At 33.4% G+C, this 48,035-nt stretch carries 44 protein-coding genes and 1 pseudogene; 24 read left to right on the top strand and 21 right to left on the bottom strand.

The window, feature by feature from the left end; all coding sequences use genetic code 11:
• The coding region (locus B2U95_RS08160) for a hypothetical protein (protein WP_296314767.1) at positions 1-195 on the bottom strand (195 nt) is incomplete at its 3' end.
• 113 nt (positions 196-308) lie between these two features.
• Here B2U95_RS08160 and bshC point away from each other — a divergent pair.
• The 7 genes from bshC (at position 309) to B2U95_RS08195 (ending at position 8,131) form a co-directional block, all read left to right on the top strand.
• Positions 309-1,907, top strand: a complete 1,599-nt coding sequence (bshC, locus tag B2U95_RS08165) for a bacillithiol biosynthesis cysteine-adding enzyme BshC (RefSeq protein WP_296314770.1) — start codon at positions 309-311, stop codon at positions 1,905-1,907.
• A gap of 3 nt (positions 1,908-1,910) precedes the next feature.
• On the top strand, positions 1,911-3,281 hold the full coding sequence (locus tag B2U95_RS08170; RefSeq protein ID WP_296314772.1) for a pyridoxal phosphate-dependent decarboxylase family protein: 1,371 nt from the start codon (positions 1,911-1,913) through the stop codon (positions 3,279-3,281).
• Between the two features lie 185 nt (positions 3,282-3,466).
• Positions 3,467-5,002 carry a glutamine-hydrolyzing GMP synthase gene (gene guaA / locus B2U95_RS08175; protein WP_296314773.1) on the top strand — a complete coding sequence of 512 codons (1,536 nt, stop codon included), beginning with the start codon at positions 3,467-3,469 and terminating at the stop codon, positions 5,000-5,002.
• A gap of 49 nt (positions 5,003-5,051) precedes the next feature.
• Complete coding sequence (locus B2U95_RS08180) at positions 5,052-6,953, top strand: LysM peptidoglycan-binding domain-containing protein (RefSeq protein WP_296314776.1); 1,902 nt, start codon at positions 5,052-5,054, stop codon at positions 6,951-6,953.
• A 1-nt stretch (position 6,954) separates the two neighbouring features.
• Entirely contained in the window at positions 6,955-7,356 is a 402-nt protein-coding gene (locus B2U95_RS08185; RefSeq protein WP_296314779.1) for an OsmC family protein, read from the top strand.
• Positions 7,357-7,902: a DUF922 domain-containing protein gene (locus B2U95_RS08190; protein ID WP_296314816.1), complete on the top strand. Its 546-nt coding sequence runs from the start codon at positions 7,357-7,359 to the stop codon at positions 7,900-7,902.
• Between the two features lies 1 nt (position 7,903).
• Entirely contained in the window at positions 7,904-8,131 is a 228-nt protein-coding gene (locus tag B2U95_RS08195; RefSeq protein ID WP_296314820.1) for a DUF3820 family protein, read from the top strand.
• Between the two features lie 70 nt (positions 8,132-8,201).
• Here B2U95_RS08195 and B2U95_RS08200 read toward each other — a convergent pair whose 3' ends face one another.
• Complete coding sequence (locus B2U95_RS08200; protein ID WP_296314822.1) at positions 8,202-8,768, bottom strand: hypothetical protein; 567 nt, start codon at positions 8,766-8,768, stop codon at positions 8,202-8,204.
• A 744-nt stretch (positions 8,769-9,512) separates the two neighbouring features.
• On the opposite strand from B2U95_RS08200, the gene B2U95_RS08205 reads away from it, so the two are divergent.
• The 3 genes from B2U95_RS08205 to B2U95_RS16310 all read left to right on the top strand — a co-directional run bounded on the left by B2U95_RS08205 (position 9,513) and on the right by B2U95_RS16310 (position 13,588).
• Positions 9,513-11,129, top strand: a complete 1,617-nt coding sequence (locus tag B2U95_RS08205) for a CTP synthase (RefSeq protein ID WP_296314823.1) — start codon at positions 9,513-9,515, stop codon at positions 11,127-11,129.
• A gap of 89 nt (positions 11,130-11,218) precedes the next feature.
• The gene (gene yidC, locus B2U95_RS08210) at positions 11,219-13,132 is read left to right on the top strand and encodes a membrane protein insertase YidC (protein ID WP_296314828.1); all 1,914 of its coding nucleotides are present in this window, start codon (positions 11,219-11,221) and stop codon (positions 13,130-13,132) included.
• 288 nt (positions 13,133-13,420) lie between these two features.
• Entirely contained in the window at positions 13,421-13,588 is a 168-nt protein-coding gene (locus B2U95_RS16310) for a GNAT family N-acetyltransferase (RefSeq protein WP_414727673.1), read from the top strand.
• Positions 13,589-13,746: 158 nt separating this feature from the next.
• Here the strand turns inward: B2U95_RS16310 and B2U95_RS08215 are convergent, their stop codons facing one another.
• The gene (locus B2U95_RS08215; RefSeq protein ID WP_296314831.1) at positions 13,747-14,760 is read right to left on the bottom strand and encodes a fasciclin domain-containing protein; all 1,014 of its coding nucleotides are present in this window, start codon (positions 14,758-14,760) and stop codon (positions 13,747-13,749) included.
• Positions 14,761-14,828: 68 nt separating this feature from the next.
• Here B2U95_RS08215 and B2U95_RS08220 point away from each other — a divergent pair, with 68 nt between their 5' ends.
• The 4 genes from B2U95_RS08220 to B2U95_RS08235 all read left to right on the top strand — a co-directional run bounded on the left by B2U95_RS08220 (position 14,829) and on the right by B2U95_RS08235 (position 19,423).
• Complete coding sequence (locus B2U95_RS08220; protein ID WP_296314833.1) at positions 14,829-15,545, top strand: toxin-antitoxin system YwqK family antitoxin; 717 nt, start codon at positions 14,829-14,831, stop codon at positions 15,543-15,545.
• A 110-nt stretch (positions 15,546-15,655) separates the two neighbouring features.
• Positions 15,656-16,843 (top strand): tRNA 2-thiouridine(34) synthase MnmA, encoded by a 1,188-nt coding sequence (gene mnmA / locus B2U95_RS08225; RefSeq protein ID WP_296314835.1) that lies wholly within the window; start codon positions 15,656-15,658, stop codon positions 16,841-16,843.
• A 21-nt stretch (positions 16,844-16,864) separates the two neighbouring features.
• Positions 16,865-18,481 (top strand): S8 family serine peptidase, encoded by a 1,617-nt coding sequence (locus B2U95_RS08230; protein WP_296314838.1) that lies wholly within the window; start codon positions 16,865-16,867, stop codon positions 18,479-18,481.
• Positions 18,482-19,423, top strand: coding sequence for an NAD(P)H-dependent flavin oxidoreductase (locus tag B2U95_RS08235; protein WP_296314840.1), 942 nt, complete (start codon positions 18,482-18,484; stop codon positions 19,421-19,423).
• Positions 19,424-19,543: 120 nt separating this feature from the next.
• Here B2U95_RS08235 and B2U95_RS08240 read toward each other — a convergent pair whose 3' ends face one another.
• A complete protein-coding gene (locus B2U95_RS08240) occupies positions 19,544-22,555 on the bottom strand; it encodes an FG-GAP-like repeat-containing protein (RefSeq protein WP_296314842.1) in 3,012 nt (1,003 codons plus the stop codon).
• A 60-nt stretch (positions 22,556-22,615) separates the two neighbouring features.
• Positions 22,616-23,665, bottom strand: coding sequence for a hypothetical protein (locus tag B2U95_RS08245; RefSeq protein WP_296314843.1), 1,050 nt, complete (start codon positions 23,663-23,665; stop codon positions 22,616-22,618).
• Between the two features lie 97 nt (positions 23,666-23,762).
• On the opposite strand from B2U95_RS08245, the pseudogene B2U95_RS08250 reads away from it, so the two are divergent.
• The 4 genes and pseudogenes from B2U95_RS08250 to B2U95_RS08265 all read left to right on the top strand — a co-directional run.
• Positions 23,763-24,391 (top strand): annotated as a pseudogene (locus tag B2U95_RS08250) (NAD(P)H-dependent flavin oxidoreductase); the annotation flags it as partial.
• A gap of 131 nt (positions 24,392-24,522) precedes the next feature.
• Positions 24,523-25,905 carry an MATE family efflux transporter gene (locus tag B2U95_RS08255; RefSeq protein WP_296314845.1) on the top strand — a complete coding sequence of 461 codons (1,383 nt, stop codon included), beginning with the start codon at positions 24,523-24,525 and terminating at the stop codon, positions 25,903-25,905.
• A 3-nt stretch (positions 25,906-25,908) separates the two neighbouring features.
• Positions 25,909-26,136 carry a hypothetical protein gene (locus B2U95_RS08260; protein ID WP_296314847.1) on the top strand — a complete coding sequence of 76 codons (228 nt, stop codon included), beginning with the start codon at positions 25,909-25,911 and terminating at the stop codon, positions 26,134-26,136.
• Positions 26,136-26,708, top strand: coding sequence for a phosphatase PAP2 family protein (locus B2U95_RS08265; protein ID WP_296314851.1), 573 nt, complete (start codon positions 26,136-26,138; stop codon positions 26,706-26,708). The genes B2U95_RS08260 and B2U95_RS08265 overlap by 1 nt, the downstream gene beginning before the upstream one ends.
• Here B2U95_RS08265 and B2U95_RS08270 read toward each other — a convergent pair.
• The 5 genes from B2U95_RS08270 to B2U95_RS08290 all read right to left on the bottom strand — a co-directional run bounded on the left by B2U95_RS08270 (position 26,695) and on the right by B2U95_RS08290 (position 31,435).
• A complete protein-coding gene (locus B2U95_RS08270) occupies positions 26,695-28,347 on the bottom strand; it encodes an ArnT family glycosyltransferase (RefSeq protein WP_296314853.1) in 1,653 nt (550 codons plus the stop codon). The genes B2U95_RS08265 and B2U95_RS08270 overlap by 14 nt on opposite strands.
• Positions 28,340-28,963, bottom strand: coding sequence for a lipid-A-disaccharide synthase N-terminal domain-containing protein (locus B2U95_RS08275; RefSeq protein WP_296314855.1), 624 nt, complete (start codon positions 28,961-28,963; stop codon positions 28,340-28,342). The genes B2U95_RS08270 and B2U95_RS08275 overlap by 8 nt, the downstream gene beginning before the upstream one ends.
• 10 nt (positions 28,964-28,973) lie before the next feature.
• Positions 28,974-29,690 (bottom strand): glycosyltransferase, encoded by a 717-nt coding sequence (locus B2U95_RS08280; protein WP_296314857.1) that lies wholly within the window; start codon positions 29,688-29,690, stop codon positions 28,974-28,976.
• Positions 29,691-29,769: 79 nt separating this feature from the next.
• On the bottom strand, positions 29,770-30,855 hold the full coding sequence (gene meaB, locus B2U95_RS08285) for a methylmalonyl Co-A mutase-associated GTPase MeaB (RefSeq protein WP_296314859.1): 1,086 nt from the start codon (positions 30,853-30,855) through the stop codon (positions 29,770-29,772).
• Entirely contained in the window at positions 30,839-31,435 is a 597-nt protein-coding gene (locus B2U95_RS08290; protein ID WP_296314861.1) for a DUF2911 domain-containing protein, read from the bottom strand. Before B2U95_RS08290 ends, meaB begins: the two co-directional genes overlap by 17 nt.
• Before the next feature lie 298 nt (positions 31,436-31,733).
• Here B2U95_RS08290 and B2U95_RS08295 point away from each other — a divergent pair, with 298 nt between their 5' ends.
• The 5 genes from B2U95_RS08295 to B2U95_RS08315 all read left to right on the top strand — a co-directional run bounded on the left by B2U95_RS08295 (position 31,734) and on the right by B2U95_RS08315 (position 36,013).
• On the top strand, positions 31,734-32,201 hold the full coding sequence (locus B2U95_RS08295) for an RNA polymerase sigma factor (RefSeq protein WP_414727671.1): 468 nt from the start codon (positions 31,734-31,736) through the stop codon (positions 32,199-32,201).
• Positions 32,185-32,751, top strand: coding sequence for a hypothetical protein (locus B2U95_RS08300; RefSeq protein WP_296314864.1), 567 nt, complete (start codon positions 32,185-32,187; stop codon positions 32,749-32,751). Before B2U95_RS08295 ends, B2U95_RS08300 begins: the two co-directional genes overlap by 17 nt.
• 51 nt (positions 32,752-32,802) lie before the next feature.
• Entirely contained in the window at positions 32,803-34,485 is a 1,683-nt protein-coding gene (locus B2U95_RS08305) for a hypothetical protein (RefSeq protein WP_296314866.1), read from the top strand.
• A gap of 122 nt (positions 34,486-34,607) precedes the next feature.
• Complete coding sequence (locus B2U95_RS08310) at positions 34,608-35,285, top strand: peptidoglycan DD-metalloendopeptidase family protein (RefSeq protein ID WP_296314867.1); 678 nt, start codon at positions 34,608-34,610, stop codon at positions 35,283-35,285.
• Between the two features lie 59 nt (positions 35,286-35,344).
• Positions 35,345-36,013 carry a GNAT family N-acetyltransferase gene (locus B2U95_RS08315; RefSeq protein WP_296314869.1) on the top strand — a complete coding sequence of 223 codons (669 nt, stop codon included), beginning with the start codon at positions 35,345-35,347 and terminating at the stop codon, positions 36,011-36,013.
• Between the two features lie 132 nt (positions 36,014-36,145).
• Here B2U95_RS08315 and B2U95_RS08320 read toward each other — a convergent pair whose 3' ends face one another.
• The 3 genes from B2U95_RS08320 to B2U95_RS08330 form a co-directional block, all read right to left on the bottom strand.
• On the bottom strand, positions 36,146-36,361 hold the full coding sequence (locus tag B2U95_RS08320; RefSeq protein ID WP_296314871.1) for a hypothetical protein: 216 nt from the start codon (positions 36,359-36,361) through the stop codon (positions 36,146-36,148).
• Positions 36,362-37,207: 846 nt separating this feature from the next.
• Complete coding sequence (locus tag B2U95_RS08325) at positions 37,208-37,561, bottom strand: acetolactate decarboxylase (RefSeq protein WP_339614684.1); 354 nt, start codon at positions 37,559-37,561, stop codon at positions 37,208-37,210.
• A gap of 3 nt (positions 37,562-37,564) precedes the next feature.
• Complete coding sequence (locus tag B2U95_RS08330; RefSeq protein WP_296314872.1) at positions 37,565-37,900, bottom strand: hypothetical protein; 336 nt, start codon at positions 37,898-37,900, stop codon at positions 37,565-37,567.
• 1,284 nt (positions 37,901-39,184) lie between these two features.
• Between B2U95_RS08330 and B2U95_RS08335 the strand changes: the two genes are divergently transcribed.
• Positions 39,185-39,475 (top strand): GIY-YIG nuclease family protein, encoded by a 291-nt coding sequence (locus tag B2U95_RS08335; RefSeq protein ID WP_296314874.1) that lies wholly within the window; start codon positions 39,185-39,187, stop codon positions 39,473-39,475.
• Here B2U95_RS08335 and B2U95_RS08340 read toward each other — a convergent pair.
• The 8 genes from B2U95_RS08340 to secA all read right to left on the bottom strand — a co-directional run.
• Positions 39,452-39,898, bottom strand: a complete 447-nt coding sequence (locus B2U95_RS08340) for a hypothetical protein (protein WP_296314879.1) — start codon at positions 39,896-39,898, stop codon at positions 39,452-39,454. The two genes, B2U95_RS08335 and B2U95_RS08340, sit on opposite strands and share 24 nt — an antisense overlap.
• A 90-nt stretch (positions 39,899-39,988) precedes the next feature.
• Positions 39,989-40,234 (bottom strand): hypothetical protein, encoded by a 246-nt coding sequence (locus B2U95_RS08345; protein ID WP_296314883.1) that lies wholly within the window; start codon positions 40,232-40,234, stop codon positions 39,989-39,991.
• A 58-nt stretch (positions 40,235-40,292) separates the two neighbouring features.
• Positions 40,293-40,967: a hypothetical protein gene (locus B2U95_RS08350; RefSeq protein WP_296314886.1), complete on the bottom strand. Its 675-nt coding sequence runs from the start codon at positions 40,965-40,967 to the stop codon at positions 40,293-40,295.
• A 196-nt stretch (positions 40,968-41,163) separates the two neighbouring features.
• On the bottom strand, positions 41,164-41,694 hold the full coding sequence (locus B2U95_RS08355) for a YybH family protein (RefSeq protein ID WP_296314889.1): 531 nt from the start codon (positions 41,692-41,694) through the stop codon (positions 41,164-41,166).
• Between the two features lie 251 nt (positions 41,695-41,945).
• The gene (locus tag B2U95_RS08360; protein WP_296314892.1) at positions 41,946-43,112 is read right to left on the bottom strand and encodes a Type 1 glutamine amidotransferase-like domain-containing protein; all 1,167 of its coding nucleotides are present in this window, start codon (positions 43,110-43,112) and stop codon (positions 41,946-41,948) included.
• A 277-nt stretch (positions 43,113-43,389) separates the two neighbouring features.
• Complete coding sequence (locus tag B2U95_RS08365) at positions 43,390-44,418, bottom strand: serine hydrolase domain-containing protein (protein WP_296314894.1); 1,029 nt, start codon at positions 44,416-44,418, stop codon at positions 43,390-43,392.
• 53 nt (positions 44,419-44,471) lie between these two features.
• Positions 44,472-45,203 (bottom strand): NAD(P)-dependent oxidoreductase, encoded by a 732-nt coding sequence (locus tag B2U95_RS08370; protein WP_296314895.1) that lies wholly within the window; start codon positions 45,201-45,203, stop codon positions 44,472-44,474.
• 192 nt (positions 45,204-45,395) lie between these two features.
• Positions 45,396-48,035 (bottom strand): preprotein translocase subunit SecA (secA, locus tag B2U95_RS08375; RefSeq protein ID WP_296314897.1); only part of this gene is annotated, 2,640 nt, incomplete at its 5' end.

A 48,035-nucleotide genomic window follows, 5' to 3' on the forward strand; every position in this document is an offset into this window, starting at 1 on the left:
ACCATATTGTTCTAGTTTTACCTCATTTGGAACTGTGTTTGCAACTGCTTTAAAATAATCTACAACTTGATGGTGGCGACTAAATTGAGTACCAATTTCATAACCTAAAAAGTCATTTGGTGATTGAATATTTTGAGCAAACGTTAAGTTTAGAAAACTTAATCCGACTAGAAGGATAACTAATAATTTACGCATTTAAATAATTTTTGGTTGAGTGCTAGTAAAGATACATAGCACATGCGAATTAACTAAAAATTAGTAATTAAAATATTGAAGTATCTTATATTTATGCCATAATTAACATTTGTATGCCAACTGACTGTATTAACTTCAGAGAAACTAACTACTTCTCAAACTTTATATGTGATTATTTAGATCAGAAATCAGATTTACATAATTTGTATAATAGGTTTCCATTAATAGAGAATTTTAAAGCTCAGATTGAAGAAAAATCTAAGTCATTTAATAATCAAGGCAGGCAAATTTTAGTCAATGTTCTTAAAGAACAATACAAGTCTAGCCATATTTCAGAATTAACTTTAGAGCATATTGAAAGTTTAGCTTCTCAAAAGACATTTACAGTTACGACAGGGCATCAGCTCAATTTATTTACTGGTCCATTGTATTTTCTATACAAAATCATATCCACTATAAACCTTACAAAAGCGCTTAAGATAAAACATCCAGAGTATAATTTTGTTCCTGTTTATTGGATGGCTTCCGAAGATCATGATTTTGAAGAGATTAATTATTTCAACTTCAAAGGGAAAAAGATACAATGGAATTCGAAACAAACAGGAGCCGTCGGTCATTTTAATACAGATGGTTTAGATGCTGTTTTTGAGATTGTTTCGGCTGAATTCGGATTAGGGAAAAATGCAGAACAATTAAACTATTGGTTTAAAAATGCTTATTTGAATCATAATAACTTAGCTGATGCCACACGTTATTTAGCAAACGAATTATTTGGTGAGCATGGTTTAGTGATTTTAGATTCTGACCATAAAGACTTAAAACGTTTATTTATTCCTAATATTAAAAAGGAAGTTATTGAGCAAACTGCTTTTAAACATGTTTCTGAAACTAATAAAAAGCTTGAAGATTTAGGTCTAAAAGTTCAAGTAAACCCAAGAGAGATTAACTTCTTTTATATTAAGGATGATTTACGAGAGCGTATTGTTGAGGTTGACGGAGTCTATTCTGTTTTAGATTCTGATATGAGTTGGACTGAAACTGAATTGTTAAAACATCTGAATGACTATCCTGAGCGTTTCTCACCAAACGTGATCATGCGACCTTTATATCAAGAAGTTATTTTGCCTAATCTCTGTTACATTGGTGGAGGCGGAGAGATGATTTACTGGTTACAATTAAAATCTAATTTTGAAACTCAAAATGTGACGTTTCCTATGCTTTTGCTAAGAAATTCCGCTTTAGTGAAAACTAAAAAGCAAGCAGGTAAATTAGAGAAGCTACAAATTTCTAATCACGACTTATTTTTAAATCGAAATTCTTTCATAAATAAAAAAGTTAGAAAAATTTCAAACATAGATGTTGATTTTTCTGATCAAATTAAATACTTGGAGAAACAATTCAAAAACTTATATCAACTTGCCGAGCAAACAGATAAATCTTTTATTGGAGCGGTAAAAGCACAAGAAGTCAAACAAATAAAAGGTTTAGAACATCTTGAAAAACGTTTGTTAAAAGCCCAAAAAAGAAATTTAGCAGACGAGATTAGTCGTTGTACAGAATTGCAAGAAGAATTGTTTCCTGGTCAGAGTTTACAAGAGCGAAATACTAATTTTTCGGAGTTGTATTTAGAATATGGTGAGGAATTAATTCCAGAGTTATTAAAATCATTAGAGCCTTTAAAAGGAGTATTTTTAATATTAAATCTAGAGTAATTCATGCATAAAATAGATATTGAGCTTATTGAAATGACACTAGATGTTATGAAATATGTTATTGGTAGAGTTTCTGAAACTGAACATCAAATAGGTAAGCCAAAAAAAGCAGAGGAATTAAAAGCGATTGTAGGTGAAACGATAACAGCTAAAGGTGTTGGTGGTGAATATGCTTTTAACTTATGGAAGGAGCATTTATCTAAAGCTAACGTACCAGTAGATCATCCAAGAAACTTAGCATTTGTGCCAGCATCACCAACAAGAGCAGCTATAATGTTCGATTTAATAACATCGGCTTCGAGTATTCATGGTGCGTATTGGATGGAAGGTGCAGGTGGTATTTTTTGTGAAAATGAGGCTATGCGATGGATTGTTTCATTAACAGGTTTACCAAAGGGTGCTTTTGGTGTATTTACCAGTGGTGGTACTGCTGCAAATTTATCTGCTATTGTTACTGCAAGAGAGTATTGGAGAGAAAATCCGGAATATAAGCGAAAAAAGGGATTGATTATTACCTCAACTGGTGCGCACTCTTCAGTAAAAGCTATGGCAAAAGTAGCAGATGTCGATATTTTATTAGTAGAATCTGAAGAACGTTTAGAAGGTAAAGACCTTCAAAAAACAATAGACAGCCTTACTGAGCATCAGCGTAAATGTTTGTTCGCTGTTGTGGCCACAGGCGGCACTACAAATGCAGGAATTATTGATGATTTAGATGGTGTTGCAAATATTTGTGAAAAAGAGAATCTATGGTTTCATGTCGATGCAGCTTATGGAGGAGGAGCTTTAGCTGCGGATTCTGTACGTCATTTATTTATTGGTATTGAAAAAGCGGATAGTATAACAATAGATCCTCATAAATGGATGTTTTCACCATATGATTGTGGTGCGGTGATTTATAAAAATCCAGAACTTGCAAAAAAAGCGCATTCACAACAAGGCTCTTATCTCGATATTTTTAAAGATGAAGGTGCGCATGGCTTTAATCCTAGCGATTATCAAATACAGTTAACACGTCGTGTTCGTGGTTTACCTTTATGGTTTTCGTTAGCAACCCACGGAACAGATCGCTTTAAAGAAGCTATAGAAAGAGGTCTTGAGCTTGCACAAATTGCTGGTAAAATGATTGAAGCACATCCAGATTTAGAATTGGTACGAGCACCAAGTTTATCTTGTGTTTTGTTTAGAAGACTAGGATGGGAAAATAAAGATTATACAGAATGGACTTACGAAAACCACCGAAAGGGATTTGCTTTAGTCACACCAACTAAATGGAATAATGGAGAGCGATTTGAAGCTGTTTCTCGTTTTTGTTTTATAAATCCTGATACGACGGAAAATGATATTCGATTGATTTTGGATACTATGATTTAATCATTATCCTTTAGTTACAGAGTTGTACTTAATCCTTTAAAAAGGGCATCATAAAATAGAGCTAATACGAAAGGGAAACAATTCTAAAATTTAGAGTGTTTACAAGTCCTTTAAAATGTTAAGAAAATATTCAAAAAATCGTAAAGCGTAAATCTTCAATATGAAATCTATTGTTATTTTTGCATATGCAACATAACAAAGTCCTAATATTAGATTTCGGATCGCAATACACACAGCTTATTGCGCGTCGCGTTAGAGAATTAAATATCTATTGCGAAATTCACCCATTCAATAAAATCCCTAACGATTCAGAGACCTTTAAAGCGGTTATCTTATCCGGTAGTCCAAACTCTGTAAGAGGTGAAGATGTTTTGCATCCAGACCTTAAAGGTATTAGGGGTAGAAAGCCACTTTTAGCAGTTTGCTATGGAGCACAATATTTAGCACATTTTGCTGGAGGAGAAGTTTCTGAATCTAACACTAGAGAATACGGAAGAGCGCATTTAAACTTTATTAAAGATAATGAGGGTTTCTTTACAGGGATTTCTAAGGGAAGTCAAGTTTGGATGAGTCATAGTGATACCATTAAAAAATTACCTTCAAACGGTGTTTTATTAGCAAGCACACACGATGTAGAAAATGCGGCTTATAAAATTGAAGGCGAGACTACTTATGCCATTCAGTTTCACCCAGAAGTATATCATACTACTGATGGAAAACAATTATTAGAAAATTTTTTAGTTCATATAGCAGAAGTAGCACAAGACTGGACACCACAATCTTTTGTAGAAGAAACCGTTGATGGTTTAAAAGCGCAATTAGGTAATGATAAAGTTGTTCTTGGTTTATCTGGTGGAGTAGATTCTTCAGTTGCAGCAATGTTATTACATAAAGCCATTGGTGAGAATTTGTATTGCATCTTTGTAAATAACGGCTTATTAAGAAAAAATGAATTTACAGAAGTATTAAAACAGTACGAAGGTATGGGCTTTAATGTAAAAGGTGTAGATGCTTCGGCACGCTTTTTGGATGCCTTAAAAGGATTGAGTGATCCTGAGCTTAAACGTAAAGCCATAGGGAAAACGTTCATTGAAGTTTTTGATGATGAAGCACATCTTATAGAAGATGTAAAATGGTTGGCACAAGGCACCATTTATCCAGATGTTATAGAAAGTGTTTCGGCGACTGGTGGACCAAGTGCAACAATTAAAAGTCATCACAATGTTGGTGGTTTACCCGACTATATGAAATTGAAAATAGTTGAGCCTTTAAGAACATTATTTAAAGATGAGGTAAGACGTGTTGGTGCGTCTATGGATATGGAGAAAGAATTATTAGGAAGACATCCTTTTCCTGGACCTGGTTTAGCAATTCGAATTCTTGGAGATCTAACAGAGGAGAAAGTACGTATATTACAAGAGGTAGATGCTGTTTTTATTAATAATCTACGCTCTTGGAATTTATACGACAAAGTATGGCAAGCAGGAGCAATTTTGTTGCCAGTAAATAGTGTAGGTGTAATGGGAGATGAAAGAACCTATGAGAAATGTGTTGCATTGAGAGCTGTTGAAAGTACAGATGGTATGACAGCAGATTGGGTGAATTTACCATATGAATTTTTACAAAAAACCTCTAATGAAATTATAAATAAAGTAAAAGGTGTGAATAGAGTTGTTTATGATATCAGTTCTAAGCCACCTGCTACTATTGAGTGGGAATAACAAAATAAGTAAGTCGAGTTTAGTCGCGGTTTGCAGTAAAATATAATACATGAGAAATATTTTAATCATCATCTTAATTGCTTTTTCAACGGCTCTTAGTGCTCAAAACTACAAAGAGCACAAGATTAAAGCTGGTGAAACTATAGAAAGTGTTGCAAAGCAATACCTCGTAACTCCTTCTGATATCTATGCTTTAAATCCTGATGCAAAAACTAAATTTCAACTAAATACTGTTTTATTAATTCCAATTTCTAAAGTTAAAAACGAAGCTATTGATGAAGAAAAACGAGATCTAATTGGTTATAAAACACACAAAGTAAGACGCAAGGAAACGTTGTATAGTTTATCTAAAAAGTACAATATCTCTGAAGAGGATATCAAAAAAGCCAATCGTTTTTTGTATTCTGAAAATCTAAAAAAAGGCAATAAAATTAAAATCCCAAAATTTAGAACTGTACTTTATAAAAAGAGTTTTATTAATACTTTAAAAAAATATACAGTACAGCCTAAAGAGGGGAAGTGGAGAATTGCTTACAAGTTTGAAATTACTGTTGCGGAACTAGAAGGATTGAATCCTTTAATGAAAGATATGATACAACCAGGTGATGTATTAAATGTTCCAAACATTTCAGATGATGAAGAAAAATTAACGACAGATATTTACAATTATTACGAGGTATTACCTAAAGAAGGCTTTTATAGACTAAAAGTGAAATTGGGTTTAACCCAAGATCAATTAGAAGATTTAAATCCAGAAATTAAGGTAGATGGATTAAAGGAAGGTATGATTCTTAAAATACCAGCAGAAATTAATGTGGCAGGTCGTTTTGAAAATGTAGAAACTACAAGCTTACTATCTGGTATAACTAATTTCAAAACTAAGAAAATAGCATTAATGTTACCATATCGTTTACATAGAATTGATACAGATTCTATTGAAGAAACAAAGGAAATGATAAAAACTAGCGCTTTACTTTCTGCGGTTTTAGATTTTCATGTTGGTCTAACGATGGCTTTAGATTCTGCAAAACAATTAGGGATTTCAACAGACTTAAAGGTTTTTGACACCCAACGCAGAATTTCTACAATAAATACGTTATTAGATGATAATGATTTTTCTGATTATGATGCTGTTATAGGGCCAATGAAAGAAGATTGTTTTGATAGAGTAGCTTCTAGGTTAAAGGGCGATAGAGTACCTGTAATAGCAGCTATGACAATGCCAAAAGAAGTGTATGCTAATGTCTTTCAGACCATACCAGAGAATAAATTATTACAAAAAGCCATGCTAGATTTTGTGAAAGCAGACAGTACAAAAACTAAAGTAGTGGTTATAGCAGATCAGGCAAATCGTACTAAAAGCGAGATGTTAAAAAGAGAATTCCCAGGAGCAAAACTTATCTATTCAAGAAAAAATAAAGAAGGTGGCGATGGTTATTATTTATATCCTCAAGATTTAGAAAATGTCTTTTCAGCAGGTAAAACTATTGTGTTTTTAGAAACCAATAATAATAATTTAGCATCAAGTGCTATAAGTATGATTAATGGGATATCTGTAGAAAAAACAGAAATAGTTTTGGTGACTTTAGATAAAAATAAAGCCTTCGAGGGTAAAAATATTGATAATAATGACCTGTCTAATTTAAAGTTTCATTATGCATCTGTAAATAGGGATGTTGATGAAACACAATCAAATGGTTTTGTTGAGAATTATAGAAAAATATATGGTGTTTCACCAAGTAAATTTGCAGTACGTGGTTTTGATGTTACATTAGATCTTTTAATGCGTCTCGCCTCAAAAGATAATTTGTATGAAGCCTCTGGTAATGATATAGAAACGGAGTACATAGAAAATAAATTTAGATACAATAAGTCTTTATTTGGGGGTTATGTAAATGAAGCCTTTTATATTGTAAAGTACGATGATTTAAGAATTGTAAAAGCAAATTAAAATGACATCTAAAGTAACCTACTTAGGCAATCTAAGAACGGAAAGTATTCATACTAAGTCTAGTAATTCTTTCATCACTGATGCGCCAATAGATAATAACGGTAAAGGCGAAGCGTTTTCTCCTACAGATACTGTGGCTTCAGGTTTAGCAAGTTGTATGCTAACTGTTATGGGGATTAAAGCAAATGCAATGGATGTAGATATGTCTAGTACAACGGCAGAGGTTACAAAAACAATGCAGAGTAATCCAAGACGTATTTCTAAAATTGAAGTTGTAATTAATTTACCATTCGATGCAGACACCAAGACTCAGAAAATCTTAGAGCAGACAGCTAATACGTGTCCAGTACATTATAGTTTACACCCAGATATTGAAAAAGTGGTTACTTTTAATTGGCAATAAATGCAAATAAAACATATCATATTTATTTTAGTTTTTCTTTTTATTGGTAAGGATTCCGATGACGAAACCATGGCATGGCAGGAGTCTCGTAAACTAACGTGGTCAGATTTTAAGGCAAGTCCTAATGGAGAGTCTGATGCAGTGGCATTAACGGCATCTGGTATTACCTTTGGCTATTCAGTTAAAACAGCTGGTAGAAGGATTACTGATTTTTCTACTTCAGTAGAAGCGCATTTCTACCCAAATAAATCTTGGTATTTTAAAAACAGAGGTACTGACTATATTTTAGCACACGAGCAATTACATTTTGATATTACAGAGCTTTATGTACGTATGTTTAGAGAGCAGTTGACCAAGTTACAAGTCAACCAAAATGTAAAAGAGCAAATGCAACGTTTGCATAAAAAAATTAACGTAGCTGTAGACGAAACTCAAAAACGTTACGACGCTCAGAGTAATCACTCAATAAACGCTAAGGCACAAAAGCAATGGGAAGTTTTTATAGCAAAAGAACTTAAGAATCTAGACCAGTACAAATCTAATTAGTTTGGAAGGCAGTAAAGAAGCACTTATTGAGTTAGCACATTACAAAATGCCTTTTGGTAAATATAAAGACAGATACCTTGTTGATGTCCCAGAGTATTACTACGTATGGTATAGACAAAAGGGCTTTCCCAAAGGGAAATTGGGTAATATGATGATGCAAATGCACGACATTAAAATTAATGGACTAGAGGAATTAATATATAATATTAAGCGGAATTTTAGGAAGTGAGTTTATGGTGTTTTGTTTGATTATTCTTTAATATAAAACTGTTTCAATGTTTTATATCTAACTAAAAAAGTCAAGCACTCAAATTTTCAATACATTGCTCTCTTAATAACCAAAGTTCATTAAAAGTAAAATGAATGTTATTGTCTATAATCCACCTCTTCATATAGTTTTTATGGAAATTAACTTTGAATTCTGCTACCTGATGAGGTTGTATTTCTTTCTCAAATAAAATAGCATCTTTTAACCTACCAAAATCTGAGCTAGAAGTTGTAAAATCTAAACGTTCATTGTTAATTAATAGATAGCAATGTGCTTCTGGTATAAATTCAATATTATTTTTAATTAAGACGTTTCCTATTTTAGGTGTATTAATATGATTCATCTTATACATACCAAGAATTAGTTTTACATCTGGTATTGTGTTTAAATCAGCTATTGCTTTTAACAAAGCATGTTTAGAGCTACAGGTTCCTTTTTGTTGCTGTAAAACTAAGGATAGGTCATTTCTAGTTTTGTTTCGTCCGTAAGGTAGATTTTTAACAAAGCTTGTAAGCTCATTCCATTGCGAAATATTATAGCTTTTCGCAAGTTTTGTGAGTTTGTCATTAGATGATAATACAACGTTTTCTTTAAACATTAAAAAGGTAATTTATCTGTAAGACTTGTTTTTATCTTTAAAGTGTAATAAATAACTATAAAAGCAAATAACAACTATTCAGTACCATAGACGCAATAGTTTGTAACGCTAAATATAGCATCCATGTTTAGGCTACTTATGTATTCTGACCTAGATAAATCATCATAAAGTAATTTAAACTTTTTATCAGATAAATTAGGGACTAAAGGTTCGGAAATAAAAGCTACAACGGATAGTAAAAACAAACCAAATAGTTGGAAATTTAGAGTTCTCAAAATTCCATTTTTTTAATTTTTTATTTAAGAATACGATTAGTATTAGACCAAAAAGTAGTGTAGTTATAAAGCTAAAAACAGGCAAGTAATACTTAAAATAAATTAATGAAAAACGATCAGAGAATCCATACAAAAGGTGTTGATTTTTAAGAACTTCAATCAATACATGTGCTACTTTTAAAAAAGTAAATCCTAATAGCGTCCACAGCACTATTTTAAATACTGATTTAGTTGGCTTCATCTTTTAATATTAATCTTACTTAATGCGCAAGAGCTGCACAAAGATATTAAATAATCAAAACTTAAGTTTTAAAGTATACGCAATAGGTTCTTTTTTTCTAGTTTATAAGATTTAAACACTGTAAATACAAAAGATTAAACCATAGAAAAATAACATATTAACAAACCGTAAACAATTCTCTTAATACTCGTTTTATTTTGTAAATTTGCCTGCGTTTAACAACGCATCATGACCACAACCCCTAAGTATATTTTTGTAACAGGCGGAGTGTCTTCTTCTCTTGGAAAAGGCATTATTGCAGCATCTTTAGCTAAACTCTTGCAATCGCAAGGTTACAGAACTACCATTCAGAAATTAGACCCTTACATAAACATAGATCCAGGGACTTTAAACCCTTATGAGCATGGCGAATGTTATGTTACAGATGATGGAGCAGAAACAGATCTAGATTTAGGTCACTACGAGCGCTTTTTAAATGTACCAACGTCTCAGGCAAATAATGTAACTACAGGTAAAATTTATCAAAGTGTTATTGATAAGGAAAGGCGTGGTGAGTTTTTAGGGAGAACAGTACAAGTTATTCCCCATATTACAGACGAAATAAAACATAGAATACAAATACTTGGTAATTCTGGTGACTACGATATTGTACTAACAGAAATTGGTGGTACAGTTGGTGATATTGAGTCATTACCTTACATTGAAGCTGTTCGTCAGCTACAGTGGGATTTAGGCGATAATAACGCTTTAGTTATTCACTTAACTTTGGTGCCATATTTATCAGCTGCAGGTGAATTAAAAACAAAACCAACCCAACATAGTGTAAAGACCTTGATGGAAAGTGGTGTACACGCAGATATTTTGGTATGTAGAACTGAGCACGAATTAAACGATGGACTAAAAGCTAAATTAGCACGTTTTTGTAATGTGAAGCAAGAGGCTGTAATTCAGTCAATAGATGCGTCCACAATATACGATGTACCTAATTTAATGCTAGAAGAAGGCTTAGATAAAGTTGTTTTAGATAAGTTGAAATTAAAAAGTGATGTGCCAGACCTTAACCGTTGGAACGAATTTCTAAAACGTCACAAAAACCCTAAAAGTGAAGTTACTATAGGTCTTATTGGTAAGTATGTAGAATTACAAGATTCTTATAAATCTATTTTAGAATCTTTTATACATGCAGGTGCAGAAAATGAAGTAAAAGTTAATGTAGAATCTATACATTCAGAATATTTAAATTCAGAGAATATTGAATTTAAGCTTGGCCATTTAGATGCTGTTTTAGTAGCTCCGGGTTTCGGTGAGCGTGGTATTGAAGGGAAAATAGAAGCAGTGCGCTATGTACGTGAAAATAATATTCCATTTTTAGGCATCTGTTTAGGAATGCAAATGGCTGTTATAGAATATGCCAGAAACGTGCTTAAGTTAGAAGATGCTAATTCTATTGAGATGGACGAGTCTACAACACACCCAGTAATTAACTTAATGGAGTCGCAAAAAAATGTGGTTAATAAAGGTGGTACAATGCGTTTAGGTGCTTGGGATTGTAAAGTCCTAGAAAATAGCATTGCTTATGACGTTTATGGGCAATCTGACATAAAAGAAAGACACAGACATCGTTTTGAATTTAATAACGATTACAAAGCACAAATTGAAGCAGCCGGAATGAAAGCTACAGGTTTAAACCCAGAAACTGATTTAGTGGAAATTATTGAAATACCAAGCCACAACTGGTTTGTAGGTGTGCAATACCATCCTGAATATAAAAGTACAGTTGCAAATCCGCATCCATTATTTGTGGCCTTTGTTAGCGCAGCACTTAAGTATAAGAACAAAAAATAATATGCCACTTTGGCGTAAAGTGAATTTTGGATAACTTTTTGGGTTATCAAAAATGATTAATTAGACTACCGCTTAAGCGGCAAATACATATGGAAGAAAAGAAATTCGACATTAAATCTATAATAGGCTTTGTTCTCATTTTTGGGATTCTATTATTTATAATGTATCAAAACAGTCCGACACCAGAAGAAGTTGAAGCTCAGAAAAAAGCAGAACAAGAACAGGTTGAAGCAGAAAAAAAAGAAAGTAAACAAAACGAAGCTGTAGTAACAACCTCAGCTGACTATACTAATACAATAGCCTTAGATTCTTCGCAACAAGTTGCAGCTCAAAATAAGTTAGGTGCACTTTCTTATGCCTTAACATTACCTGGTGAAGATTTCACAACTGTAGAAACTGATGTTTTTGAACTCAAGTTTAGTAGAAAAGGTGGTCACTTAGCACAAGTAAAATTAAGGAACTTTGTAGATTACGACTCTGTACCTATTTACTTAGTTAAAGATAATAATAGTGCTTTTAATATCACATTTAGCACTTCAGATAGTAGAACACATAATACGCAAGATTTTCCTTTTCAGCAAAGCGTAAGTAAAAGTGGAGAGAACACTGTAGTTTCTATGAAACTTAAAGTTTCAGAGTCTTCATATTTAGAATACCGTTACGAGTTAAAGCCTAATGATTATATGATTGATTTTTCAATCAAATCAAAAGGTTTAAGTGGAGTGTTTAATACCTCACAACCTATAACTTTAGATTGGAAACAGAAACAGATTCGTCATGCAAAAAGTATAAGTTACGAAAACCGCTATACAAGGTTAACCTACATGTACGATGAAGGCAAGGTTGATAAATTATCTCAAGCGGGAGATGATGATGAAACTGCTAATAATGTGGAATGGTTATCTTACAGGCAGTTCTTTTTTAGTTCAATATTAATAGCAAATGATAGTCCATTCAAAAATGTGGCTATGACGTCTAAGAACTTAGTTGAAGATGAAGAAATAGATACACTATTTACTAAAATATATACTTCTAAATTACCATTAGTATATAATAGTGGAGAAGTTAATAAGAGTTTAGGTCTCTATTATGGACCAACTGAAGCCAAGACTTTAAAGAATTATGAAAAAGGTTTAGATGAAAGTATTCCATTTGGTTGGGGGATTTTTGGCTGGATTAATAAAATGATTTTTATTCCATTATTTGGTTTCCTAAGTGGATTTTTACCTTATGGAATAGCAATTATAGTAATGACCATATTGGTTAAAATCGTTTTATCTTTCGTGCAATACAAGCAATTCTTGTCTCAAGCTAAAATGAAAATTTTAAAGCCAGAGTTAGATGCAATTAGATTAAAGCATAAAGACAATAAATTAAAGGCACAACAAGAAACCATGGCATTGCAAAGTAAAGCAGGCGCAAGTCCCCTGAGTGGTTGTTTACCAGGTTTAATGCAGATTCCTGTATTCTATGCATTGTTTATGTTCTTCCCAACAGCATTTGAGTTAAGACAAAAAAGTTTCCTTTGGGCAGACGATTTAAGTTCTTATGATTCAATATTAGAATGGGATATATATATTCCTGTGATTTCTACATTTTATGGAAACCACATGGCTTTATTTCCAATATTAGCAGCAGTAGCTATTTTCTTCTATATGAAAATGACAACAGGTCAGCAAATGGCATCACAGCCTACACAAGAAGGGATGCCAGATATGGGGAAAATGATGAAGTATATGATTTACTTCTCACCAATTTTAATGTTGGTATTCTTTAATAACTATGCTTCTGGTTTAAGTTTATATTACTTTATATCTAACTTAATTAGTATTGGTATTATGTTAGTGATTAAAAACTACATTATCGATGAGGATAAAGTGTTAGCGAAAATTGAAGTCAGCAAAACGAAGCCTAAGAAACAAAATAAGTTTCAGAAGAAAATGACAGATATGATGGCACAGGCTGAGGAGCAGAAGAGAACTCAACAGGGTAAAAAGAAATAATAACGTCCTTTGAAAACAGGAATCCTATTCTAAATAATTTAAAGCCTCTCGATTTTCGGGGGGCTTTTATAGTGTAAAGAGTATTAGCTTTTAGATGCAATTTATGACGATAGAAGTTAGTACAAAAAAGACATTAAGCATATAGTTGATGGACTTAATACCTGTAATTTAAATAAAGTACCAGCTTTAGAAGATATATGGACACCATTAGAATTTAGTGCTTAAAATGATAAAGACGAAGTTATTGGCGGAGTTCTCCCAGGAATTGGATATTGGAATGGATTAGAAATTAAAATCCTTTGGGTAAAAGAAGAACATAGAAAATACGGAATTGGAACAACACTTTTAAATTACGTTGAAACAATAGCTGAAGAGAAAGGTGCTACAGTTTCTATGGTAGATACTTTCGATTTTCAATCTGTAGTATATATCTTAAAAACAACTATAAGTCAATAGGTGAAATCGAAAACTTCCCAGAAGGACATAAGCGTGTTTACTTTTCTAAAGTATTATAATAAAAAAAAGCCTCTCGGATTTTCCAAGAGGCTTTTCTACTAACTAAAATCAATCAATATAAAATAGAGGTAATCAGCCTCGATTTTCTTTTTTTAGTATTAATCAGGTGATCCTGGGCGGATAACTGTATCTACAACATGTACAACACCATTGATTGCTTGAATATTAAACAATGCTGCTTCTGTTAATATAGTTGACACACGGTCAAGATCATCTGTTAATGTAAATGCACTATTATCAGCCGTAATTTCACCACCTAAAGTAGCAACTACACCATTAGGTAAGCCACTAGACTGAATATTTCCACTAACAATATGCATTAATAAAACAGCATCTGTAGTTGCTGCATTTAATTCTCCGTCACCTTCACCTAAACCTGTAAGATTTAATTCTGCTAATACGTTAGTGAATGCACCATTTGTTGGAGCAAAAACAGTAAATGGTCCTGCTGTAGCATCTGATACAACTTCAATATACCCTGGAGTTACGCTTGGAGATCCTGTATCTGCAAATGCTAACGCTGCCTCTAAAGTATCTAATGCAGGGTTTGTAGTTGCAAAAGTTGCAATAGTAGGCAAACCGATTACAGTATCAACAATATGTAAAGTTCCGTTTGTTGCAGTATTATCAGGGTTTATAACTGTAGAAGCACCATTAAGTATAACACCATTAGACGTTGTAAAGTATAAGCTTAAATTAGCGCCGTTTGGTCCTGTAGCCATAGTATTTGGATAACCAGATCCTAAACCAACTAAATCAGTTGAAGAAATAGTACTTCCTACAATAACATGATTTAATAAAATGTTTCTTACCAATTCTTCTTCTTCAGTAGTTAAATTATCTAAATCTAATCCTGTAGCCGTTAATAAAGTTGTGAATGCTTCATTTGTTGGAGCAAAGACAGTAAAAGGACCATCGCCTTGTAAATCATCTACTAGTCCTGTTGCAGTTAAAGCTGCTGCTAGAGATGTTAAGTTGTTTGCTAGTGCAACATCTACTATTGTAGTTGCTTGTGGGCCTGGGCCGCTGTCATCATCATCACTACAACCAGTAACACCTAAAACCAATAGAAATACTGAAAGTAATTTGAATGTTTTTGAAATAATTTTCATTTTTTTGAGTTTTTAAAATTAAATTGTTCATCATTACAAGCATTATGCCTGTCTAACAAAAATACAAAATGATTAAACAGAAAGTTTATCTCTCCTTAATTTTTACAATAATTTTAACAACTGTTTTTGCTCAAAAATCGGTTAATAAGTTCGATAAAGACGGTAAACGTGATGGGTTGTGGGCGAAAAACTACCATAAGACAGATCAAAAGCGTTACGAAGGAGTTTTTCAACATGGTAAGGAAATAGATTCCTTTAAATACTACACCTTATCAAAAGGAAAAAGTGTTTTAAGTGCTGTAAAAGTGTTTAATGAAAAAGATAGTTTAGCCGATGTTTCCTTTTTTGCATCAAATAAAAAAGTAATTAGTGAGGGCAGAATGAATGGTAAGCGATATATAGGACAATGGATTTACTACCATAAAAACTCTAGTGCCAAAATGATTATAGAAAATTTTAATGAACAAGGTCTTTTAGAAGGTGAACGAAAGATTTTATATAAGAATGGTTTAATTGCAGAAATAGCTAATTATGAGGATGGTAAATTAATAGGTGAAGCTAATTGGTATTCTGAAAATAAAACACTGATAAAATCCTCAAACTACCAAAATGGAGAACTTCATGGTAAAACTACGAATTACGATGCTAAAGGTATTGTTATGTCAGAAGGGACTTATGTAAAGGACCAAAAAAAGGAGATTTGGAATTATTATAAAGATGGTCAACTCATTAAGAAAATAGACCATACAAGTAGAAAAGTGATTTATAAAAAAGCAATAGATTAAAGCTATCTCTTAGATAGTATTTTGGTATGGCAATCTTAATAAGATTGCCTTTTTTATTTTGTAATTTTGACTAAGTATTTTCGAACAAATTAGAATAAAAAATATAAGTAGTGAAACGTGTTATAGTAGGACTTTCAGGTGGAGTAGATTCAAGTGTTGCTGCTTATCTTTTAAAAGAGCAAGGTTATGAGGTTATTGGTCTTTTTATGAAAAATTGGCACGATGACTCTGTAACTATTTCAGATGAATGTCCATGGTTAGACGACAGTAACGACGCTATGCTTGTTGCCGATAAATTGGGTATTCCTTTTCAAACGGTAGACCTAAGCGTACAGTATAAAGAGCGTATCGTTGATTATATGTTTAATGAGTATGAAAAAGGACGTACACCAAACCCAGATATACTTTGTAATCGTGAAATAAAGTTCGATGTTTTTATGGATATTGCTTTAGAGCTTGGAGCAGATTTCGTAGCTACAGGTCACTATTGTAGAAAAGGAACAATTAAAAAAAAAGGTACAGAAATACACCAACTATTAGCAGGTGCTGATGGCAACAAAGATCAGTCTTATTTTTTATGTCAATTATCACAAAAACAATTAGCTAAGGCTCTATTCCCTGTAGGTGAACTATTAAAACCTGAAGTTAGAGAAATTGCGAAAACACAAGGTTTAATTACGGCAGATAAGAAAGATTCTCAGGGCTTATGTTTTATTGGTAAAGTAAGACTTCCTGAGTTTCTTCAACAGCAACTTAAGCCAAAAGAAGGTGTAATTGTAGAGGTTAACGAATCGTTTGAAACCTATAGCATAGCTATTCCAGAATTCGATTCAAAAGAAAAAGAATTAGAGTTTCTATCTAAAAAACCAGTGTATAATTTATCGGACGGAAAAGTAGTAGGTCAGCATCAAGGGGCACATTATTTTACCAAAGGTCAACGGAAAGGCTTAGCTGTTGGAGGTACAAAAGAACCACTCTTTGTAATTGATACCGATGTTGTAGACAATGTTATTTACACTGGTCAAGGTAAAAACCATCCAGGTTTATTTAGGAATGCTTTATTTGTAACCAATGAAGAATTACATTGGGTTCGGGAAGATTTAGCCTTAAATAATGGTGAAACAATGTCAGTAATCGCAAGAATTCGATACAGACAACCTTTAGAAAAAGCAGTGCTTCATAAAGTCAAATCAGGCTTGTACGTCGAATTTGAAAAGAAACAGTCGGCCATTACCGAAGGACAGTTTGTAGCTTGGTATATCAAAGATGAATTAATAGGTTCGGGAGTTATTTCTTAAATTGCAATAAAAACAAAAGCTATGTTACGAAAGTTCACGCTGCTTTTATTGCTCCTTCTCACAATAAATAGTTATGCTCAAGAAGATGCTTGGGTTTATCTCACTGATAAACCAAATGAAGCTACTGCATTAGCAGATCCTATTTCGATTCTTACCCAAAAAGCAATTACAAGAAAACAAAATCACGGTATTTTAATTGATTCTAGAGATGTACCCGTTCACGAAGCCTATATTTCAGATTTAAAAACACAAACAGGAATAACTGTTTTAGCAAAATCTAAATGGTTTAATGCAGTGCATATTAGAGGAAATGAATCAGATATAAATGCTTTAATGACTTTGCCGTTTGTAGATAATATTGATTTTGTAAATAATAGTTTAGATGCTATTTCTCGCCAAGAAATAAATCAAGATAAAAACGAAATTGAAGATGAATCTATCGCTTTTACTTATGGCGATACTCAAAACCAAGTAGAAATGATAAATGTTGATAATTTGCATTTAGATGATTTTACAGGTGAAGGTATTACTATTGCAGTGATGGATTCTGGATTTACTAATGTGAATACCATGGGAGCTTTTCAACGATTAAGAGATAATGGTGATTTACTAGACGGTTACGACTTTGTTAATCGAAATACAGATGTCTACGCTAATACTGCAAGTTCTCACGGAACACGAGTCTTAAGTACTATGGCAGGTTTTGTGCCAGATGAATTTGTAGGCACAGCACCAGATGCATCGTACTATTTATTCTTAACAGAAGATGTTGGTAGCGAAAACCCTGTAGAAGAAAGTTATTGGGTAGAAGCTGCTGAACGTGCAGACAGTTTGGGAGTAGATATGATTAATACGTCTTTAGGTTACAGAGTCTTTGATAATGCTAACTACGATTATACTCCTGCCGATATGAATGGTCAAATAGCATTTATTTCTATAGGAGCTTCTATTGCTGTAGAAAAAGGAATTTTAGTAGTTGTTAGTGCAGGTAATGCAGGTGCAACAGCTTGGCAAACGGTAGGCGCTCCAGCTGATTCACCAGATGTATTATCTATTGGTGCTGTAGATGCCAACGGAGATTACGTAGCGTTTAGCTCGCAAGGAAGTGCAGCCCAAGTAGGTTACCAAAAACCAGATGTGGTTGCTAGAGGAGGCAGCGCTTATGTTATAGATGAAACGAATACGATTACACAAAATAATGGAACGTCTTTTAGTGGACCAATACTATGTGGAGGTGTAGCCTCCTTGTGGCAGGCAATCCCAGATTTCTCTGCGACCGAAATTATGGATTTTGTAAGGGAGTCAGCCTTTCAGTTTACAACACCCGATCAGTTTTTAGGTTATGGTATACCAGATTTATATTTAGCAAAAAATATAGCATTAACTGTTGAAAAGAATTCGCTTGAAGCGATTAAACTATTTCCAAATCCGGTAGTAGATAAATTAAATCTAATAGGACTTTCCTTTTTAGATGAAATAAAAGTTTCAATCTACAATCAACTTGGTCAAAGTGTTTTTATTAAAATACTTCAAAATGATTACAGCACTATTGATCTGTCAAACTTATCGGCTGGCATATATATCTTAAAGCTATCCTCGGAAGCACATTCAAAAATATTCAAACTTATAAAACACTAAATGGCTAATAGAATTATATCACTTTTCAATATAAAATATCCAATCATACAAGCAGGAATGATTTGGAATAGCGGCTGGAGATTAGCTTCTGCAGCAAGTAATTCAGGAATTTTAGGTTTAATCGGAGCAGGTTCAATGTATCCTGAAGTACTGCGAGAACATATTCAAAAATGCAAAGCCGCAACAGACCAACCGTTTGGTGTTAACGTACCGATGTTATATCCTAACATCACAGAGATTATGGATATTATTGTTGAAGAAGGAGTAAAGATTGTTTTCACTTCGGCAGGAAACCCTAAAACTTGGACCAAATGGTTACAAGACCAAGGTATTATAGTAGTACATGTAGTAAGTAGTGTGAAATTCGCATTAAAAGCACAAGACGCTGGTGTAAACGCTATTGTTGCCGAAGGTTTTGAAGCTGGAGGACACAATGGACGCGACGAAACCACAACATTAACGTTAATTCCTATGGTTAAAGAACAACTTCAAATTCCATTAATAGCAGCAGGTGGTATTGCCACTGGTAAAGCCATGTTAGCCTGTATGGTATTGGGAGCTGATGGAGTACAGGTTGGTAGCCGTTTTGTAGCCAGTGACGAATCTTCTGCTCATCAAGCCTTTAAACAAGTCGTTGTGGATGCTAAAGAAGGAGATACACAATTGACCTTAAAAGAATTAGCACCTGTACGACTAATTAAAAATAAATTTTATAATGACTTACAAGAACTCTATAAAACGAGTCCAACACCAGAACAACTTAAAGAATTATTGGGAAGAGCAAGAGCTAAACGCGGTATGTTTGAAGGTGACTTAGACGATGGTGAATTAGAAATTGGGCAGATTTCTGGTTTAATACATGATGTGAAATCGGTTGCTGAGATTGTTGATGATATGGTTAGTGAGTTTGAGGAGGCAAAGGATTATATTTCAAATATATAATCTATCTCTTAAGGATTGAAAGTTACATTAGAGTACAAGTCTTATTATATTGTAATTAAAACAAGAAAACTCCAATACTAAATCAGCATTGGAGTTTTTTAATTTAATAACTTTTAATTTTTAGCGTTTAATGAATTTTTTTGTCAACACTTTTCCATCAGATTCTAAACGTAAAATATAATTACCTTGGCTTAATGTTGAAACATCAATAGAATGTTGTTCTAATTTTAAGTTAATTACACGTTTTCCTTCAATATTAAAAATCGTTGCAACCTTGCCAATCAAGTTAATAGGACTATTAATATTAATTAATTTTCCAACAGGATTAGGATATATATTAATATTTTCAAACGTTTCGTCTTCAATATTTAGCACATTTTGACCTTCAATAATTATATGATGTGTATTAACTGAAGGGTTTGTTATGTTGTCAACAATCCCAGATGGCCAATAAATAACAATATTTATAATAGTAGTATCTGTACCGATTCCAAAATGAGTATTTAATGAACTCATAAAACGAAAGCCTTCACCACTTCTCACATCACGTATTTGAATACCAGAAGCCGTATGAACTTCTACTCTTGCCCCAATACCGTTAATATTACTTTGTACTCCAGTTGTTGTGATTTTAACCCAATTATTACTGTTAGCATTATTTGTAAGTAATGTACCACCAGAAATAGTATCAATAAATCCGTCGTTATTCATATCTCCAAAAGATCCATTGTTTCCAGATAAAATATTTTCATAGACACTAAACGTCATGTTTCCATTTCCAAATAGGATATTTCCGTTAGATGCAATATCTAAATTACCATCGTTATCAAAATCGTGAGTACAGTTTTCAATTCCTGTAGCTGTTAAATCTAAAACTCCTGAGGCAGCAGTAACTTCAACGAAAACACCATTACCATCATTTCTCAATAATTTAGATACACCAGAACTAGCTCCAATATAAGTATCCATATCACCATCATTATCAAAATCTCCCCAAGCCGAAGACCATGTTTGCATACCGTCATCTAAACCTTGAGCAGGTGCAGTATCTGTATAAGTTCCGTCACCATTGTTAGTGAATAGTTGATTAATTGGTCCACCACCACATTTTGCAATAAACATATCTAAATCTCTATCATTGTCATAATCAATCCATATAGACCCATAGTTTCCTCTTACAAGGCCTAAATCACCTTGTCCATAAGATAAATTGCCATTACCATCATTTATATAATATACATTAGCATCAACATCATGGCACACAAAGGCATCTAAATTACCATCATTATTAATGTCGGCAAAGTTAGAGCGTTGTGAGAATACGTATTCTGAACCTGAAGTTTCCGTAAAACCTGTTCCTGTTGCATTTGCTTTCATAAACGTAACACCACTTCCACCACCATATAATAAGTCCGTATATCCATTTCTATCATAATCAGCAGCTGCTAAACTCCAAGAAGGTGAATTGTCTGCACTTGTTGTTCCAATATTTGTTGCTGTAGTACTTAATCCACCACTAATTTGTTGGTAGAAGATATTTACATTAGTTGTACCAATAGAAACAACATCATCTAAAAAGTCACCATTCATATCTACAGCAGCACGCTGTGTTCCTGAAGTTGGAACATTTGAACTAGTAAATGTTGCAGGTGGAGGAGGATTTGACGTAGAGAATACTAAAGGACCTCCCCAAATACTAGTATCTGACCCACAAATTGCACGTACATAGACTTCGTAGACTATACCTGGATCTAGGGCTGTTAAGTTTACACTTTCAATGCTTGTAGCAGCTCCTGATCCTGTTGGGATTCCTGTTCCAGAAGTCTGCACTATATATTCCCAGTTACTTTCTCCGTTATTTGAAACCCAAGAAACAGTTGCAGTGGTTTGTGTTACAGCACTAACTACAATACTTGAAGGTGCAATACAGAATGATCCACATGTTTCTACACGTATGTAATCAATAGACATATCTCCTTCAAAACCTGTTCCTGTTCCTGTATGACTAAACTCTACATAAACGACTTGACCTAAATAAGCATCTAAGTTGATGCCTACAGGAACCCAAGCTTCAGATCCACTTGTTTGTAATTCTCCGGTCTGTGAGAATACTGTTGTAAAAGGGCCACCTACTGAAGTACCAACATTCACATTTAAAGTTCCCATATCATCCCCATTTGCATGCATATAGAAAGACAATTCTGCACCATCTGTAGCTGTTGATAAATCTATTGCTGGACTTATTGCAGAGGCAGTAATTGTTGAGTTTCCAGAGGCTTCATAATTCATAAAGTTTGAACCGCTAAACGCATTATCAGGTCCAGTACCTCCAGATCCTGAGTCGTTAGGGATTTCCCAACTTCCGTTTCCACTGTTTAGATCTCCTGTCCAACCAGAATCTAAATCAAACTCTTCTGTGAAGATAAAAGTTGAAGATTCTGAAGCACAAGTAACACCAACTGGTCCTTGTGGAGGGCAATTACTTTGAGTTATCCCTCCACTGTTTACAGAACAGTTAACATCTTGATCATTTTGAATGTTAATTACAACATCAGTTGCATTCAGATAAGGTCCAAATTGAATAGTTCCAATAGCATTTAAAGATTGCGTAGCACTAGATTGATTGTCTGAAATTGTTAAAGAAGATGCTGAACCAAAATCAGAAATGTTGACATCTACTAAAAACCCATTACTTGCAGCACAGTCATTTACTATTGTATAGCTCGCTGTAGGATTTGTGCATGTTGAACAAGTAACATCGAAATCCCAAGGTATATAATTATTACCTGAACAATTTATTGATGTATCCGAATTTATAGATACGGTAATTGTATCTCCAGCAGATTGAAATGTAAGACCTGCTAGGTCTCCGTTATTTCCATAGCCGTTATATAATTCAGTGCCATTGGTGTCTAAAACAATTAATTCATCAAAATTAACTTCTACTTGACCTGTATTGAAAGTCACTCGTAAATCGGCTCCATTAGAACTTGTAAAAACGAAATTTGTAGTATCGCTATCGGTATAGCAATAGGTTGTATTTGTGGGCCCTACAGCACAATCTACCGTAGTTTGTGCACTTGCAAAAAAGCAGGATAGAAGTAAGGTTAGTAGTAGTGTGATTTTTTTCATGTTTTTTTTTTAGATGATAATATTAGAAAATATTTATTTCCTAGCTTTAGTTATAGATAATTATTCACATTCATTTGTTAAGCCATCAATCCATTCACCTATAAGTGCAACTGCTTCTTCATGGACAAGGGTTCTGCCTAATAAAGGCATTCTCAATTCTTCTGCTTCAGTATTTAATCTTAAATACATTACAGAACGTTCTTTTAAGGATGGTGCTACAATTTTAGTCATTTCAGGAATTTCAGTATCGGGATCTACACATATACCTAAATTGCTAGCGTCATTAGTTTCATTAAAGGCAAAACGGACAGGTCTATATCCGCAATACGATAAATCTGAGTGACAATGTGCGCAATTAACATCAACATAAGAGCGTACGCGTAAGTCAATGGGTTGTGTTTCATCATCCCATTTAACGACAGTATTAATTGTTGTAGGTAAATTATCTTCTAAATAACCTTGAGCTATTAATTTTTCTAATTGATTTTGAGGGCCATCAGCATAACTATATGTGTTATTTAAGTTTTGAGGTTTTAAACCAATAGGAATTGGATCGCCTTGACTATTATGGCACGTCGAACATTCTACATCTGATGGAATTCGATAATTGGTACTTTTTACAATACCATTTTCTATAAAATCTATGTTTGTAAACGAACCATCTAGACTAAATGTTGCTTCTGTTTGGTCGTCATTCCAGATGTAATCAGCAAAATGCCAATTATCTGCTTTCTTTAGCATTAAACGTGTTTCTATAATACGAGTAGTGTTGTTTGGTTGCACATTATCGTAATAAAATGTTTTAATGAGAAAAGTTCCAACAGGAAAATCAATAAATTGATCATCTGTAACGTAAGTGGCTTGCACATCACCTGGCATCCAAACAAAGCGTTTCTTTTTAGCGTAGTCTGTAAATAAGGTTGAAATTGGTTCGTAAGGCACAACACCAAATGAAGGCTCTTGTGCTTTAATATTACCTTCGAAAAAATTATATTCTGATAATGTATTAAAAGGAAAAGCGACTATGTCTAAGACTACTGGTGAAACAGGCACTGGCATGTAGTTGTCTTCACTGATAGAATCGTTATTATCGCTACAGGAAAAAAGCACAACAAAAAGTAGTACTAAACTAGTATATATGAGTGGTTTTTTGATAATGATTAATTTTGGTTGTGTACGAATATAATAAAAATATTGTTTACTAAATTGGTTACAAGACCAAGGCATTATAGTGGTACATGTAGTAAGTAGCGTGAAATTCGCTTTAAAAGCACAAGAAGCCTTTGTGGATGCTATAGTAGCCGAAGGTTTTGAAGCTTGAGGTCACAACGGACGCGACGAAACCACAACCTTGACATTGGTTCCTATGGTGAGAGAGCAACTTCAGATTCCATTAATTGCAGCTGGAGGCATTGCCACAGGTAAAATTGTGTTAGCTTTATGGTTTTGGTAGCTAATGGAGTACAGGTTGGTAGCCGATTTGTAGCCAGTATAGAATCTTCCGCACACCAAGCCTTTAAATAAGTGGTCGTAGATGCTAAAGAAGGAGATACTCAATTAACATTAAAAGAATTAGCACCAGTAAGACTGATTAAAAATAAATTCTACAACGAGTTGCAAGAACTTTATAAAGCAGCGCCAACACCAGAACAACTCAAAGAATTATTAGGAAGAGCCAGAGCCAAACATGTTATGTTTGAAGGTGGCTTAGACGATAGTGAATTAGAAATCGGACAGATTTCTGGTTTGATACATGACGTGAAACCGGTTGCTGAGATTGTTGATGACATGGTTAATGAGTTTGAACAGGCAAAAAGAAGTATTGATTCTTTGTAATTTCTTCTTATTAGCGCTAGTTTTAAAACAGTTTTATAAGTCATACTTCAGATATGAAGTCATATTTATATCCATAAAACTTCAACAACATTTTTTAAAATTACTAATACCAAAACCGCTACTTTTGCGCCATGGTTTTAAGCAACTACACCAAAGAATTTAGATACAATCTTAAGCTAGCATCTCCAATTATTTTAGGGATGCTAGGTCACACTTTTGTGAGTTTTGTAGATAATGTAATGGTTGGTCAGTTAGGAGCTGCAGAACTAGCAGCTGTGTCTTTAGGAAATAGCTTTATTTTTATTGCGATGTCTTTGGGTATTGGTTTTTCTACAGCTATAACACCCTTAGTTGCAGAAGCAGATTCTGAGAAAAATTTCATCAAAGGGAAGTCAGTTTTTAAACATGGTTTTTTTCTTTGTACCGTATTAGGGCTAGTATTGTTTTTAATGCTTCTGCTTGCCAAGCCCTTAATGTACGTTATGGATCAGCCAGAGGAAGTTGTTGACCTAGCTATTCCTTATCTAGATCTGGTTGCATTTTCATTGGTGCCTTTAATTATATTTCAAGCTTTTAAGCAATTCAGTGACGGATTGTCACTTACCAAATACCCAATGTATGCTACAATTTTGGCTAATATATTGAATGTGATAATCAATTATATTCTGATTTTTGGGAAGTTCGGTTTCCCAGAAATGGGAATTGTTGGAGCCGCAGTTGGGACTTTGGTATCACGATTTGTGATGCTGTTTTACTTATGGTGGTTATTAGCAAAACGTGAAAAATCTAAAGCTTATGTTACCAATATAAAATTCTTTAAATTAAGTAAACAACCAATAAAAAAGTTAACTAATTTAGGTTTGCCAAGTGCTATGCAAATGTTTTTTGAGGTTGGTATTTTTACTGCTGCAATTTGGTTAAGTGGTACTTTAGGTGCAAACGCACAGGCTGCAAACCAAATAGCATTAAATCTTTCATCTATGACCTTTATGGTTGCTATGGGATTAAGTGTAGCTGCTATGATTAGAGTAGGTAACCAAAAGGGGCTCAAAGACTTTAGGGCATTAAAACGTATTGCAGAATCTATCTTTTTAGTTGGTTTTGTTTTTGCAGTGGTGTTTGCCTTATTCTTTGTGATATTTAATACGATGCTTCCTAATTTATATGTAGATTTAGATGATCCTACAAATGCAGTAGATACCGCTGAAGTGGTTAAAATTGCTGCAACATTATTGTTGGCTGCTGCTGTTTTTCAGATTACAGATAGTTTACAGGTCATTACGCTTGGAGCTTTGCGAGGCTTGCAAGATGTTAAGATTCCGACGATAATCACCTTCATATCTTATTGGCTAATAGGTTTTCCAATAAGTTATTTTTTAGGTAAAGAAGATGCTTATGGAAGCCTAGGAATTTGGTTAGGACTTCTCGCCGGATTAACAGTCGCCGCAATTTTATTGTATTTTAGGTTTAATTATTTAACAAAGCGTTTAATTTTGCAACAAGATAAAAGTTAGAACATGGAGTTACCAAAATTCATTTTAGGAGATAATACAGATTATCCTGATGCTATTTATATTATTCATACAGAATTTCCGAGATTTATTATAAATCTTGAAGATGACGAAGTTGAATGGTTTGAGGAATTCGATTCGCATGACGAAAAGGAATTAGAAACTGACATGGAAAGCTATATTCAGCAGGCAACCGATTTTTACGATAGAGAAGTAGAACGTTACGACAATTAATGTTAGAACAACTTTTAGAATTAGATAAAGAGCTTTTTTTGTACCTAAATAAATTAGGGACTTCAACCTGGGATGGACTATGGTTAGTTATCACAGATGAATTTACGTTTGTGCCACTTTACGCAATACTTTTATTTCTAATTTATAAAAAGTACGGTTTAAAATCGCTCTTAATAATGGTTTTAGTAATTGCAGCTATGATTACCTTTACAGACCAAATTACCAATGCTTTTAAACATGGTTTTATGCGGCCAAGACCTTGCAGAGTTGATGCGTTGATGGATCAAGGTATGCGCTATATTGCTGAGCGCTGTGGGCGTTACGGTTTCTTTTCTGGGCATTCTTCAAACTCTATGGCTGCTGCTGTTTTTGGCGGTTTAGTTTTACGACCTTATTATAAAAAATTAATTTTCGGTCTTTTGCTCTGGAGTTTTATTGTGGCTTATAGTCGTATTTACGTTGGTGTGCATTACCCTTTAGATATTGTCTGCGGAATGGCATTTGGTGCACTAGCAGGTTTAGGGTTTTATAAGTTGAGTAAATATCTTTTAAAGCGTTTTATCTCAGAGTAAGCTTATAAAGCCGATTCACTAATCTACTTTTATAACTTCTAGAATCTTTATCAGAAAAATTTAAATCGTAAGTTTCTAAAAATTCAATCTTATATAAGCTAGATAAAGCTTCAATATCCTCAGGATTTACTTTGTTAGTTAATAAACAAAACTTTTTTTCTTTAGGTAGTATGTAACCTTCAGTTGCTGTTATGGTTGGGATTTTATCCCCATAATTGTAAATAACTTCTGGTGCTATATAATCTAAACTGTATAGGGATAAATCGTCAGAATAGCCTAAGCCAATAATTTTAAGGTTTTGAGATTTTAGTTGAGAAACAGGTTTATGATTATCTTGAACATGTGTCTTAGATATTGGTAGCCCAAATAATCCTATACTCACCATAAATGCAATGATTAAATAGAATACATTCTTAATGTGTTTTTCTTTTAGATTTTTGAAAATAAAAATGCCAATAATTAATAAAACAAGTGCAGTAATGATAAACCTCACTAATAATAGTCCTGTTAATATTTGGCTAGAGAAAAAATAAATAGCCCAAAATAATAATGCTATTGTAGCAATTAAACCAAACTGAAAATAAACAGGAATAGTTTCTTTCTTAGATTTCAAATTCTTGAATTCACGAATTAAATAGTCAATATAAAATCCAATATTAATAGCTAGTGGAATTAAAACTGGCATTAAGTAACGTGATTTTTTTTCAGGAATAATAGATAATAAAATTACAGCAATTATTGTCCAGAAGAAGCTAAAACGGTAGGCTTTTAAATTTGAAACTCTAGATTTTAAATAAGGGTATAATAAACTTATTAATGCTGGTATAGTCCACAAGCCACTTTGTATAAAGAAACTCCAGTAATAATAAAAAGGTCTTACATTATAACTACTCCAATTAGATGTTTCTCGTTCTGCAATCGCTGTAAACGTTTCAGGATCTGCCACGCGTACGTGTAAATACCACCAGCCACCTAATACAATTCCGAAGATTAGTAAACTAATAAGCTTTAAAAAATGTAGTGTACCACCTCTAAATTTGAAAGCAATGCCATATGCAATTACAAAAGGTAAGAATAATACATACAGCGAAACAGGGCCTTTTGATAATACAGAACCTGCTAAAAAAACCACAAATAGTAGGCTGTGTAAAATTGGTGTTTTTGCTTTGTGAAACAATTGGAATAACTGAAGCAATGCCATTAACATAAAACCATGTGTATAAATATCCCAAGGCGCTTCAATAGTAATACCTATGACGTAAAAAGAGGTTATTACAATAAAACCATTAATTAAACTATGCGATTTAGAGAGGTCTAATTTTTTAGAAAGTAAATAGGTTGAAATTCCAATACTAGCTAAAAAAAGAAGTGTAGGCCAACGCAATGCTAAGACTGACTTTATTCCAAAAATAGATCCAAAAATAGCTGTTATCCAAGTTGGAAGCGGTGGCTTTTGATAACGTGCCTCACCATTCATTGTAGTTAAAATCCAATTATCATCCGTAAGCATTTCTCTAGCTGAAATAAAATTACGAGCCTCCATTATACTCACAGGAATTGCATCAATGGTAAAACCTAACATTACAATTACAAATAGTAAAAGACTTAATATCGGCTGTTTTTCTATGAGTTTAATCATTAGTCTGTCTAATTAAGTAGGCATTTCTGGCGTAAATAATAAGTCCGAATAAATGACCTACAAAAAGAACAGGGTCTTTTCTTATAATGGCATAGCTCAATATCATTATCGCGCCAATTAAACTCAATACCCAAAACCCCATTGGTAAGGTCGATTCTTTGTTACGTTCAGAATGAATCCATTGGTATACAAAACGTAGTGTGAAAATAAGTTGTGCAACAATCCCGAGGATTAGCAACCAAAAAGGAATGGCTTCGTTTTTAAATAAAAGTTCAAGATCAATTTTGTTGTTATTGTAATAGAATATAACTATTAATATAGGAACGATAAATAGTAAATATTGCACAATTTTAGGAAACTTTTGCCATTGCTTTTGTAACTGTAAATTTCTTATATAAATGAAATAGGTTAAACCTTGTCCTAACATTATCGCAAAGTCTAGACGCAAATACCCATAGATAAATAATAAGAACGACGCAATTAAACTAAGCGTCCAAAATGTACTTGGAGTAATGACTTTTCGCTGCTTTTCTGATGTTATCCATTGAATGATAAGCCGAGAAGAGAATAAAATCTGAGCCAAAAACCCTATGCTATAAATAATCCAGTCTTTCAAATTATAAATTTTACTTACTAGATTTTTCTATCTCGTAGTTGATGTATTTTTTCTTCATCCATAAGTAAGCGAAACAATCCATTAAAGGACCGAGAAGCCGATTCCAAAGTCCAAATTTTGCAGTACCTGCAATCCTAGGGAAGTGTTGTACAGTTACTTGAATTACCTTACCGTTTTGCAACATAATCATAGCTGGTAAAAAACGATGTAAACCTCTAAACATGGGTATGCGTTTAGCATAATCGGTTCTAATAACTTTTAGCGGACAACCCGTATCATCCATCCCATCATGGGTAAATGCGCGCCTAATACCATTGGCAATCTTAGAAGATACGTTTTTTACAAACGAATCTTTTCGGTTAGATCGTACGCCTGTAACCAAGTGATGTTCGCCTATATGTTCTAAAAGTATATTAAAATCTTCTGGTGCTGTTTGTAAATCTGAATCTATATAACCAACCAATTCTGAATCTACATGATCAAAACCGGCTTTTATCGCAGCACTTAATCCTCTATTTTTTTTAAATGAGATAAATTCAAAAGCAGTGTTACGACTACAGATGTCTTCAATAAGCGTTTGACTGTTATCTTTAGAGCCATCATTAATAAATAATACTGCAGAAGGTACTGACGCTACTTTAAGGTAGTTAGAAAGTTCTGTTTCTACACGTACTAAATTTTCCTCTTCGTTATAAACAGGAACTATAATAGTAAACTTATAGGTCATATACTCGATGGCTTAGTCTGTGCAAAAATATCGTTTTTTTATTATACTCGAAGTTTAAAGAATTAAACCTAAAAAGAATTTATTGTCTTAGACCTAATAAATACTCCGCAGCTGCAAAAGGCGTCGTTTTTCCGTCTTCAACCAATTCTATTTGAGATTGTAATTCGCTTTTAATTTGAGATGATGTGTAGAAGTTAGATTTTAATCGATCTTCTATGGTTTGTAAGAGCCAAAATTTATTTTGATTATTTCGATTGGTCTCAAAATAGTGCGTTTCAGATGTGGTTGTTATATAATCTTCAATCATCTCCCAAACATCGGATATACCTTCCTGTTTAAGAGCACTACACAAAGATACTTTTGGGGACCATCCTGAATTTTTAGAAGGGTATAAATGCAACGCTCTATTAAAATCTACTTTTGCAATTTTAGCTGCTTTTAAATTGTCCCCATCAGCTTTATTAATTACAATAGCATCTGCCATTTCAATAATGCCGCGTTTAATACCTTGTAGCTCGTCACCAGCTCCAGCTAACTTCAATAATAAAAAGAAGTCAACCATACTATGTACGGCTGTTTCACTTTGTCCTACACCAACAGTTTCAATTATTATGGTGTCAAAACCTGCGGCTTCGCAGAGAATAATAGTTTCTCTTGTTTTTCTTGCAACACCTCCTAAAGAGCTACCAGAAGCTGAAGGTCTAATAAATGCATTTTTATCTTTAACCAAGTCTTCCATTCTGGTTTTGTCTCCCAAAATACTTCCTCTACTTAAACTACTACTTGGATCTACAGCTAATACAGCAACTTTTTTGCTAGCTTTAGTTAGAAAACAACCAAAGGCTTCTATAAACGTGCTTTTACCAACACCAGGAACACCAGTGATACCTATGCGTATAGATTTGTTTGCATAAGGTAAGCAAGCGGTAACAATGGCATTAGCCTTTTGTGTGTGACGAGCGTTTGTGCTTTCTATTAAGGTAATACCACGGCTTAAGGCAGTGATATCTCCATCTATAATTCCAGAAACGAGCGCATCTGTAGATGGTTGTTTTTGGCGATTAGTTCTTATGGTTTTGGCAGAATTGGCACTAAGGATTTCGGGTGGTTTAACACCTTTATTTTTATGTAAAGCAGACTGATATGGTTTATCTTTTTTTGCCACTATTCCTTAGTTCTGTATATTTTTTAGTATCATAAACCTCTATTGGTATATCTATTACTGTACTGTCCCAGGCCATACTGAGTTTTAGATTTCCTGTTTTATTATCAAAAGAAATAGTGAATCGCTCTACAGTAGTATCTATTTTTTGAATCGGGACTTCAATTTCTACAACATCAAAATTAGGATTCCACATAGGTTCCATTTTTTCATTTACACCCCATTCATATTGCTCAGAATTAAACATCACTTTCCATGAGTTAGCCATAGGTACTGTCCATAGGGTATATTTACCTTTTTTAAGAATAAGCTCATCAATGATTAAGTCCTTATTGGTTTCAAAGGTTGTAGCTTCGTTAGCTCCAGTTCGCCAAACTTCATCAAAAGGGACTAGCGCACCAAAAATCACACGATCGCGTTTAGAAGGTCTATTATACTTCACCTCTAATTTTAAATCATTAAGCTTAAGTTCTGCAGTATCTTTTGGACTCAAACGTGGAGAAAATATGTTTTCTACAAATACTGAATATAAAAGCAAACCAAGAGCTACAATAGATAATACAATGAGTAGGCGTTTTAACATAATATGTAATCTAAATATATAGTTTTTAAAAATAAAACAACACCAATGTTGGTATTCAGCTTTTAAAGATAAATCAATTCCCTAAATTTATAGAAAACTAACGCTGAATTTTATGTAAATCTTATAAATCAATAATTTTTTTCAATTTTTTGCAACACTCATAAGTTTACATCGTCTTTAGTGTAGAACCAATCAAAAACAAAATAACATCAGCAAGTTTCAAATTCATAGTATTGAAAAATGTAAACAGAACGATAGGAAAGCTCAGATTCAGCTTTACAATCAGTACTGTAACGGTATGCTAATAGTTGCGTTTCGATTTGTAAAAGATACGATGGAGGCAGAAGATATTGTCCAAGAAGCGTTTATTAAAGCATTTTCAAAAATTGAACAATATAAAGCTGAGGTGAGTTTTGGAGCTTGGTTAAAACGTATCGTAATTAATAGATGTCTCGATGTTTTAAAATCTAAACATCAGCGTTTAATTGAATTAGAAGAACACCATCTAAATGTTGTAGATACAGATTACCAAAATGATTGGTTAGTAGCTGATGAAATTACAATTGATAACGTAAAACTAGCTATTGAGCGGCTTCCAGAAAAGTATAAAATCGTAGTGCTTTTGTATTTGTTAGAAGGCTATGATCATCAAGAAATTTCAGAGATTTTAAATATTTCTGAAGTTGCATCAAGAACACAGTTATCTCGAGGAAAGCAAAAATTACAGAACGAATTAAAATTAAATAAAAATGGCACAAGATCTTAGAAATTTATTTGAAGAAGATTCTAAGGATACTAAAGTAAAAATGTACGAAGGTCACGAAGCACGTTTTTTACAGAAGTTAGAAATAGAATTACCCAAGCAAAGTAAACTAAGTCATTTTAGTTTCTTAAATATTGCAGCAAGTGTTGTCGTATTACTTGGCTTAAGTTATGGAGCTTATCAATTTTTTGAAACGCCAACAAACATCGTTGTGCCAGATGCTGTTGTAGATACAAACTTAAAAACCTTAGGTGATGTCTCACCAGATTTAAAAAAGGTAGAAGATTACTATTTAGCCAGTATTAATTTAGAACTATCTAAAGTACAGTTAACACCAGAAAACAAAGAGTTGTTTGATGGTTACATAGGTCGTCTTAAAGAATTAAAAGACGAGTATGATGCTTTAACTAAAGAATTAATAAGTAATGGTCCGAACGGAGAAACGTTAGATGCACTCATAGATAATTTAAAATTTAGATTAAATCTAGTGATGCGTCTTAAGGACAAATTACAAGAGTTTAATGACGATACATTTTCACAAGAAATCACATAATCAATTCATAAATCATAAATCAAAAAACGAACAGTTAAATCAAAAAAAAACATGAACACAATCAGAATTTTAGTACTGTGCTTAATAACTACATTTGGTTACGCACAAAAGAAATTAAGTAAAACATCACAGTCAATTAAGGTGAATAAAGATGTTGTTATTAATCTAAACACGAGTTATGTAGAAATAGAAATAGAAACTTGGAATAGAGACATCGTAGAAGTAGAGGCTTATATTGAAAGCGATAAGCTATCTAAAGAAGAATTAGAACGTGCTTTAAAAGCATGGAATCTTAAGGTAGATGGTTCTAATGATCGTGTTACAATATCTTCAGATGGAGGAAGAAACATTGGCTTGTTAGATGACGATGACTATGTTGGATTATTGAGGGATCTAGAGTTTAAATTAGCAGAAATGCCAGAATTGCCAGAGATGCCAGCAATGCCAATACTTCCAGAAATGGCTCAATTTCCTGGAATGCCAGAGATGCCAGAGATGCCAATAATGCCAAAATTACCAGCGTTGCCTAAAGGTGTAACAACTATAGATTTTGATTACGAAAGCTATCAAAAAGATGGTGAAAACTATTTAGCAAAATGGAGTAAAAAATACGAAAAGAAAGGTGGTAAGGAGTTTCAAAAAAACATGGAAGATTGGGCACGGAAATTTGCAACATCTGGTTACCAAGAAAAAATGGAAAAATGGGGAGAAGAATATGGAAAGCGCTTTGAAGGTAAATGGGCAAAGGATATGGAAAAATGGGGAGAGAAATTCGGTGAAAAATATGGTGAGAAAATGGAGAAATGGGGAGAACAATTAGGTGAAGTATTTACCGAAGAATGGACAGAAAAAATGGAAGCTTGGGGAGAGAGTTTTGGTAAACAGATGGAGGAAAGAGCAAAGTTAATAGATGAAAATGCTAGTGAGATAGAACAACAAGCTAAACTAATAGAAAGACAAGCTAAGGTTGTTAATGAAAGAGCAAGGATGATGGAAGACAGAAAAAGGGAGCTCTCTGAAAGAAAAGAAGAGCGTAGCCAAGCTTTAGTGGAAAAAAGAGAAGAACGTAAACAGGCCTTACAAGAAAGGGCTAATTTACTTCGCCAAAAAAGGCAAGGAGTTTTAACAAGGAGTTATAAATCTGGTAGTAACAGTAAAGTACGCAAGGTTATTAAAATTAAAATCCCTAAAAAAGCAAAGCTTAAAACTAACATAAGACATGGTGAGTTAAAATTATCTTCAGTTATTTATAATATGACAGGCGATTTATCGCATACATTTTTAGTAGCAGAACACATTGATGGAAGTGACACTTCCATCAATGTGTCTTACTCACCAGTGATTATTAATACATGGGATTTAGGAACACTTAATCTTAATTTTGTAGATAAAGCAAATATTAAAAATGCTAAGAACTTAGTCTTAAATGCTAAGTCATCTAATATTAATATAGAAAATCTTACAGATACAGGTATTATAGATGGAAGCTTTGGTGACCTTACGATATCTAACCTTACATCATCTTTTAAGAATCTAAACTTAGTTTTAGAGAACAGCGATGCTTTAATATATTTACCTAAGGCTATCGATTACAATATGTATTTTAAAGGGAATCGTTCTAAATATAACAACAAACCAACCACTCAGAAAACACTGCGTAATTACCCAGAAGGAGAAAGCTCTAACAGAACTATTGTTGTGAATGCAAAGTTTAGCAATGTTATTATGAATTAGTCTATTTAGTTATTGACTATGTCGACTCTTTGATTTTTTAACCTGTTTCAGAATCTTTACTTATTTATTCTTCTCTGTTTTCCATAAAATAGTTTCCTATTTTTGTGGAAATTTTAATTTTTATGCCACTTTCTACTTTCGAAAGCTTTATAAAATCGCTTAAAGCACATCCTGTAGTTGATGCTTCAATAGAGCCTAGCGCCTATACTCCTTTAGATTTATCTATTCATAATTTAGAATTAAAAAGCGTTAACGTATCATCTTCCGATGATTTAGAGTCTTTTATATGGAATTATATGAAAAGTAAAAATGCAAAAATAGCTTATGGTGGTTATTTAGAGCAACGCGGTATTTATCAGCGTAGCGCTTATTTCAATGAAATTAATCCAGAAACCGAACGCAATATTCATTTAGGTTTAGATCTGTGGATTGAAGTTAATACACCAATCTATGCACCTTTAGATGGCACAATTCATAGTTTTAAGAATAATACCAATCATGGAGATTATGGACCAACTTTAATCTTGAAACACATGTTTAATAAATTTGAGTTTTTCACACTTTACGGACATTTAAGTGTCGCATCTTTATTAGAAAAGAAAGTTGGTGCAGACGTAAGGCAAGGAGAACAGATTGCTACATTGGGCAGTGCAGTGGTGAATGGAGATTATCCTCCGCATTTGCATTTTCAGATTATAAAAGATATGCAAAACTATAAAGGCGATTATCCTGGTGTGAGTAATCAGCTCGATTTAGAATTTTATAAAGTCAATTGTCCTGATCCTAATTGGCTTTTGTAAAGGATTTGGTTTAGAGTTATTTTTAAGCGTTATTTATTAGCGGTTAAAACTTCAATGACATGAAAAATATAGTCCTTCGATTATTTGATTTAATAAAAAAAGGAGAGCTAAAATTTCTAATTAACGGCATATTAAAACGTATCATTTCAAAGAATGAATCCTTTGGTTTAAAAAGAGATTTGAATGTCGTATTTCAAAATCCGGATGCATTAATTGACATTACTATACGACCTTTTAGAGATGGTGACCAAGATTATTTTACAATGGACTTACAAAATGATGGTCTTGTTGAAAAAAAAATTCCGACTTGCTTTGTAGCTACCAACACTGAAGATATCCCGTGTTACAGACAATGGCTCTTGGGACCAAAGCAAAATAATAAGATACAGGAATTTTGGGGAAAAGCATTTCCTGTTTTAAACAAAGATGAAGCGCTAATAGAAAGTGTCTTTGCTATACCAACGTTTAGAGGTAATAGAATTATGCCAGCAGCCATGGCTAGAATTGCTGAAAAAGGAAAGGATTTAGGAATCAGATGGGTAATTGTTTTCGTAGGTACAGACAATATTCCATCACTAAAAGGATGTCAGCGTTCAGGGTTTTATCCTTATGTTCTGAGAACGGATAAATGGTTTATGTTTAAGAAAACAATAGCTTTTACAGATATATCCAAAGAATTAATGGATACATATTCTAATAATATCTTGAGTACTAAACCTAAAAATTGAGCAATAAATTATAAACGTTCTGAGCTATTGCTTTTTATTCCAATCGGATTTTGATATTATCAAAGTAAAAAAATTCATAATGGCTCACATCAGGATTTTATATTTAATTAGTAATAGTCTGAAGTAGATATACTAATCTAACACGTCATCTGTAATAATTAATTTATACTCATACCTGTTTTTGGTAGGTTCATTAAATATCCATAAATCGTTATGGATAGGGTCTTGGTCATAAGTCAAAATATAATTAGCATCAACAGTTTTGAATAGCTTTATGTTACTAAAAATAAAAGATTCTGATGGTGTTATCGGATCTGTTGTGTCATTAAGATCACTTGCAACTCGCAAATTAGATTAGCTTGCCACTGGTAATTGTACACCACCTTCGGTAAATAATATCAGATCTAAGCTCGAATTATTTTGTATTATATATTAGGTTTTAAAACCAGAGTTAATATTATCGTCTTCATCATCGCATGTGGTAGCTACTATTAATGGCAGTATGAGATATTCTAAATAACGTTTTCATCTTTTTTTGTTTGAGGTTTAGTTCAGCCTACTCTACATTATAGTTTATTAATTCTGAGCATTCTGTAGTGCCATTTTTTTTATAATAATAAACAGCTCTGTCATTTCCTTCTAGAGTAACAGAGTATGTGTTATCGCAATGTACAGTAAGGTCTCTTCTCTGCGCAAGTTGTTCGTTTGCATCAGCGTCTTCTTGGTTATAGTCAAAATAATAACTACCATCTTCTAAAAGGGCCCAAGTTCCTGTTGCAGTTTCAACATCTACATAAAGTGAACTAAATGTATTGTCGTCTCTAAACTCTAAAATGATACCAGAATCTTCTCTTGTGTTTTGAAACCATTGATCTACGTACGTCCATTCTGTTCCTGTCCATTGGTCTATAATAGACTCTAAATTTTCATCACGATATAATTCCCAAGTCCCAAGTACTTTTGCTTCAACAGTTTCTTGTTATAATCGTCTCTTTCGCAGCTGATAAATAATAGGACGACCACTAATACTAGTATTAATTTTTTCATATTGTATGTCTTTGTTGTATAACAATAAAGGCTAGTAAAATCCGGACATTATTATAATAAATACTTTAAATAAAAATTAAGTAAATGAAAGTTAGTGAGTTAAAATGCTTAGAGATTTGCTGTTTTTCTCACTCAAATGCTGTATTTCTAATTTATAGGTAAGTAAAGTTTCATGTTATTCAATTCAATAGTATCTAAATGACCCATTTTAGATGTATCTTTAGTTATTAAATGCATATGTAAAAATGAATTTTGATGTGTAAAAACACTTTTATGTTCTGTTGAAAAGAAACCAATAATCTCTACATCTTCGTTTGTTAAATTATAGTTGGCCTGTCCTTGGTGTGCCTCTTCTGGCGACGATATTTTGGTTCCGATTGGAAGATTCTGAACGTGAATTGTAGCCTTAGTAGCGTTTCCAATAAGTTTAAAAACAAACGGTCTTTTTGCTGTTGTTGTTTTGTCGTTTATATAGTTTTCTACCTCCTTAATAGACGTAATATCTTATGGTAGATCTATCTCTTTCCAAGTGTCTACATTGCCATAAACAAAGAAAGGTGCCGTTGTGTTAAATGTTTTATCTAGAGTCATTGTAGAGTCTGTCAGAATTTTAGACACGTAGGCTTCGCCATTATTTATTAAAATTTCTCCGGTTAAATAACTTTCAGGTCCAATACCATAAAGCCCTTTTTTAATTGCAATAGTCTCAAGATTAATACGGCTACCTAATTCGCCTTTCGACATTACATTTTTCATAGCACCAACAACTTTTATAGGAGTGTACGCGTCTTGCTCTAAATCTGTTGATTTCGTATTAGAGTTGCAAGATATTAGTGTCATAAAAAAAAGAACGAGTGCTATAGGTTTTGTATTTATTTATTAAGATCTGTTATTAAATTAGTGCCAATATATTTATTATAATAGGTTGTTTTATCGCGGATTAAATTAATAAATAGAAAACGAAGTCAATGAGCCTAAGTCGTAATAAATGTATTTACCCAAACTCAGTTTGTGTTTTTAGTTAATTACTGACAAGTATTAACCATTTGGTGCATCATTTTCGATTATAGTCATAGTTCTATGCTTATAATAATCAGGTAAAGGCAAAGCATTAGGTGATATTTTATTTAAATAACCAAAAGATTGTTAATAAAGCAAATAGAATAATTGCAAGTGTAACACCAGTTATTTTTTTCTTTTTAAAATATTGTTTTTCAATTCCTTAAGGTTTTGTTAAACTCTGTTAATAAGGGTTAATTGCTGTAACAATATTAAAAAACATCCGTCTATATAGTATAAATAAATATTAAAATTATGAGAACATTATATAACATTAAAATTACAGATAGAACGAACACAACTGAAACGTTTGTTTGGAATTCGAAACGACGTTACAACTAAACTAAGCGTAAAACCATCACATTATAACATCAACATTATGAGAACATTAAATACCAACAGAATTACAGCGACAGCGAACACTACTAAAACCTTTGTTTGGAATTCGAAACGACGTTACAACTAAACTAAGCGTAAAACTATCAATCATTATAACATCAACATTATGAGAACATTAAATACCAACAGAATTACAGCGACAGCGAATACTACTAAAACCTTTGTTTGGAATTCGAAACGACGTTACAACTAAACTAAGCGTAAAACCATCAATCATTATAACATCAACATTATGAGAACATTAAATACCAACAGAATTACAGCGACAGCAAACACAACGAAAACCTTTGTTTGGAATACAAAAAGACGCTACAATTAATTAACTGGTTATCTATAGATAACACAGCAATCAAAACAATCAGTAAACACCCTTGTTAATTTATATTTTCAAGGGTGTTTATTTTTTATTCGTTTTGGTCTTATTTTAACTATTCACACTCAGCTTGCATAGTTTTGTCTTTCCCATTACCGTCAGTTCGCGTGTTTCTAGTTAGTGAGAAATATATCGATAACCTTTGTGATTCTATGAGCTTCTCGATACAAAATTCTAAAAAGCGAATTTCACTCGAAGTGACGACATATGTGCAAATTGAACTTCTACCGTCAGTTCGAGTGTTCCAATTTTTTCTATTGGAATGTATCGAGAACCTTTATTATATTTAGACCATGAAACAATCTTATGTATATATCCTAAAATGTTCAGACGGTTCTTATTATACAGGCATTACGTCGAACTTAACTAATAGAATAGTAGAACATAAAGCTGGAAAACATAAAGATAGTTACACCCATCGTCGAAGACCATTAGATTTAGTTTTCTATGCAGAATTTACAGATATTAATATGGCAATTGAAACCGAAAAGCAAATTAAAAACTGGTCTAGAGCTAAAAAGGAAGCCTTAATCAATGGCGATTATGATAAACTACCTAATCTAGCTAAGAAGAATTTTAATTAGGTTTGATGTATAAGCGTCAGTTCGCGTGTTTCGAGTTAGTGAGAAATATATCGAGAATCTTTGTTGCTCTTTAAACTTCTCGATACAAAATTCTAAAAAGCGAATTTCACTCGAAGTGACGATATATGTGTGAATTGAACTTTCAAAATAACTAAGAGCTTCAGACATAATTTCTACTTGGTCATTATCTTGAATTTGAAGGTCATTTTTAAATAAAAGTAATCTTCCCTTAGTTATAAGGTAAGTCCAAGAGAAATGATATGAAAATATATTTCTCGGAACTTTTACATTTATAGCTGAGTGAGAAGAGTCAGCAACAAATTCATTTGATATAGTTACAAGTTTATTTATTTTAAGACTTTTTGAAATAGAGAGATAACTTTCAATTTGTACTTTATCGATACCATTATTTTTGTTTTTCATTTCAAAAAGTGCAGCATCAATAATAATTCCTTTAGTAACAACAATTATTAATCCATTAATACGACATGGACTAATATCGGGAAAACATGCTTATGTGAAATAGTAAGCTCGTCCTGAACGATTTAATTTTATACTTTTAAAAATACCATCTCTATATTCTTTAACCAATCTTACTGTTGCCATAAAAATTGAAGTTAAAGCCATTTCATCTCCAGTTTTAAGAGTTGGGATTAATCTTGCATGTTGTAGTTTAATCTGACCGCTTTTTACAAATGAATCAAAATCTATTTTTTTAAGTCCTACTAGTTTGGTTAATTTTTTTTGAATCCCTTGCATAAGGATCTCTTTATTAAAGGTCTCGCTTATGAGTAGTTGCGTGGTTTAGAACTAAACTTTATAAGTCTTCTGGTAACGGAGAAATCATAATATGTGCTCTGTGCGTACCAGGATTCATAATCCAAGGATGGTTTGAAGCCGCTGGTGCTTCAGGTAAACCTGTAGATGCTGCTGTTGCAAAAGGCATATACACCACATAGCGTAGTCGTGCTCCGTCTACTTTTAAAGTTTCAGAATCGTACATTATTTTTTTGCCGTAGTAAATGTGTAAGGTTCCGCCAGTTGGTATTTTAAGGTCACCTGCTTTTGCTTCTGCTTCACGGATATTAAAGATTTCTTGGTGTTTTTTACCTTCTGCTTTTAAGGCACGTCCTCTTGCCATAAAAGGGTCTAAATCTTTGTGGTAACATGCAGCACTAAAGCCATCTTTTTTAGGATCGTCTGCGAGTACTATAAATTCGTTATTCCCTTCTCTTAGTGTTACAAATTCGCCTGCCATATTATAGCCAATAACTTTACAACCTGCTCTGCTTGCTTCTGGTGCAGCCATTAATGCGGTTGCAATTAAAGCGGCATCGGTATCAATTGGTTGTAAGTTTTTATTTATTTCTGTTGCAGCTTCTGTTATGGTTTCCGTTGCAGCAGGTTCTTCTATTGCTGTGTTTGTTTTGTCTGATGAGTTACAAGACACCAAAATTCCTGTAAAGATAAATGCTGTAATAATGTGTTTCATATTTATCAGTATTTTAGTTGTGTTATAAATAAGCATAGGGTTTGGATTATAAGTTGCTTAACTTTCTTGTAGTTACGTTAAGCCACTAATTTAGCAAATTAAAACCGAATATAATATTTACGAGTCCCAATAATTATTGGGACTCGTAAGGCGTTTAAAATTCATAACACATTGTAAACGTTATTGTGGCAGGTTTTTAACTGTCTTCTTTTTTTAGAGGGGAATGATGTTCGCTTACAATTTTCCAACCATTATCTGTATTGACAAACAATAACGAAATTTGGTCATTTACAACCACAAGGTCGTCACCAAATTTGAGGTGAAAATCGGAATGAAAGGTTATATTGGCAACATCTCCATAAACGGCAACCATCATGTCTTCAGTGTCAAATTTTACGACTTCAGTAACCGCACCAAACGTATTACGTTCATAGTCTTCATTAGCGACACTGCCATTGCGTGGTTCTCCACCTTTAAATTCTGTAAACTTTGGGCTGTAGGCATGAAACGCAATGAGTTTATCTAGATCTCCATCCTTAAGACTTTGCACAATAGCATCCCAAGTTTCTAGTAGTTCTTGTTTTGCTTCAGGAAATTCATCATTAATTAAATCAATTTGGACTTCCTCAACTTCTACTTCCAATGCAACGTTCTGTTCTTTTTCTCCACATCCTGTGAATAAAACTCCCAAAAGTACAATCAATACTAATGTCAATTTAGTTTTCATAATTTTATAGTTGATTTATTAGTTAGTAATCAGTAAGTTACTAAAATTTTGATGACTTAAGATTTCTTGTAAGTAGATACTTATAACAGACTTTTTTTGTGAATGTGCTATACCTAATTGTATAATTCTATAAAACTAGAGATGGTTTTGCGCTGTTTGTAATGCTATAAAAAAAAACCTGATGGGCTACATCAGGTTTTTAGAGTATTTATAAAACGAGTAATTAGTTATACGTGTTATTATGGCTTGTTTTATTTCAATTTTTGCCAAGCTGTCTTTTGACCAGAGATTATTAACTCTATTACCTTACCATTAGAATCTATTACGAAATCTATATAATTATCTGATTTTGGTACATAAAAACGCGTTTTCGATTCAGGAAGAAGCGGAAACGTTTGAGGGCCAACCTTACTAAATAAAGCACCATTCTTAATAAAAAATTCTGCCTTCATTTGGGCTCCAGTAATTTGATAGTTACCACAGTATTTTTCTAAATCACTTTCGGTTAAATTAATATATGCTCTTTCATTGTATGTAATTACAGATCTTGTTTTTAAGTTATAGGCATCACCAGATTTTAACCAATAATATTCTCTACTGCCAGCTGGTAATTTATAGATTGTATCACGTTCTTTAGACCAACGCGTTCCATCGTAAATGGCGACATAAGATTCGCCAATAACGGTAAATGTATTTTTACGGACTATAATGCCTGTGCTTTCGTCGATACCTAAGCCTAGAAGTTCTGGTTTGTTATCTAAAATCTCGAACATATCATTTTGTCTATTTCTAGCTAATACATGTTGGTCTATTGCAACATTTTTAACAAAGGCAAAACCGTCTTCATGATCTCCCATCATTATAACATTAGTTTTAGAATCTCCTCTTGCTAAATAAGAGCCTTGTATGGTTGCTCCTGCAGAAGAGCCAGCAATAATGCCACCTCTGGTTAGGACGTTGTTTAAAGCGTTGTGTGTTTTTGTATTAAGATAAGAATCTGCTAATCGCCACTGTCTGCCGCCAGTTATCCAAACACCTGATGCTGTTTCTAAAACATTGGTAAATTCTTTTGAGTTTGCTTCTGTTCTGTCTCTTGTATGTAATACAGAAACATTAGTAAACCCATTTTTTAGGTAGTCGTTTTTAATGTTTTCAAGAAAAGCGTCGTCATAGTCTTCACTAGAAATTGCAGTTGGGATTACAACTAAATGCTTATCTGCACCACCCATTAATTCTTTAAATTTATCCCATAATTCATCGGTCATTCTGCCACCACCAACTATTAAAAGCGCACCATTCTCTGGTCCAATAGTTTCGTTTTCTTTTAGAGTGTTCGTCTCCTGCCCAAATAGATTGTTAACTGGTAATAATACTATGGCTAGAAGAAAACAGATTAATAAGTTGCGATTTTTTTTCATGTGTATTTAAGTTGTTTAATGATCTATAATCAGTGCTAATTCAGCGTTTTTTTAAAGTTAAGAAAAACTTCTTATACTGTTGTGCGTAGTTCTACCTGTTTTCTAATAGTAAATAGATCGCTCCGTATGGCTCGCAATGCCATAAAAAAAAATCCTGATGGGTGGTTGAATCAGGGTTTTTTGTTTATTATGTTGTTAGTTCGAGTGTTTCGAGTGGGCGAGACTGTATCGAGAAGCTTTTTTATTTTAAAAGCTTCTCGATACAGTGTTATTCCCTTTAATTTTTTCTCACAATTTTCACAATCCGACTAAATATGATTTCAGCTAAATTCCAGTTATAGCCATCAAAATTGGTTGTATTATTAAATTGAATAATAACCGTGTCTATGTCTTCATAGTATTTTGCCATACTCTGATAACCAACAACCAAACCTGTATGATCATACTCGTAAATTGAAGAATATACGTCTTCTTCTCCTTGGTTAAAAACGGAACCATCGTTTAATGCTCTTATGAATATGCCTACATCTTCTGCTGTTGCTATCATTCCTTGTTCCTCAGTCTTATGGTCGTCTTCATAGCCAACATAATAACCACTCATTAAATCGTCTATATTTACTTCGCTAAGCGACCCAAACGTATTGTTGAGCTCTAGTGGTATTAAAATTTCCTCTTGGATATATTGGTGATTGTTATAACCAACCACTTTATCTATGAGTCTGCGAAGTAGTAAATAATTGGTATTTGAATAGCCGTAGTCTTCATTAGGTGTAAAGCTAGCTGGCATGTCAATTGCAAATTCTAATGCTTCTTCTTCTCCATCAGGTGGATTAGCCCAAAAATTAGGATGGTCCATGTAGTTTGGAATGCCACTACGATGTTGCACCATCATTCTTATGGTTATTTGTTCTGCATTTTCAATTCTTCCGACAAGTTCAGGGAAGTAATCAGCGAGTGTTTTATCTAAGGAAAGTCTTTGGCTATGAGCTAATTTTGTTATAGCAACAGCGACATACAATTTACCAATACTAGCAATTTTGAATAAAGCTTTTGGGTTGGCAGGTATTTTGTTTTTTCGATCGTGCCAACCAGCTGCATAAAAGGCTGGAGGTTTACCTACTTCGTCTACATAAACAATTATTCCATCAAAGTCATATTCAATGGCTTTATTTACTTGCTCTTGTACTGTATCTGGTAGTGGCATTATCCAAGCTTTTACCAAAATCCATGGTACAAAGTACAAGGAACTTATGCTTGCAATAATAAATACGATTCTCAGTATTCGTTTTGTTTGGTTATTCTTCATGTTATTTAACATAGTGCATAAACCATTACTATTTGCAATGACTTACACTATTTTTAATTTAAAGATGACGTATTATATATTACAGGCATTTGCCCTTTCCATTTATTCCATAAACTGTTGTCACTAATTAGACTTGCCATAAAATGACCAACGTTTATACGACTGGTTTTTCCAGCATTAAAAATGGCACTTCTAGTTGGAGACGAATGTGTTTCGTAATCGGTAACTTCAGTTTCATCAGTTAAACCGTCGGGTCTTACTGCAGCCCATTCGATGAATTGGTTGTTTTGTCCAATTTGGATTCGTAAGTAATCTGCTGCTTTTTCATTGTCTACGTGAGGAGGTAAAAGAAGTCTTAAAAGCCCAATAACGCATTTTTGTGCAAACGAAATTGGTTCATTTAAATCACGATTACGATTACCAGTAGTATTCATTAAAACATATTTAATAGGACTTTCTGGCTTATTGGCTTTTATGGCATTACATAGTCTGCGAGCAGCATCTGTAACAAGTCTTCTGGGTTGTCCATAAATTCCTTTCCAATTCATATTATGTCCTAGACATGATGCAATTGCATCACAACCAAGAGTCAGTTTCATCATTTCTTTATCACTTAAATCTAAAAGACTTGCTGAGATAATTTTTACAAGTTCATTGTTTTTCCATGATTCTGGTAATTTTTCAGTAGACCTTACAACTGCCTTAACCCTGTGTCCTTGTATTAAAAGTTGCTCAGTCAGTTGTCTTCCTGTTGCTCCACTTGCACCTACTACTAAAATTGTCATATGATTTTTTAAAATTGATTGATACTTACTAGACGATATTTACGCTAATATGTTACATGTGTGAGGATTGCCATAAAAAAATCCTGATAGTTTATATCAGGATTTTTAATGATTCTAGATTCTGAAACGAGTTCAGGATGAAACTATGTTATTAGGTTTCTCTTAATTAGATTTCCTGCATTCAAAGGAATCTTATTCAACAAGTACCCACTCTCCTTTATCAATCAAAGGAATTGCTTGTTTATACTTTACTTCTTTAGCTTCACCACTCATTACATGCTTAATAGTCACTTTATCATTACGACCAATTTTTGGTTGATCTCTTACAATCGTTTCTACGACTTGTTGTTGGCGCGATGCACCAGCACCAGCAGCTCTGTTTTGAGACGAACGCTCATCTAAATTTTGAATCTCGTCTTTTTGAGTTTCTAGTTTTTCTTGTTTACGCGTTCTTGCTTCTTGAATCGTATTGGCTGTTTCTTGCGGAATTTCACCTTTAAATAAGAATGAAATTACATCTTTATTCACTTGGTCAATCATAGCTTTAAACAACTCAAAAGACTCAAACTTATAAATTAATAAAGGATCTTTTTGCTCGTGTACGGCTAACTGAACCGATTGCTTTAATTCATCCATTTTTCGCAAATGTACTTTCCAAGCATCATCTACAATGGCGAGTGTAATGTTCTTTTCAAAATCATTAATCAGCTGCGTTCCTTTAGTTTGGTAAGCTTTCTCTAAATCCGTAACAACCTGTAGATTTTTAACACCATCTGTAAATGGCACAACGATACGTTTAAACTTATCGCGTTGTGTGTTATATACATTTTCTATAACAGGAAATGCTAAATCTGCATTGCGTTGCATTTTTTCGCGATAGTGCTTAAAGGCTTCTTTATAAATTGTACCAGCGATGTCTGTTTCGCTCATTTTTTCGAAGTCTGCTTCAGAAATAGGTGAGGCCATTGAGAAGTAACGGATTAACTCAAACTCAAAGTTTTTATAATCGTTAGCATCTTTATTGGTCATTGCAATACCTTCAGAGGTATCAAAAATCATGTTGGCTAAATCGACACGTAGACGTTCACCTTGTAATGCATTTTTACGACGTTTGTAAACCACTTCACGCTGTGCGTTCATAACATCATCATACTCTAATAAACGCTTACGTACACCAAAGTTATTCTCTTCTACTTTTTTCTGTGCACGCTCAATAGACTTAGAAATCATGCCGTGTTGTATCACTTCACCTTCTTTAAGACCCATTCTATCCATCATCTTAGCAATACGTTCACTACCAAATAGACGCATTAAGTTATCTTCTAAGGACACATAAAATTGTGAACTTCCTGGATCTCCTTGACGACCAGCTCTACCACGTAATTGTCTATCGACACGACGCGAATCGTGACGCTCTGTACCAATAATGGCTAAACCGCCAGCGGCTTTAACCTCCTCACTCAACTTAATATCTGTACCACGACCTGCCATGTTGGTTGCAATGGTAACTTGGCCAGCATTACCTGCTTGTGCCACAATATCAGCTTCTTTCTTATGTTGTTTCGCATTTAGGACGTTGTGATCTATTTTGCGAACGCTTAATAGTTTTCCTAAAAGTTCAGATATTTCTACATTGGTTGTTCCTAAAAGTACTGGTCTGCCTTGTTGTGACAAATTGGTAACCTCATCAATAACCGCATTATACTTTTCGCGCTTAGTTTTATAAACTAAATCGTCTCTATCATCTCTGGCAATTGGTCTGTTGGTTGGAATTTCTACCACATCTAATTTGTAGATTTCCCAGAATTCACCTGCTTCTGTAACCGCAGTACCCGTCATACCAGACAGTTTACGGTACATTCTAAAATAGTTTTGAAGCGTTACAGTAGCAAAAGTTTGCGTAGCAGCCTCAATCTTTACATTTTCTTTAGCTTCAATCGCTTGGTGTAATCCGTCAGAATAACGACGACCATCCATAATACGACCTGTCTGCTCATCTACAATCATTACTTTGTTTTCCATTACAACGTATTGGTTGTCTTTTTCAAACAAAGCATAGGCCTTTAAAAGCTGATTTAAGGTATGTATCCGTTCCGATTTAATATTAAAATCTCTAAATAAAATTTCTTTAAGATTGGCTTCTTCTTCTGATGATAACCCTTGAGATTCAATCTTAGCAATTTCAATTCCCATTTCTGGCATCACGAAGAAGTCTGGATTATCTTCACCTGAAAGGAATTCAATTCCCTTATCAGATAATTCTACCTGATTATTTTTTTCGTCAATAACATAATAAAGTTCTGCATCAATCTTAGGCATTTCTCTATTATTATCTTGCATGTAGAAGTTCTCCGTTTTTTGAAGTAACTGCTTAATACCTTCTTCAGATAAAAACTTAATTAATGCTTTATTTTTAGGAATACCTCTGTAAGCTCTTAATAATTGGAATCCACCTTCTTTAGTGTCACCAGCGGCAATCAGTTTTTTAGCTTCAGCTAGTACACCAACTAAATATTTGCGTTGTACTTCTTCAATAGCGTTTACCTTAGGCTTAAGAGCATCAAACTCGTGCTCGTCTCCTCTAGGAACAGGACCCGAAATAATTAATGGTGTACGCGCATCATCGACTAATACAGAATCGACTTCATCGACGATAGCATAGTGGTGTCGACGTTGCACCAAATCTTCTGGCGAATGTGCCATATTATCACGTAAGTAATCGAAACCAAATTCATTATTAGTTCCATAAGTGATATCTGCATTATATGCTTTTCGACGTGCATCTGAGTTTGGTGTATGGTAATCAATACAATCGATACTCATGCCATGAAA

Source organism: Winogradskyella sp. UBA3174 (genome assembly GCF_002364335.1).
Lineage (GTDB): Bacteria > Bacteroidota > Bacteroidia > Flavobacteriales > Flavobacteriaceae > Winogradskyella.

Bases quoted from the DNA above. Each gene is read 5' to 3' on its own strand.
- bshC (WP_296314770.1), top strand. From the start codon at position 309: ATGCCAACTGACTGTATTAACTTCAGAGAAACTAACTACTTCTCAAAC.
- B2U95_RS08170 (WP_296314772.1), top strand. From the start codon at position 1,911: ATGCATAAAATAGATATTGAGCTTATTGAAATGACACTAGATGTTATG.
- guaA (WP_296314773.1), top strand. From the start codon at position 3,467: ATGCAACATAACAAAGTCCTAATATTAGATTTCGGATCGCAATACACA.
- B2U95_RS08180 (WP_296314776.1), top strand. From the start codon at position 5,052: ATGAGAAATATTTTAATCATCATCTTAATTGCTTTTTCAACGGCTCTT.
- B2U95_RS08185 (WP_296314779.1), top strand. From the start codon at position 6,955: ATGACATCTAAAGTAACCTACTTAGGCAATCTAAGAACGGAAAGTATT.
- B2U95_RS08190 (WP_296314816.1), top strand. From the start codon at position 7,357: ATGCAAATAAAACATATCATATTTATTTTAGTTTTTCTTTTTATTGGT.
- B2U95_RS08200 (WP_296314822.1), bottom strand. From the start codon at position 8,768: ATGTTTAAAGAAAACGTTGTATTATCATCTAATGACAAACTCACAAAA.
- B2U95_RS08205 (WP_296314823.1), top strand. From the start codon at position 9,513: ATGACCACAACCCCTAAGTATATTTTTGTAACAGGCGGAGTGTCTTCT.
- yidC (WP_296314828.1), top strand. From the start codon at position 11,219: ATGGAAGAAAAGAAATTCGACATTAAATCTATAATAGGCTTTGTTCTC.
- B2U95_RS08215 (WP_296314831.1), bottom strand. From the start codon at position 14,760: ATGAAAATTATTTCAAAAACATTCAAATTACTTTCAGTATTTCTATTG.
- B2U95_RS08220 (WP_296314833.1), top strand. From the start codon at position 14,829: ATGATTAAACAGAAAGTTTATCTCTCCTTAATTTTTACAATAATTTTA.
- B2U95_RS08230 (WP_296314838.1), top strand. From the start codon at position 16,865: ATGTTACGAAAGTTCACGCTGCTTTTATTGCTCCTTCTCACAATAAAT.
- B2U95_RS08235 (WP_296314840.1), top strand. From the start codon at position 18,482: ATGGCTAATAGAATTATATCACTTTTCAATATAAAATATCCAATCATA.
- B2U95_RS08240 (WP_296314842.1), bottom strand. From the start codon at position 22,555: ATGAAAAAAATCACACTACTACTAACCTTACTTCTATCCTGCTTTTTT.
- B2U95_RS08255 (WP_296314845.1), top strand. From the start codon at position 24,523: ATGGTTTTAAGCAACTACACCAAAGAATTTAGATACAATCTTAAGCTA.
- B2U95_RS08260 (WP_296314847.1), top strand. From the start codon at position 25,909: ATGGAGTTACCAAAATTCATTTTAGGAGATAATACAGATTATCCTGAT.
- B2U95_RS08265 (WP_296314851.1), top strand. From the start codon at position 26,136: ATGTTAGAACAACTTTTAGAATTAGATAAAGAGCTTTTTTTGTACCTA.
- B2U95_RS08270 (WP_296314853.1), bottom strand. From the start codon at position 28,347: ATGATTAAACTCATAGAAAAACAGCCGATATTAAGTCTTTTACTATTT.
- B2U95_RS08280 (WP_296314857.1), bottom strand. From the start codon at position 29,690: ATGACCTATAAGTTTACTATTATAGTTCCTGTTTATAACGAAGAGGAA.
- B2U95_RS08290 (WP_296314861.1), bottom strand. From the start codon at position 31,435: ATGTTAAAACGCCTACTCATTGTATTATCTATTGTAGCTCTTGGTTTG.
- B2U95_RS08295 (WP_414727671.1), top strand. From the start codon at position 31,734: ATGCTAATAGTTGCGTTTCGATTTGTAAAAGATACGATGGAGGCAGAA.
- B2U95_RS08300 (WP_296314864.1), top strand. From the start codon at position 32,185: ATGGCACAAGATCTTAGAAATTTATTTGAAGAAGATTCTAAGGATACT.
- B2U95_RS08305 (WP_296314866.1), top strand. From the start codon at position 32,803: ATGAACACAATCAGAATTTTAGTACTGTGCTTAATAACTACATTTGGT.
- B2U95_RS08310 (WP_296314867.1), top strand. From the start codon at position 34,608: ATGCCACTTTCTACTTTCGAAAGCTTTATAAAATCGCTTAAAGCACAT.
- B2U95_RS08315 (WP_296314869.1), top strand. From the start codon at position 35,345: ATGAAAAATATAGTCCTTCGATTATTTGATTTAATAAAAAAAGGAGAG.
- B2U95_RS08330 (WP_296314872.1), bottom strand. From the start codon at position 37,900: ATGACACTAATATCTTGCAACTCTAATACGAAATCAACAGATTTAGAG.
- B2U95_RS08335 (WP_296314874.1), top strand. From the start codon at position 39,185: ATGAAACAATCTTATGTATATATCCTAAAATGTTCAGACGGTTCTTAT.
- B2U95_RS08340 (WP_296314879.1), bottom strand. From the start codon at position 39,898: ATGAAAAACAAAAATAATGGTATCGATAAAGTACAAATTGAAAGTTAT.
- B2U95_RS08345 (WP_296314883.1), bottom strand. From the start codon at position 40,234: ATGCAAGGGATTCAAAAAAAATTAACCAAACTAGTAGGACTTAAAAAA.
- B2U95_RS08350 (WP_296314886.1), bottom strand. From the start codon at position 40,967: ATGAAACACATTATTACAGCATTTATCTTTACAGGAATTTTGGTGTCT.
- B2U95_RS08355 (WP_296314889.1), bottom strand. From the start codon at position 41,694: ATGAAAACTAAATTGACATTAGTATTGATTGTACTTTTGGGAGTTTTA.
- B2U95_RS08360 (WP_296314892.1), bottom strand. From the start codon at position 43,112: ATGAAAAAAAATCGCAACTTATTAATCTGTTTTCTTCTAGCCATAGTA.
- B2U95_RS08365 (WP_296314894.1), bottom strand. From the start codon at position 44,418: ATGAAGAATAACCAAACAAAACGAATACTGAGAATCGTATTTATTATT.
- B2U95_RS08370 (WP_296314895.1), bottom strand. From the start codon at position 45,203: ATGACAATTTTAGTAGTAGGTGCAAGTGGAGCAACAGGAAGACAACTG.